Origin of the sequence: Bacteroides sp. L10-4 (assembly GCF_013373675.1) — a bacterium.
GTDB classification, from domain to species: Bacteria; Bacteroidota; Bacteroidia; order Bacteroidales; family Bacteroidaceae; genus Bacteroides; species Bacteroides muris.
In genome coordinates this window covers 1-57530 of the sequence record NZ_JABXJH010000027.1, presented here as the reverse complement: position 1 = coordinate 57530, position 57530 = coordinate 1, and the positions used below count along the sequence as shown (strand labels likewise).

The following is a 57530-nucleotide window of genomic DNA, read 5'->3' as shown; positions in this document are numbered from 1 at the left end:
CATAAGCGGCCTTCAATTTGACCGCTAAGCTACGAATTCAAATCCGTTTCATTCTAAAGGACTGCTTAAAAGACTGTATTTCAATAATTTCAAAGACCGATTAGCTAACTTTTATTGGACAGTAGTGAGATTGCATATTGTCGTTGAACCCATTAAGCATACAGTACTATTACTTTTATTAATAGTCAATTTAAATATCGCCTCATATTTTAATACCCAATTTTTGCCAATTCAGCTTGATTGTCCATACGATGTGCATCATATTCATGATCTCGGCTCAATGAGTCGAAGATTGATGCGACATCTGGGTACGTGTAGCGTGTCTTATCTGCATATTTCTTGTATTTCTCACTTCGTGTCCTTTCAATTCGTCCTCCATCGTAGGGCAGACGTGAGGTCATACTACGATTGTTAAAGAACTGGCATCGAAAAGAATTTAGGATTGATTTGTCACGACCATGTTCACTATATTTTGTCAATAGTTTACAGAGAACATCCTGTGGGTAGTCTTCCCTGTCAGGAATGTTGCCTAACAATTGACCAAACACTATCTTTGCAGCACGAAAATACTTCTCTCTTTTTGCAAGAGACATAAATTCATCGGCATATTTCATCAAAGCATCTTCATCTAATGTCCCGTTTTTTGTCAATCCAGGACAACTTTTTACATGGCCTTTGATAAAACGCAGTAAAAGCAACCCGATGTTTCTCTCTGAATCAGAATAAGTCTTATCGTCAAAATCTTCATCTCCACGGTATGCAAATGATATTAGTTCTAACAAACTTTTTGGCTCTGTGTAAATAGAATGATACAGGCGACAATCAGAATCCAGATGGAAAATTTCGCTAAGTAAAAGTTCTAAACTAACTATTTGTTCATCTTTGACATTTGGATTTTTATCAAGATATTCCAGTATTTCTTCTGCATCATGCTTGTACTGCTCCAATTCTGGTGTTTTAATATTGTTCAACCATCCTTGTAAGGCATTAAAGGCTGGTGCAACAGGAATGTCCTTCCCACCATAACTAGCATGACGTAGCAAAGATAATACATCGCCATACCTACCCACTTTAAGCAGTTGTTCTACCATTATGTTCAGCGTATCGTCAGAATAGCACCAAACAGATACGGTCTTCCAATAATTTTCCTTAGCTTCTTCTGGTAGAGTTTCGACAAATCTGGTTAATTCTTCATTTGTTCCGATGCTAATAAGAATATCATTCCGATTATTATATTTCCTCACTACTTTCCAATAGCGTTCTTTGTTTGTGTTGAATAAAGAGACAAAGAATCCTGCTAAAAGTTGATTGTCAAAATCTTTGTTTATAACAAAATCAATCATCGGGTATGTGGTCTTGAATTTTGCAAATGCAAGACCTGTTTGATATTTGTCTTCAGATTTCTCTGCAATCTTTCTTAAACCATCGAATCCTATCCGTTTGTACAGTTCTTTCACGGCGGCTACTCTGAAACTCAACTGCTTTTCTGTCCACTTACGTATATCATCCTCTCTCAGATGTAATTCATGTACAGGCAAGAAAGCCTTGAATTTCCACAAGTTAGCCTCAATAATATCATCTGGCAATATGGCTTCTAAGAGATTTTTTAGCCAGTTCATCTCATCATCACCTATACACCAATCTGAATTACGAGCTTCTTCAAAATGATATATTTTTTCTCTTATTTTGTCACAGAACTTATTTTTACCTTTCAGAAAATCTATATTTGAAGAAATTGCATCTTGGACTTCTTTCCTAAGATGAGCAGGCAAGTCAGGAGCAGTCGCTGTTTCCAACATGCATTCAATAGCATCATTGCTATAGTCGCAATTTTTTATCAACATCCTCACTGTAGCTGTTAATGCTGTCAAAAACTCATCCATTGTCACGGTCTTAACGTCTTCTCCGAAATATCTCCACCGCATTATACGGCCATTAATGCTTTGTGATTGATGACTATAGTTCACTAAACATCTACAAAGTCTGAAAACAAATGGTCTAAACTCCTCTACCATGGATTCGAGTACCATAAAACATTGCTCTATGGTTGCTTTTGTTTTAGGCATCCAGAGACAATATATTTTGCACAACGACTCAAAAGGATTTCCAGCATACCCTTTTTTCTTCCCTAAAGACGAGAGTTCAAACAGGATTCGGCTAATTCTGGAAAGATTCTCTGCAGACCAGGCCAAATCTTCCAATGCAGATAAAACATATTCATAGTGCGAACTATTACCCCACAAGGAGGTATGCTCAAAATTTATTCGAAACATCTCACGGATGATAGAATTATCGCTCATCACATCATCTTCAATTTTCTGAATAAAAACCTGAGGCGAAGCTTCAGCTAAGAGAGATATCAGATTATGTTTGCAATAACTAAACCACCATTCTAAAGTGTTTGTATTTAATATTGCTCTAACCTTTTCGTCAACCCACGGAATCAGTTGAGCATTTTTGTCACCTCGAAGAGCCAATAACACCAATGTCAAGAATAACCCTTCTTTAGCATAATAGCTATACTTCGTATTATGTTTTTGATAAAATAAAGAATCAGTCGTGGCTGCCTTTTTGTCATCAAAATCAATATCATTTGCGACTTTGTCAATAATGACAGAGAGTCTATCTAAGTATTGGGGTGTGATAAAATCTATTGCATAATTTATAGCGTCAAATGGAGATATAACATACCATAGATTATCAATAAGTCCAAAAGGGCTGTCGTTGCCTTTAGCAAATGTCTGAATAACATTTTCGAATTGGCAATATTCCATCCCAGAAAACTCTTCAATTAGTTTTTTGTCCCCTTCCAAATTATTCAGCCAACGTCCTATCAAAAGAGCCGGAAGCAATTGGTTGATATTTTCAGGCTTCGCCCAATCAGGGTTGTTGCGTTCAAAACCAAGTTTCCTTCTCAAGATAGCTGTGCTTCGCCCTGTATCAGAACAAAGCTGCCTTGCTTGCGTTTCATTAAATCCGCTTTCTTTTAAAGCATTAATAAAATCGTCAGGCTCTGGTGTTCGTAGAATGATAGACACTCCACTTCTGCTTCTTGCAGATGGATGTGTAACATACACCAAGCAATTCTCGTTTGGATTAATGTTTTTATCATCTCCACTAGAGATAATAACCATATTGGAACATTGTGAAGCCAATAAGCCTGTGGTTTCATTGTCTTTTGCAATAACCACTCTGTTTTTAAGATTGTCATCTCCGCATTGTAATATAGCAGCCACGACAAATGCGAGCGATTCTTCTACAGAATGGGAACAAACATCTATTGCTATATGATTTTCTGTTTTCTCCAGAAGTTCTTTGACAGATTCCTCGCGTCCTCCAACGGCAACACTATAGCAAAGTTGTTGTCCTTTATCGTTGGTTGACCATTGACGCCAATACGATTCTATACTCTGAATTTTCTCTCTGTGGGAGATGTTGAGTTTTTCTGCCACCCATAAAGCGACAGAAGGATAATAAGATAGCCAATCTTCTAATTCTACGGCTGTTATCACCTTAACCCTTTTCCACTTATTCAGTTTATTTTTGTCTGCTTCCCAAGATGGCGCTTTGGGCCATTCGCGAGGAGTGATGAAAACGAAGGTACATTCTCCTTTCTCAAATTCTAATGGGCCATTCGTACGTTTTGTATAATCGTCATTAGCTTTTGTTGCCACTTTCTCATTCGTCCCCATCTCGATAAGACATGTACCAGCTGGCAGATAAGTGTCATTGTCTTCAGAAACAACAATGCCATCCCATCCGGCAGAATGAGTGCTTTCTTCAGTCGGTATGTACACCTTTGAAAGATGCGGCTTAGTTGCATGCACCAATCGGCGTATTAACTCAGGAAGCAAACCACGGATTTCCAACGTGTCTGCCCATCGTTTGAGGTCATTGGCCTTAATGAGTTTCATTCTACTTTAAAATATATCTTGCCTAAACGCTTGTTTTTTAACGGCAGTGTTTCCTTAAGTGTGTCTGAAACTAGTTTGTTTCAGAAGTGAATATGCAAAGTTAATTCAATTTTTTATCAACTCAATCATAAATGCCAATTTTGTGTTACAGCCGGACACGGCTCTTTCATTAAAAATGCCTCTAATTTTCAATGTTTGTGGGTATTAAGCGGTTAAAAGCTATTTTTAACTTACCCCAACAAGGCATTCCTTATATTTATAAAGGTTGATTTTGCAGTAAATGTAACTTATTCAAATTGTTATCAAACAATGCCAAAGTTAAATGAAAGAGCCGTAGCAGCCCGACGAGAAAACAAGTTCTACTAAGGATAAGCCGCCACCAACAAGTTGTGTCCACACAGGAAACAATGAGCCGTTAGAAACCATCTCAACCGAGTCGGTTCCACTATTTTTTTAGGAATGCCATTCAACTAAGAAAACCTTTATATCCCCTCCCTGTCTTGGAGAAGCGTTTTGTTGCAGATCTATTACTCACAAAGGAACAAATGCAGATTACATATTGACGATATAACCAATTATTTATAAAAAAGACGCTCTTTTTTGACGTGTTTCTCCGGGATTCTCAGGGTTTATTTGTACCTTTACACCGAAGAGAATGTCTTTTATGGAAAAAGAAATGATTAACAGTCTGAAGATTGTGCTTGCCGAAGAACAAAAAAGCAGTAAGTGGCTGGCAGAACAATTAGGAAAAGACAGGGCTACTGTCTCCAAATGGGTGACGAATACCATGCAACCTGACGCAAGAAACCTCCTACGTATAGCAGAGGCTTTGAATATTGATGCAGGTAGACTGCTCAACCAAAAACATTTGAAGAAATGAAGGAAATAGATATTATCCAACAGATAAAGTCAGGTGAGGTCAGTAAGGTGCAGTTCAAAGAACGGCTCCTTGACAGCTACGACATCGGCTGCGAATTGGTGGCATTCAGTAATGCACGTGGTGGAACACTGGTCGTTGGTGTGAAGGACAAAACTGGCAGCGTCAATCCTTTGTCGTATCTGGAAGTACAGGAAACGACGAATACACTTGGCAACATCGCATCTGAGAATGTTGTTCCTGCCATCCTTGTTGATGTAGAAACTATTTCTGTGGATGACGGAAGCCTTGTTGTGGCTCATATTAAAGAAGGGGTGAATAAACCTTACCATGACAATCGTGGCATTGTGTGGGTGAAGAACGGTGCCGACAAGCGCAAAGTGTTCGATAATGCCGAGCTTGCCGAAATGATGACCGACTGCGGCAGTTTCTCGCCTGATGAAGCAGGAGTAAGAGATGCTACGATTAAGGACTTGGACGAGAATACCATCAAAACCTTCCTAAGCAACAAGTTTGAAAAAGCATTGGTGAGAAAGGGTTGGGTAGGCGATGCTTTACGTGAAGCCTCTTTAGATACTGTCTGCTCTGCAATTGCCAGTGGGCACGATGGGGAGAAACTGCTGCGTAATCTACGTTTCATTCAGCCCGATGGAAAAATTACAGTGGCTGCAATGTTACTGTTTGGCAAGTACACCCAGCGTTGGCTTCCAGCCATGACAGCAAAGTGTATCTGCTTTGTGGGCAACAATCTTGGCGGTACACAGTTCCGCGATAAGGTGAATGATGCCGACATTGAGGGTAATCTGCTTCATCAGTTTGAAACCATTATGGATTTCTTCAACCGAAACTTACGTCATATACAAGTCGGGCATGAGTTTAACTCGCAAGGAGCATTGGAGATTCCATACATCAGCCTTGTTGAATTTACCGTAAATGCTTTAGTGCATCGCTCACTGAATGCGACTGCTCCTATCCGCATCTTCATTTTTGATGATAGGGTGGAGATACACAGTCCCGGAACTCTTCCCAATGGGCTTACCATAGATGACATTGTTGTGGGAACTTCCATGCCACGCAATATGTTCCTCTTCACAAATGCCATCCACTTGCTTCCCTACACAGGAGCAGGTAGCGGTATGCTTCGTGCCTTATCTGAGGATATGAATGTTTCGTTCAGCAACAATGACAGGACTAATGAGTTCGTGATTACGATAAATAGGCCAAGAGGTAACCAAGTTAGCAAAGGAAGTGACCAAGTTGGCGAAAATAGTAACCAAGCAACCGAAGAAAGTAACCAAGTAAATGGCAACTTAGTTACTAAACTTGGACACTCTGACACCAACTTAGATACCAACTCTGACACTTTTAATACAGACTCTGACACTAAACTTAGACACTCTGACACTTTCAATGCCGACTCTGACACTAAACGTCCTAAAATAACAAATAAGCAGAGGGATATAGTAAACTTCTGTAGTGTACCACGTAGCAGCAAGGAAATTCTCGAAAGAGCGGGTGTGACATATCATAGCAAGAACATACAGACATACATCATGGCCCTTGTCGAGGCTGGCTATCTCGAAATGACCAATCCTGAGCACCCTAATGCCAGCAATCAAAAATATAGGAGAAATAAAAAATAGCCACATATATTTACAGGAAAACGCGCCTTAGTTTTTCTATGTTTCTATTTTGAGGTATGAGAAGAGTTTCCCGTCACTCATCGACGGGTTGCTCTTCGTTGAATACCTGCTTCTTGATTCGACGAATCAGGTAAGTAATTGCTTTAGGTGCTTTCTCGCGACACACCTTCAGTTCGGCAAGGAATTCCTCTTCTGTAGCATCAGAATTGAAAAGGTCCACTAACTCACAGTTATTGTCCGACAACTTGTCGAGTTGTAAACCATGTCTCTGCATCAATGTGCGCAAGGCGAGGATGCCGAGGTCGTATTTTGGTCGTGCTTCCACCAACTTTCGCATAAGGTCAAGTCCAGGGTCTCCTATGTGCATCTCATTGAGTATGGCAATCATGAAAAGAACCTTTGCATCAGGTGTTGCCATTTCAAACACATTCGCCAACTGGCAGTTGGTATCGTCTGCTTCTGTGTAGCGTTCAAGTTTTGCCAAGGCACGCGATTTAATGTATAGTGCCTCTGCACATTGATGTCTTTCAAGAACCTCGCCGATAAGAATCAAGGCATCCTTGTACTTCTGAGCGTAAAGACTCAGCAAGGCTGCAATGAACTTCGGAGCCCAATGGCTCGTATGAAGAAGATTTTCCGGAATGTCCTCTATCAAACCATACAGGTGCTCGTCACATACTAGTATGTCCAGGAAACGTTTTGCCTGCTGCATCGCCTCCTTGAAGTCGCCATTCTCAGCTTTCTTTGTCACGAGCATCAGATACTGCTTTGCTGCTTCGTCGTAGTCATTCTGCTGAAGAGCACTATAAACTGCCTTTCCGCTCTCAATCTCGTTATCGATCTGCTGTTCGTTATTGTACTCGCTTGCGTAAGTAAGGACTTCACGGCTAGTGTGAGCATACTGAGGAATAATGTTTTTTGAGAGATAAAGACCTTCCAGTGTACGTACACGGCTGAGTGCCACATAGAGTTGGCCAGCTGCGAACATCCCTCGGCTCAGATCGAGCGAAAGCTTGTCGAAAGTCATGCCCTGGCTCTTGTGTATCGTAATTGCCCATGCCAGTTTCAGAGGATATTGGGTGAAGGTACCTGTCAACTCCTTCTTCATCTTACGTTCTTCCCTGTTATAGTCGTAGCTATACGATTCCCAAGAGCAGCAAGGCACAACATACGTCTCGCCATTGTTGAGCGTGACGCTTATCTCGTCCTTGGTGAGTTTGGTCACCTTTCCGAGCGTACCGTTTGCCCAACGTTTTTGCAGATCGTTGCGTGTGAACATCACTTGTGCACCAACTTTCAAGCGAAGTTTCAGTTCTACAGGAAAACGCTTCTCCTCGAAAGTTCCGTCAACAGTACCTTCGTACACGAACTCCTCTGCTTCAATCTCCTCCAGTCGCTGAAGGTTAATCTTGTCAGCAGTCTTGTTGATGGAAGCTAAGGTGATGACAGCACCGTCTTCCTCATTTGGCACGCGTACGCGATCATTAAGATGCATGATGTCCTCTGGAGTTACCTTATTCATGCGCACATTCTCCAAAATGTGAAGAAAGTGTGCATCATCCTGACGATACACCTTCTGAAACTCAATCTTTACGAGTCGCATGCGCTTAATGGCATTCGACTTATAAAAGAAGAAGTCTTCTGTGTGATACAAGTCTTTCAACAGATCTTTTTCTGGTCCTTGCCTTACGACAGGAGGCAACTGGAACATGTCGCCAACAAAAATCATTTGCTTGCCTCCGAATGGAGTGTTGTTTCTGAGAGCCTTGCGCATGGTATAGTCGATAGCATCCATCACATCACATTTTACCATTGATACCTCGTCAATGATGATGCTATCTGCATGGATAAGAGTGAGGATTTTTGCCTCGTTCATCTTTCCGCATGTTCCAGGAGTACAAATCTCCATCGGAAGACCGAAAAAAGAGTGAATGGTGTCACCCCCGGCAAGGATGGCTGCTACACCTGTTGGGGCAAGAGTGATGAACTGCTTCCCAACCAACTTCTGAACGTTGTGGAGGAAGGTTGTCTTACCACTACCAGCACGTCCCGTTAGGAAGAAACTGGAATTTGTGTTGGCAACAAGTTCATACGCAAGTTGCTGTTCGTGATTCAGTGGGTCTATCTGGGTATTCTGCATGTTCTATTTCTGTTCAAGTTGTGGAAGGATTTGGGTGAGGCGTGTGTTGAAGTCGTTATCGAGAAAACTCTTGTAGCACCCTTCGATGATGCTTTTGGCTTGTGCTTCGAGCTGTTCCTTTGGCATAGCTGACCTCTGTGCTTTCAGAACGCCTTCGAAGTAGTTGCATACCATGGTTTCCGACTCTTGACGGATGAATTCTTCGTTACGGAACGTCTTGTCGTAGTCACGTTTCTGCACAAGTTCCAGTCTTGTACCGTTGAAGGCATAGACTTCAATGCTGTCGATGTAAGTCCAAGTGTGGTAAAGCCCCACTTTCTCCACAATGACAATACGGTCGCAGAATCGTACGCCTTTGTAGTAGCGATGTCCGTTACCACTTTCATATTCCTCGCAAAGGAACATTTTCTGACCTTCATCCCACACAGGGACGTGAACTCTTGGGTTGCCAAATGTTGGCAGAATCTTGTCGAACAAGTCTTTGTTGATTGCTTTTGCAAGTGATGCCATCTCTTGTTAGTTTTTCTTAGTTTATGGACTTGGTTACTTTTTTCTTGCTTATCAGCTTATTGGAGCAACTTCTGCTGAGTTTCTTCAATCATGTTTCTGGAGAAGGCGAGTAGCTGGCTGTCAGCAATGATACTTCCCATAGCCTTTGCTTGTCCTGCAAGGAAGTCCTTCAGCATGACAATGCTTTCCTCTTTGGCCGTTCGCTCGTTGAAGCATCTCCAATTGCAGCCGCCCCAAAATTTTTGTGCAATGATATTCGCTTTCTGCCCGTTCCATGCGAAAAGCGTAATGCCGTTCAAGAAGGTGTGAGCATATCCTTCACCTATGTGGTAATATACGGCCAGTCGGTTAGAGAACCGGATTGCTTTGTAGTAGGTATTTCCTGCTGCGCTGGTATAACCAAGGGTGAGGAACACGTTCTTCTCTGGGTTGTAGGTGAGGGAACTGCCCGAGAGGGCTGGGAGTGCCTTTGCGGCAACGAGTGCGAGTGATGTATTCATATTCTTTCGATTTTGTCTGTTTAGCGGAATGGGCCGCCACCTCTGTTTTGATAAATAATGTATAAACAAAACCAACTCTCTCGGAATTGCAGTGCGAAGTTATATGGTTTTTATGTACCGACCTAAACCTTTTCCAAGAGTATTGGTTCCTTTGTACTTGGAACCAATACGTTGTTTCTTGTTAGGTTATGCGGCAACCCGTTTCCTACGAATGGCTTCCATGCAGCGGCTTGTGCAGATTATGGAAACGTACATCGAGGTGAGATCATTTGTGCGTCCATGTTTCTTGTGATTTGCTTGTGCCTGACGCTTTTCGATTATACGTCTCAGTATGCGGTTCTGTACATTTGGAGTCTTAGCCTGACTCCTGATGTTTAGATTGAGGAGTATTCCGTTTAGGACTTCTATTTCTATTTTCTTGGTGATAGTTTCACACACTTCTTTTGCTAATGCAGAGCGATATCGAGGGGTATTCTCTATCAACTCCCATTTCTTGTTGACCTTATGGTGAGCATTTGCTTCTGCCTTCCTGTTTGTTGCGAATTGCTTTTGGCTTGCTTTCTTCTTCATAGAGTTCTTGCTGCTGTTTGTTGCTTGTTTCATAGTGTGCAGATTTTGTTGTACCCCACCAACGATTTGCAGCGTCAACTCCGAGGTGGTGTCGAAGTTTGACGCTGCAAAAGTAACGCGTTTTTAGTTAATAAAATCAAGTGGAAGTGAGTATAATGGTTCCTCTTATTTTGGAACCATTCCGCTATTTTTCGTGAGGATACAAATTGGCTAAATCACGTACTCGTTGCGCAATTTCTTTCCGAACGGAATCTGGTGAAACAACCTCTAATCCTGCTCCCATCTGAAGTATGCGTCCGTAGAATTCGTTGTTCGGTTCTACATCAATGGAGAACTCCGCATACTCTCCATCGTCATACGTGCCGAAAGATTTCACAACGGCATAACTCTGATGAAGAGGTTTTGTGTCCATTAATTTATAAATATATAATGAACGCGCACGTATAACAATATGTTCCTTATGGGCATCTTTTCTATGACTTACGCCAACTATGTCCTTGAAAAACGCATCATAGAAGTGCTTCGGAGCTGGCACATATTCAACTTTGCCCCTTTCACGAGGCTTTGATTGTATTCTGTCGAGAGCTATGTTATAACCATATTCTGGAACTCGTCCGTCTGCATGACCGAAAAGATGCCATCTGCCATTATATTCCTTCAAGTAATGTGGATGGAACACTAGTGTGATTACTTCTTCTTCAAATGGCTTATAGTCTATCTCCATAACCATTTTGTTCGTGATGGCTTCATACAGAGAAGGCAAGTACTCTATGTTGGTCAGAATACGGTCAATGCTTGCGCTTATTACCTGTTCTCCCTTTTGTCGCTTGGTTTTCATGTCCAACAGGTCTTGACAATCCTTGAAGAAGTATTCCAACCATGACTTAGGAAAGAAACCTGCAGAATCCTGACAGAATTTCCAGTACTGACGAAGGTTATTGATTGCCTTGACATTGCGCATATCTGCAAGAGGGTCATTGTCCTTGCCGATGTAACGAAAACGCCTATTCTTATTGTTGCCGTCTTCCTCAAAACAATCATCAACATTCTTATTGCGAACGCCCAGTTTCTCGCGGATGGCTTTCTTTACAATACATACTATCTTTTTTAGTTCGCCATAACCATCACAATTGGATAAGTTTGCTGGTAATTCTTCTATAGAGCATCCAAACCTTTCAGCCATAATATCTGCATTAGTAACCCATCGGCGGCTCATCAGCCACCGATAGGTTATTATAGCAAATTCTGCTTTATAGCTCTCACCATCAAAGAGATTCTTGCGTTGCATACTTAAACCGATCTTGTTTTCTTCCAGGAAATAATACAATTCTTAATTTCCGAACAATAGGTTCTTGCTAATTCCATTTCAGACTTAATATCACCAGGGTTGTTATGCGCTATTGGATCACGAACATTAGTAAGATGATCAAACTTACTATGCCAATCCATTTTCTGACCCTTAAAAACATTTCCAAACCAAGTCCAATCCCATTTGATAAATATATTGAATATTTGAGATGTTAAAGTAAAATCAACGATGTGATTTCCGCTCATTGTTGGAAATCTGGTAATCATATCATTCATATTGTTTTTTAACCTCTGAACATTAGATGTCCAATTTGCCACATTGAAACCTCTATAAGGAAGATTATTTGTTAAATTTTGCTGCATTTCCGTTTCCCAATCATTAGAATATCTCTCGGATAGATAGATTTTCACTAGATTACGGAGTTCATTTTCTGTTTCGCTCCATATCTGGGCATAAGGAATATTTGCGTAGTATCTTCTATAAAAATCCCAAGAGCAATAATCAGAAAAACAAGCATATGAATTGGCATCAACCACAGGACCTAATTCTATACCATTATAGATTGCTTTTTTTTCTTGAGGTGTAACTGTTTTCAAAAAACCATATTTAAGCAGCTTCTCTATTTGAACAGGAGTGGCATCAAATAGTGGGCCAACAACTAACTGAATAGAAGGGTTTAACAAAGATTCGCTGTTAAGAATATTTATCAAGTGATCATATCCCTCCATTAAAGAAGATTTGACACCAGATAACATATCTGAAATATCTGTAATATCTTGATGTTCAAATAAGAAATCATTAACTACATCCATTAACCACGGATTATTCCCAGCAACATATTTTACAAAGGATTTATTGGAATCTTTCACTTTCCAAAAATTAGCAGATTGGGCCCAGTAATCGATTACATTCTGTTCCTCATACATACCAATTGGACATGTCTTGAAAGTCTGAGCGAAAACGGACAATTTATCATCTGGTGCTTTTTTCTCAATGTCATTTAAAGGTTTTCGTGAACATGTAACCAAACATATTTTGTCTTTAGGCATATATGAAATTTCACGTAAGAATTGGAAATCCTCAAAAGTAAATATATCATGAGCATGATCAAATTCGTCAAGAACAAGAATATGTTTATAACCTATATGCCTTCCTCTACGAAAGTAGTCTTCAAGTAGCTCTGTAATGTCTTCTATACAATCAGTTTTGCGAATTTCTTCAACAAGTGGATGTGCAAATGAATTGTATTTTTGATCATCTGGATAGTTTAAAGAAAAACGCCCGTCAAACTTTTTTGCAACTTTTTTATAAAAATCCAAAGAGGAACGGGTACTTCCCATTTGATAGTAAACAACAATAGTTTTGTCTTTTGCTAATTGTTCCGCTTTTTCGATAATGCAATGAGATACAATTGTTGACTTTCCGGTTTTGGGAAGTCCTACAATAGACAGATTGTTAAAATACGATCCCAGAACACGCTCTGTGATAGTGGCTTCTTCTACAGGACGTGATACATACAATTCTGCAGGTACGGCGGTTCCGCACCTCATGGAAAAAGGGTTGATTAATGTTTGAGTAGCCATTCTTTATAAAGTCTTACTTTTATTTTTAAAAATCTATATTTTTCTTTATGAGAAATTTCATCTTGATATTTTTCCTTTTGGTCGATAACATCTCTACTATACAATTGTTTAATTATGCCATCTTCCACATCTGGATCAAGATTAGTTTTTATGTCGCTACGGTTAGCAAAAGGTTTATTTTCAGATGCTTTAGCAATTGCTCGAAGAACCGTTTCTACATCATCATCATTATAAACCATTATAGCTTCATCAATTTCAGAACCGTCCTCAATAGATTCTGCGTCTTCTTCCGTTTCTCGCGCATTTAGAAGATTCTCGAATTTCGCATGATCTAGCGCATAAACACCTGAAGTTAATCTGTTAGCTACATCTGTCACATCTGCTTCTGTAATGCTTTTATATTTCTTTTCGTTAATATAATCAACCAATGAGGCGCAGAAAATTTGAATGTAATAGGGATTACATGCTGTATAATCCATAATTAAGTCTGCAGCACCACCTACATAGCGACTTTCATTATTATTTAATATAGGGTTGACGATAAGTTTTTTTGCATCTGCAGGGTCAAGATACGTTAATCGTAAATCTTCTATTACTCCAAATGGATTTCTGGCATAAGGCTCATTTTTAAACGCAGGAACAACATCTTGTCCTACGAGGACTGCGGAGAATTGAGTTAAAGGATCTTGCGTAACAGCCTTCCATTGCTGCATAATAGTATTTGATATTGAGTTCATTTTAATTGCGCCATACATATACGTGAACTCATCAATCATAACCACTAAACGTCGATTTTCCCATCCACTTGTCTTTCTACATGCAAGCTTAAACATTTGCATATATTTAGAGAATGTCTCAACAGGATTTTCTTCATCCTCAGCTATAAATTCATTCTTTGTTGGAATTGAAAATTCAGGAACATTCTTTCCGTCCATCGTCAATAAAAACAATTCATCCTTTATGGTTTTAAGTATTTTATAATAGAATGAGAATTCGGATATTTTTCGTACTATCTTGCCCATACTAAACAAAACACAAAAGGCTCCTGCATTTTCCAATTCTTGCTTAACTCTGTTAAGTACAGAAGACTTACCACTTCGTTTCTGCCCATAGATAATTGCCTGTTTTGATGCAGAGTCCATAATGGCTGATACAATGCCTGATATATAGTCTTTATGTCCATAGAACATGTTAGATGCTGCATCTAATGGTCCGCTTTCTGCTACGGGAGCGTATGGATTATAAATAGACTCATATTCTGTTGAATTATACAGATGCAATGAATGAGTTGAATTATTTTGTTTGACTTTTCCCCCATTACTATATTCGCAGATAATGTCAATAGATGCAGCACCCTGCTCCATAATCAGTGGAGATACCTTTACAATAGGTTTAAAGATGTATTTTTCTCCGCCTTCAATAGAGCGACGTAATGGGTTATTGTCTCCAGATGAAATCATTTCGATTCCATTTGCACTAAGTATTTTTATCTCAACATTATTTATGGGCGAACTATCCTTATCTGTTGAAACTTCAATTTGCAAAGGAACAATTTGATCAATTGCAGCACTTTCAGTTCTCAACAAATCAATAGAAGGTGAGGGTTCACTTGATTCAACAAACTTCTCAAATGACTTATCCACAAGATCCTTGATTTGTATAAGAAGAGGCAATAATCCTTCGTATGACAGTTTGGTTGGTTCTTCTTGAATACTTTGGATTAGATCTTTGATGAAAGTGCAAATCTCATGGTAGTTTAATTCTTTAGCCCTAAATCCAGATGCATCATAGTACTTTCTTAGCAATCTTGAAACAGATGAGATTAGTTGCTGAAGTCTGCCTATATCTAGTTTACAAATCCATGATTTGATTATTGAATTCAAGTCATTCTGTAAACTAATAGACAACATTTCAATATCTGTTATTTTTTCAAAGGATTTGAGACTTATTATGATCTGTTTGTACTCATTTTTTCTGTTTTCAATAACACGAATCCATGCATTTCTAAAATCTTCTTGTGTGTGAATATCTTCTCTAATTCCATATGATAAGAGCGCATTGATTGCATAGACACGCAATTTAGAATCTGCGTAAAGCTTTCCTAATACATTAGCTGTAATCCCACGATTATACATGAACATCATTATCATTGTGTTCCAAATCTTCAAATCAGCTTTATCGTCTAAAACAAGTCCTAAAGCATAATTAATCGAAGGACTCTTTGAAAATTCTTTTGAAAGTTTTTCGAGATCTAAAACATTCGAAAGCAGGAAATAAGCCACCTGCTGGGCAGTCGCATGATAATTCTCTTCCAACGCAAATGCTTCACTATAGAAGAAACGAACAACATCTGGAGAACTATTACTATATGTATGGATTTTCGCCATGTCATTACAATAACGAGCAAGTACAGAACGGAGTTTAAAGGTATTATCTGGTTCTAAATCTAACATCATTTTTGCTTCTGTAAGCAAATGTCTAGCGCGATCACTAGCACGTCCTGCAAATTCTTTTTCCGAGAATTGTTCAATGAGTTTCCTTACAACCTCAAGGTGTTCTTTTTTGAACTTACCTTTATTAATCGCATTGAGTGGCACACCTGCATAATCATCAAATGATTCAAGTGTTGTTCGAATAAATTCACTAATTTTGCCTGACGAGATTTCTATTTCATTAGCAGATATAATAGATTCTATCTCTTCATCAATATGAGGAGAAGCTGTGTCAAGTATTTCTAATAATTTCATTGCTCCTGTTCCCTCAGGGTATAAATCAATGGCCTTATTCAGAAGAGCCCGCGCTTGGTCTATTTGCTTTTCGCGAATTAATACAGAGGCTAACTTATTCAAAAGGAATACATGGCGTGGACCTTCTAGTTCTTCATCTGCATTGGACAAAAGCGTATTTGCAATTTTCTTGAAATTATGAAAATCTTTTATGGCATAATAAAAATTCTCTAGATAGGACAAATTACCAGCTGTGTCATCTAATGACGTTCTATGATTTTCCATCAATTGCTTAGCTTCTTCACGGTATTTTGAAGCAACCATTTCTGTCGATGCTTTCTTTGCCAATTGAATATAGAGCATTCCTAGGTCTTTTATTGCGCTCTCTATCTTTTGATTAGCATCAATTGCTTTCTTATAGTATTCTATTGCCTTATCAAAGTTTTTCGAGTCGCTGTATTTTTTGGCTTTTATATATAAAGAAGTTCCGCCTGTTGAGTATGCCGTTTTATAGGTGCTAAATTGGTGAGAACGATTGATTTCCTTTTGTTTTTCAATAGCAGCCTGACAATTCGGATGTGATGAAAATATATGCGTTAAAACTTCATTCGCATCCATTCTTTTCCCATTCTTGGCTAAATTATCTACGATAATCAGGAGATTTTTAATGGTCATTGGTTTATGTATACACAAAGCCGTATCACCTGCATAATTTTTAGATTTCGTATATACTACATATTCGCCTCGAGTATAATTTGTTTTGTCAGCTTCAATAAGTTCTGATACAGCAAACCACAATTTAGCATTAGTTTTGAAGTCTCGAATAAAACCAAATTGAGGACCAACACTCTGTATTTCGCCCATTTCTCGAATAACATCGTTATTTTCTTCTTCCCTAATCTTTGTGATAGTATCCTCTACACCAAGCAAGGATGCAAGGTCGCCTAAACTATTTGCAGTACCACCATTGAAATTCTTTTTTGATTTTTGTTTTGCTTCTTTTAAAATACGTTTTTCTTCATCTTTATGAGACAAGAACGAATTCGATGAATTTGTTTGTTTTTCGCTTGATTTAGAAGTCGTCTCCTCAGAGAATTGGTCGTTCTCTTGTTCTTGTATTATAGCTTCTCCTGTATTGTCTTGTACTTTTTGCTTTGTGTCTTCTGAATGATCTTTGTTTTCAGACAACGAAAGAGAGGGGGCATTCAATAAAAGGTCCTCGTTTTTCACATAAAGGCTATTGCCTAATTCCGGAGTATTAGTTGTATCTAATTTGGTGTCAAGCGAAGAACCCTGTGGAGGTGTTGCTTCTTCAAAGTCTTTAATGCTTTCTTCTGAAATTGAGATTGGCTTGCGACCTTCTTCAAAAGGGCGTATTTTTATTCGACTATCTTTAAAATCAATAATGTAGCCTTCTTTGATTCCTAAGCTACATACGATACGAATAGGATCACCAATGACATAATCTTCTTTTATTGATTCTATATTATTCATAATATTTATCGATTAAATGGGCTATTATCAACCAAAAGTTCTCGAATATTAATCTTTAGCAATTCTGAAATCTTTGCCAGCGTCTGCAAATCGGGTTGTGTGGTGTTGGTGCACCACTTGGAAACCGTTACGGGATCCTTTCCTAATTGACCAGCAAGCCAGACGCCTGTTTTGCCAGCATCAGCCAATGCTCCTTTAATTCTATTTAAATTCTCCATGCAAATTTCTTAATGTTGAATGCAAAGATATGGAAATCTTCTGAAAAGACTTGTGAAATTGCAATAATGCTGACTGCTTGTCGAAAATTAATCTATTATTGCCCCCCTGATTTTATTATTTCCCATAAAAGGAGGGTAAACCATATAAATCATACTATAGCTAAATTTTGGTGTAGGAACTATGTAAAATTGATAGTATCATCATGTGCGATGCTTCATGTGACACAATATACAACCAGTCCCAACCCCATTGTATAAACAAGCAGGGATATCACCAAGACTTTCATCCAGAAGTCCGAGTACCAAACGCCTTCATTCTGTCTGAGAATTTTGCGCATATTGGATTCATGCTCGGTGATAAGCCTCGTTTGTTCGGCACGGTGATTTGCCAACACCGAATTCCAACTTTCTATAGAACGGTCTATGAGTTGTCTAAGTTGGGCAAGTTGCTCAGGAGTGATGGTTGCCTTAAAGTTCGTGTCCCGTTCTGCTTTTACTATAGCATTGCAGATGCAATTGACGATATTATCACAACTGCCAACAGCAGCTTTGAGCGCACCCTCAATGTGGCTTTCTGCAGCGATGGCCTTCTCTAAATCCTCATTGAACTTTATCAGTGTTTCTTTTGCCTCTCTTATCTCTACGAGAAATTTATCCACTTCTGATTTTTCAGTCTCAATTTGCTGGTTGATTTCAACCTTCTCCAGCATGTCATTGACATTTATGGGCGATGTGCCCCTTGATTTTCCTATACCCATGTTCTTGTATTTATAAAAGGTGAATTATCTGTGAAGTCCTCTCCTGCGTTTGCACATGCTGTTTGCCATTCGTGCGCAACGGCGTGCCCATTCAAGTTCGTCTTCGTCCTTGTCTCTTCCCCAGTCTCCTGTATCAGAACCGCCACCGCCACTTGAAACCGCCATGCTTGTGGCTGCATCCAAATACCCGGCAAAGAGTAAAAGAGCCGTGTGTTGTATCTCTTCAATCTTGGCCAACGGATGAGCTTCCTCCAAAGAACACTCCTGCTGGATAATATTGTCAGCGGCTTCGGGAATATCCACATGATAACTGTGATATTCGTCTGTCGCAATATCGTAATGCTTTATAACAGGCTGTGAAATAAAAGTAATATCTGCTGACCGTGTTTGTTGAGGAATAGATTTTGTTGGCTCAGACTTCCTTTTCTGCTGATGCAGTTTTGCCCAAGTAGCCTCAATCTTTGATGGAGTCAAGTTTCGACCGACACCCAACACGGATGACTTATAATTGGAGTTGCCACGTTTGATGGAATAACCATAAACCTTGCCCTTATCATCTTCTTGCAGATGCACTTTATAGCCTCGTTTTGTCAGTTCCATTGCATACTGTTGCCAACTGAACTTATCCATCTCACGGAGTATCTTCATGCAGTAATTTGTGATTTCCTGTCTGTGCTGTATGCCGATTTCTTCAGACTGTACCCAACCACGCCTTTCGTTGATGATATTCGCAGCCATGACAGCCCTCTTACCAATCTTATGACTATCGTTGATTTTGCCATCCATGTCCACACGGTTGGCATCAATGTGCAGATGGAGTATACCACTTTTGGAATCCCGATGCAAGGCAACGATGTACTGCGAACCTTTGAGGTTTGTCTGTTTTGATGATGCTCGCTTGGTCTTCTCGGAAAGGTCTATGGAGTCAAATACATGGATGAACTCGTTTGCTAAATGTACCCAATCATCCATCTTCCAGTTCCGGCTTTCTTCCTCGGCTGGGGAAATCTCAATTCTTATCACGTTCCTGCCAAGAGGTCTGCCCTTATTGATTTTCTCGGCAAACATTTTCTGTACGAGCATCATCCGCCCATACATCGCTTCCGGTGAAATGTCATCGGGCAACAGGTTGGCTTTGACTATATCCGCCCTATCCTTGTTGACGGAGTATCTTATGGCATTTGCACCATGCGGAATGGTACTGGCTTTTGCTATCATAACGGGTAAGGAAATTTATTCGGTAAGATAATTCTCTATTTGGCTCCAGCGGTTGATTAGTTGCGTAGCAGCTCTCATCCATTGTTCCACAAACCGAGTATCGCTGAAATACATTGCACGTTTATCCGCTTGAATGGACTTTACTGCTGCCGCAATACGGATAAGGTCGCCCCTTGCATCCGTCAGGCTGCATAAGGCTTCTACCTCACGCTCAGACAGCCGTTGCCGTGGATGCTGCCCTAAAGCAGTGCGGCGCACATAGTTGCTCATGGATAAACCGCAGGTCTTGGCGAGTTCTTTCGCTTTGGCGTATTCCTGTTCCGTTACTCTGGCTTCAAGTCGCAAGGTGCGCCTCGTAACTTTCTTGTTATTTTCTTCATCAACATCTTTGTTGGTAATCTTTTTCTTCTTCATGTTTTGTTATGTTATGGGTGAGACATCAATCTAAAAAGGGACAGCACGGTGGGAGCTTGCGACTGCCGGAATACGCCTATGTGGTACGAATAAGCGAAGCAAATTTGTGCGACATAGGAACTTCTTGCAAGACCCCACACAAAAATATAGGCATCACAGTTATATCCAGTATGACTATTTCTGACTATCTGCCGAAATATCCTCATTAGATTCTTCCCCTGCCGTAGGCTGTGGAGGAGCCGAATTGGTAGGAACAGAAGAAAATGGAGAGAGCAGTTCGCCTTCGTTTGATATAATAGGCATTTTGCCTACGAAGGAAAAAACTGCATCAGAAACGTAGGTTTCATTCATTACTTCTGTTTGTCTACACTCATTCGAGTTGGGTAAATTTCCCTCCATACAGCTATCCGAATCCTCCAATGGAGCCATTGACAAAACGGGTACGGTATCATCGGACATTGCTGGTGCGTTCTTCTTTTCGTCTTGTCGGTCTTTTAGTCGGACATAAAAAGGGTTGTCTATGCGATTGCCATTTTCCATCCATGCCGATATACATTTCAGCGTGTGGACACTTGTTCTGTTGCTTTGCGCAGATGCGACAATTCTCAACTGGTTCATCTTGTCCAACACGCGGGATATGGTTTTCTTGTCATAACCCAATTTGCTGGACAAATCCACTTCCGAAAGGATGGCTTGCCCCACTTGTAAGGTTGTGGAAAATCCTTTTATGGCATAATCGTTTTCTTCCAGCACTGCCGCTTCGATAAGTTGGTGCAGAATTTTCATGCGGTCAATGCCATACTTGCTCCCTGCCAGATATGCAAGTTGCTCTGACGAAAGCACTATACAATAATTCAAGTTTGTTTTCATCGTCTGTCAATTTTGAAGATGGTTTATAAATGGTGCAGCCAAAAGAGAAAGTCAGCGGTGCATACCGTAACCTCTCTCCGGCATATAATACTCCTTGTTGTATGCAATGTGGTCAAGCACATCTTGAAGCCTGTCAAGTTGACGGCTGTCTAATATACGGATGGCGGCAATGGTAATGTTCTGTGAAGCGATACGGCGGTGTTCACAATTCCGTTCTGATGTACTTCCGTCCCCGTCGGCATGAACACTATGTAAGTAGGTGTTCACCGCTTCGGTCTGCTCCTTACTTGGAAAGGTGGAAGGGTAACGGTCTTGAACATACGTAACCATGTGGCTGACCGCATTTGTCAGCAACGAGTCACGTTCTTGTAGCTGTTTGATAAGTTCTTCTTTTCTCATAGTGTGATTTATATTGTCCCGTGTCCCAATCATTTTTATAACTTTCTATTTTGCTTACTTCCTGTTTTTATTCTTTTTTGAGGGCAAAAGGGGGACAAAGGGACAGAAGTTTTTCTTTTCCCTTATTTTAAAATTAGAATGGTAACCCCTGTTCACTTGGCAGTGTCACGCAGGACTCTTCACTTGGAGCGTCCACCCTCACCCATGGGTATTTCGTCCGTCCCGTTTTGTCGCAATAGGCAGGATGCAGCCCCTTGACCTTCTCCTGTTCACTCCGTTTCCAATTTGGAATCATGGACATCAGGCGGTTGATGTATTGCGAAGTGTATTTGGACGGATTTCGTCTGACCAAATCATGGGGCAGTTCCTCTATAATCTGTCGGGCACAAACCATATTGAGTGAGGTCATTGTGGAATTTGGTTCTGAGTATGCTCCTTTCTGATAAGCCAGTCGTGTCGGAATCATCCAATTTGCATATTGAATGGGAACCTCACGCTCCAGATACATTTCTATGTCCTCCATAATTGGATCAACAAGAATGTTAGAATGTTGCATCTGCACTTCGTTGGCCTCATTCTCCATGTCCGGTGACAAATAGAGTTTCATTCCTTGTCGATAATAGGCGTATGCCTCTGCCCAAAGCTGAGGAACGGAACACTGTAGTTTATCCAGCCAATCCGACACATGACCGTTGCCTTTGACCGGGATAATCCACCATCGGCGGTTTCCATTGTCTCCTTGCAGAAAGTTCATTTCATTAGTAGTCGCTGCAAAGACATTGTGCCGCATGAACTCCACCACCTTATGCCCATAAGCCGGACGCATATAATCACTGCAACGGCTTAGAAAAGCCTTGGCTGCCTCTGCATCATTCGCCCGTTTCAAACCATTCAACTCACTGATTTCAATAATCCAGCCATTGGTTATGGTTTCAACTTTCTCCTTGTCACCACTGGCAAAAGAGAATGAATCGTTGAACCATCTCCCACTGATGGCTTTGAAGAAGGTGCTTTTACCAATACCTTGGGGACCGGGCAAGGTCAGTACGTTGTCAAACTTACAACCTGGATTGAATACTCTGGTTACAGCCGCCACAAACCAAAGTTTTGTCTGTTCCCTGACAAGCGGATTGTCCTCGGCTCCAAGATAATCTATGATGGTTGTGGCTATGCGAGGTTGTCCGTCCCATGTCTTTTGTGTGATAAATTCCTGTACAGGATTGAAACTCCGTTCAGAAGAAGTGGTCTTCAGTATCTCAAATACCTTATTCTGCGTAAGACATATTCTGTATGTTCTTTCCAGATAGTCCTGTATCTTTCCTGCTGATTCTTCATCAATTTTGTTACCATTGACATTGCGGAACAAAGGGCAGAAACACACATCGTCCTGACAGAAGGTATCGTACCTTATCTGACTAAGATTCTCATCCAGTGTGAAAATAAGCCGGAGATTACTGATGGAACGAACCGGATTCCCGTAACTGTCTGTTGCCAGGTTCTTTTTCCAATTCTCTTCCATACCGCTATTCTTTGATATGGATGTCACCAGATTCCTTTGCCAAAGCCAATGCAAGGTCTGCATCCACTACGATTTTTCGTCCTATCTGTGTGATAGCCTTATCTATGATACCGCTTTTCTTAATGCGGTTTGCCGTGGGTACACTGCATCCGAACACGCGGGCGATACCCTCTATGCCATAGTAGTTGCCTTTGGATGCCACTTGGGGAGTAACCGTTTCTGTGTTTTCCACGCTCTTGGTGATGAGAAAGCAAAGTTCTTCGCCCGTCATCATGACGATAGGCTTTTGGAGTAATTGGTTGAGATTGAGTTTTTCTTCCATATCTTTACTTGTTTGATGATTAAATACTTTAAGCCTCGGTTCAACTCTGTGAAACCGATTTCACAAGCAAAGGTAGTGTATGAAACTCTGTGTGTTGGTCGGTTTATTTATATCTTAATTTAACCGACCGTATTACAACAGTTGTTTGCAAAGTAAATACGGATAGCTGTTTCCCAACTACCCGTTATTGGCAAAATAGTCCGTCCATCGGTCTATTATCCGTTTTGCTTTGGTGTAACTGCTTTCTCTTTGGGGTGAGTTCAAGGTAAGTTCCTTGATTTCCCCGTATCGCTTTTGCGGTATATCGTGCCCATAATGCCGTTGAAAGAACTGTTCTATGGCACGGTGGAATGTCATGTATCTTGTGGACGCTTTTATTTTGCCGGATTTTATCAATGATTTCAACAAGTAAGCAAGGCTTATATCTTCCGTATTCTCTTCAAGAAACAAGTGGATGCCCTGCTTGATACATTCCTTGTTTCCCATAAGGATATCATCCAATGATTGTATCACCTTTCTATTGCCTCGTCTGCCTTTTACTTTGCGTAAGGCGAACATCACTTCTTTCCAGATTTCCGGGTTACACCTCTCAACGGTGTTTTCCCAATCCGCTTTGGTTTCTGCGCCCATCTCTATACTTCTATTGACAAGCAGGGTAACGCATGACTTTACAAGAAGCATATCGCCATGGTCAACCTCTTCACAGTTCAACAGGCGGTTGAGTGACTTGGCCATACGTGAAAGACCGTGGTCAAATACCACGAAATAATACATGCAATAAGCCAAATCCTCTTTCTTTTCCATTACACGGTCATACAGGTTAGCCATGAATCCGCCAATGAATACCGCATGAGAGAGGAAAATGATTTGAAAGATATACATCAGGCACTGGTAAACCATTTTCCTTTCCAGCTTACTCAACAGATAACATCCTTTGCTGTTTCTCATGAGCTTATCTAATTGTTCGGACAAATAGGATTTCAACTCTTGTGACAGATGATTCCAGATTTCAATAGGCGTTTCAGAATGCACCATCAGCAGCCCTGATTTCGGAGAAGTAAGCAGTTCTACCGTGCCTGTTTTCACATTGATGCCTATCCACAAACACTTGTTGGTGATACATCTGGCGATGGTCTCGGTATATTGGCCAGCCCACTGTTGATTTTCGACACCTGATACACCTTTTCCGTTTACAAAATCAGAAAGCCAATTGTACATAATCAAATCTTCTGGTGGTGTACAGTCACGCATCATCTGATACATATCTATCAGAACAGATATATCGCCTTTAACCACAGCATCGATGCGCTTACAAAAGTCAGCATACACTTCTTCGTTAGCTGATTTCCATGCACGGATAGCCATATCAGCCGCATCCTTCCTTTTGGAATAGGATTTTATCCTTTCTATGAAATTTATCATCAGCATTACGGATTAAGGTTGTCTGAATAATTTAAGCAGTTCTTCTGTGGACATGCTTGCCAGCTTCGCCAACAGAGCATCCCTTTCAGAAGTGTTATCCAAGTTTAGCAGTTTTGAATTGTTCTGCATCTGTATATCAAGAGGATAATGCTCAATGTAGATTTGAGTAATGGCATGATCAGAAGTTGAATGCCCCATGCTTTCAGAGATATAATCCATATCCACTCCGGCATTATGCAGATTAGTAGCAAACGAGTGTCGGCACCATGTGCCGGACGGACAGATGGACTTATCCCAATTCAATGCCTCATGGCAAATCTTAATGATGCGGTCTTTCACGTTTGAGTTCTCTTGCATGGTGTATTTGCGGCGTAACTCTTCCGTTTCCGCTCCTTTTAATATATCGGGGAACACAAAACCGTCCCGAGTCGGAGGTGCAGCTATCTCGTCCAAGATATATCGTAAGGGAGGGATTATAGGGACTATCACCTCTGAACCGTCAGCACTCCGTCGGGATGTTTTCTTTCGATTGAAGCGGAAAGCTTTGCCATTTGTCTGATAATAATAACTATTATAGGTCAAGCGGCCAGCATCAGCCATATTGAAACCGTTGCAAAGATATTGGGCAAGAAATAATCCCAATGAATAATGCGCACGTTGCACATATTCTTCCGACCAATGTTCAGGATATTTCTTTGAAACAAAAAGATTGTAGAGTTCTGTCATCTGACTTACGTTCAAGAAGCTCTGCTTGCGTTTTGCACTCTTGGGAATGCTCACAAGCCCTTTCTCTTTTTTGTTGGAAAAAGGATAGGGAACATTTTTGAGGTAGCCCTCATGCACACACCTGTTCCATACGGCACGACAACAGCGCAAGTAGATGCCGGCTGTGGTATCACTGATTTTTCCGACAATCGCACCATTTTCGTCTTTAACTCCATTGTGCATACCATCCTTCCATTTCTGTAGTTCTGCCGCACAGATGCAAAAGCCCTTGATTGCATTTTCTCCAAGAATCTTTCTGAATGATTTGAGCGCACACTCATAACTTTCTGCGGTGGTGAAACGTACTCCTCCATCTTTTGTACGCAATTCGTGAATGACTTGCTCCCATATACTAATAAAGGATTGTGATTGGGTTGTGTTCTCTTTGGATAGCACCACTTCTTCACCCATGATACATTGACGTACCATCTCAAATGTTAGGATGCCGCCTTTGTTCAGATTCATCAAGATTTCTTTGTACTTGGGGGCAATGGTATCTTTCCACTCTTTCTGAAGTTTGTAGTTCTCGCTTTTACATTTCATCGCATTGCAGACGTCCGAGAACTTTTTCTCAGTAAAAGAACTTCCAACTGTAAAGTAGAAGAACTTGCGGTCAATCGTGAAACGAAGAGATAATGGAAACTCACACGCATTCTTTCTGCGGGTACGTGAATCCAACACGATAGAGACAGAACAGTTACGCTCTTTGAAAAGAGACAATGACTTGGTTAATTTTTCCATTGCATTCATTGTTTATGTTCAACATAACCTCTGAATACAGCCGCTTTGCAATGTGAGGCGTACATATACAAAACGCTGCATATAACCACTGAGTCCCTATCCTTTGACAGATAAAAACATTGTCGTTATATGCAGCGGTGCAATCTCGTTGTCTTCTGTCGCTGACTGGTAACCGGGCTTCTGCTAATCGGTCTCAACCCCTGAAGCAACTCTCACGTATTGTTTGAAATAGAGTATTCTCCGACTAATACTCCCTCTACGCTTCGATTCATCGGAATGGGATGACCCTCCCACGAAGGTTAGACAAACCCACTTTTCCTTATTAGGAAAGAGCACCTCTTGGTCATGGCTCGCCATAAATGCATTGCATTTGCAAAGTTACAACATTATTCTGTAAATCAATATACAAATGGAGTATATTTGAGTTTATTTAATCGTAAAGTGTCGTCACACTAACAAAATTTCGGGTAAAGGTATTACAGGATAACATGGAGCATCATAGAAATTCTATGTGTTAAACACGGCCAACTCAAACAGTTTGTTTACGCATTGTTTACGCAAGGGTAAGAAAAAAGGAGTTACGAAATTCGTAACTCCTTGATTTTGAAAGTGGACCAGCCTGGGCTTGAACCAGGGACCTCCAGATTATGAGTCTGTTGCTCTAACCAACTGAGCTACAAGTCCGATGCATCCTTGCTTGGATAGCGAGGGCAAAAGTAGCATTTTCTATTGAAATATGCAAGGCTTTTGGATAAAATTCCTTGTGACCTTTGTCCTTAGAACTTATAAGTCCGTTTTGGATTCTTAGGAAACCAGCCTTTTTTCACTCGTTCTTCCTGCTCGAATATCTCCTTGATAGTCCAGAACGAGGAAAATGCAAAGACGCCCAGAAGGGAGGATATCATGATGTTCTCTGTATAAAGGGAGGCGATGATGCCGCCGATGCCGAGTAAAAGGAAAATCCACCAGCACTTGGTGCCCCAATAATATTCGGCTTTCACAACTATGGGGTGAAACAAGCCGATGATGAGGAATGTGCAGATACCTATGACAAGGCCCGACAGATGATATTCGTTCAAGAAATCCATTGTTGTTCGTTATTTCTCGGGGCAAATAGGAATCTCCTTCTTGATGCTCTGTTCCAGGGAAATCAAGGTCTCGGTAGCGGTTACGCCAGGAATCTCCTGCATCTTGTTGTTCAGCAAATCCATCAGATGCTCGTTGTCGCGGGCATATACCTTGGTCAGCATGGTGTACGGACCAGTGGTGAAGTGGCATTCTACGATTTCGGGAATCTTGCCCAGCTCAGCAACTACCGTCTTATACATGGAGCCCTTTTCCAGCTTGATTCCTACGTAAGTGCAGGTTCTGTATCCAAGGGACTTGGGATTTACATGATAGCCTGAGCCAACAATAACGCCAAGGTCAATCAGGCGCTGTACACGTTGATGGATGGCAGCACGTGACACGCCACATTCAGCAGCTACGTCCTTGAAAGGGATACGGGCATTTTGGGAAATGATTTCCAGAATCTGCCGGTCAAGATTGTCTATTTTTTCCATAATAGTAAATAAGTAAAGTTCTTGTTGTTATCAAATAGTAAGCAAATATAGGACTTTATTTTAATTTATCTATAAAAAGGGACGGAAAAATGAATAAAAGTGAGGGGTAACGATAAGGCGCGGATTACGCGGATTTCACGGATTTAGTTTACCAAATCCGCGTATTCCGCGTAATCCGCGCCTAAAAGAAGTATCAAGAGGGTTTTGCCCCTCCCTTCGGATTGTTACATTACTTCTCGATACCCAGCAGTTCCACTTCGAATATCAAAGTAGAGAACGGCTTGATTTGGCTACCGGTTTCTCTTGAACCGTATGCCAGGTCGTAGGGGATATAGAGTTCCCACTTAGAGCCGACGGGCATCATGGTGAGGGCCTCTGTCCAGCCTTTGATTACCTGGTTGGCACGGAAAGTAGCAGGTTCGTTGCGCTTGTAAGAGCTATCGAATTCTGTTCCGTCAATCAGCGTACCTTTGTAGTTTACTTTCACCTTGCTGCTGTCGGCAGGAACAGCACCGTTACCTTTGGTGATGATTTTGTATTGCAGACCGCTCGGGGTAGTTACTACACCTTCTTTAGCCTTGTTCTCAGCCAGGAACTTTTCACCGGCAGCTTTGTTGTCAGCATACTTTTCTGCAGTTGCTTTTTCTTTGATGGCATCCATCTGAGTACGCATGTACTCTTGAGCTTTCATCATATCCATAGCACCACCCTTGCCGATGACACCTGCTACGAAACCTGCCAGCAGATTTTCGCGGCTGATGCTCTGTGTGGAGTCGTTGCCGAAGATTTGTTGGTTGAAGCCTTCCACCCATTGCTTGCTGACCATCTGGCCTACTTGCAGACCGGCCATGTAAGCCACATCTTTCTTATCGATTTTGGCTGCGCCTTCGTTGAAACCTTTCAGGAATTCTGACATCTGGGTTGAGTCAATGCCTTGTTGTGCAAGATACTGGTCTAAACCTTCTGTACGTGCCATACCGATGGCGTAAGATAATGAGTCGATGTCCGTCTTCAAATCAGCTTTCGGACTTTGAGCAGTACAAGATGCCATACCGGCAGCTACTGCAAGAGCCATGAGAAATGTTACTTTTTTCATTTTGCTTTTACTTGTTGTTTATTTAGATAAAATTTTCTGTAATTCGACTTCGAATACGAGCGTGCTGTGGGGAGGAATCATCTCGCCGGCACCCTGCGCTCCATATGCCAGGTCGCTGGGGATGTAGAGTTTCCACTTGGCACCTTCGGGCATAAGCTGAAGGGCTTCCACCCAACCGGGTATCACTTGGTTTACACCGAATGTGGCAGGCTGGCCGCGCTTGATGGAGCTGTCGAACAGCGTTCCGTCAATCAGTGTGCCTTCGTAGTGGCATTGTACCTGGTCGGTTGCTTTGGCATAGTGACCGACGTTTCCTTCTGTGATAACTTCGTATTGAAGTCCGCTGGGAAGCGTAACAACTCCCTCGCGTTTTTTGTTCTCTTCCAGGAACTTTTTGCCGGCTTCTATGTTTGCTGCGTTCATCTTCTCCTCCAGTTCGGCGAAGTACTTGTTGACGATGTCACGGGCTTCTGTGTGGCTGATTGCCGTCTGGTTGCCCTCCAAAACGTCTTTGATTGCTTGTGCAAAGTCATCTATTGCAATGCCTTTGGCACCCATGCTTAAAAGATTCTGACCTATTCCAAGGCCGATAGCATAACTGAATTTGTCCATAAGATTCTTTTGTTGACGACCGGATTGGTTTCTTTTCCAGTCTATTGCAAATTTATGAGTGGCAAAAGTACGTCTTTTATTTGAATGATAAGGCTTTTAAGTATTTAATTTTTCTTATTTATATCACAACTTGAACATTCTTCTTATATTTGTCTTACTTTAATAAAGGAAAGGAGCGGAAAATGAAGAACTTGGTCATATTGTCGGGTGCTGGTATGAGCGCCGAGAGCGGCATCAGCACATTCCGTGATGCGGGCGGATTATGGGACAAATATCCGGTGGAGCAGGTGGCGACTCCCGAGGGGTATGCACGTAACCCGGAACTGGTCATTAATTTCTATAACGAACGTCGCAAGCAGTTGCTCGATGTGGTGCCGAATGCCGGGCATCTGGGTGTTGCCGACCTGGAAAGGGTTTTCAATGTAACGGTCGTCACTCAGAACGTAGATAATCTGCACGAGCGGGCGGGGAGCACGCGGGTGATACACCTGCATGGGGAACTGACGAAGGTTTGTTCCAGCCGCGACCCTTATAATCCGCATTTCGTCAAGGAACTGGCGCCGGAGGAATATGAAGTAAAGTTGGGCGACAAGGCGGGCGACGGTACGCAGCTCCGCCCGTTCATCGTGTGGTTCGGCGAGTCGGTGCCGGAGATTGAGACTGCCATCCGGTATGTGGAGCAGGCGGACATCTTCGTCATCATCGGCACCAGCCTGAACGTTTATCCCGCTGCGGGACTGCTGAACTACGTGCCCCGTGCCACCGAAGTGTATCTGATAGACCCCAAGCCGGTGGACACGCACGTCATGCGTCCGATACATGTCATTCAAAAGGGAGCTTCGGAAGGGGTAAAAGAGTTGAAGGCGCTGCTTGCAGCTACCCAGCCTCCTTTGCCTTAGGACTTAGCCCCTCACGGTATAGGACTTAATATGCAGAACATCCGGATGTTTTAGGTACTCACTCCTGTACTGTAGAGAGCTGGGTATAGGGGAGATTCCCGCAAGGTATAGGTCTTGCGGGAACAAAGTATATTTGTCCTCGAAATTTGTGCTATTTCTTTATCACGGCCCGTAATACGAACCAGGCATGATGGGCTACGGTACTCATTAGTCCGTAATGCCGCGCCATGATGCGGAAGCGTTCGCGCAGGGATGCCTGACGGTTCTGGGTGGTCATTCCTTCCTCCAGATAGGCGATGAGGGTGAGATGGGTATTGTGCAAGGTTCGTGCCTTTTTCATCACCCGGATGCACCAATCGAAGTCAGCGGAGAAGCGGTATTGCAGGTCGTAGGGTTCCACAAGGGAAGCTTTGGCAAAGAAGGCCTGATGGCAGACCAGCATGCCCTGCTTGAAGCTTCGCCAGGTAAGCGCTTCCGGGGCGGAGAGGCGGCGCATGCGGATGAAGTGCCCTTCCTTATCCACCAGCACTGTTTCGCCATACAGCACGTCGGGCAGTTCGCTGCCGGAGATGGAGTGCACCATCTGCTGCAAGGTGTCGTCTTCGTGGAAGCTGTCGCCGGCATTGAGGAAGCAGAGGTAATCGCCGGTGGCAAGTCGGATGCCTTTGTTCATGGCGTCGTACAGTCCCTTGTCCGGTTCGCTTACGATGCGGGTGATGCGGTCTTTGTACCGGTCGATGATGGAGAGTGTGCCGTCTTTGGACGCACCGTCCACAATGATGTATTCCACGTGGTGGTAGGTTTGCGAGATAACGCTTTGAATCGTGTCCTCCAATACCGCTTCGGCGTTGTAGGTCACGGTGATGATGCTGAATTTCGGGGTAAGGTGGTTATGCATTTCTTCCGGTCACTTTGTTGTAAAGGTCAATGTATTTCTTGGCAACGACGTTCTCCGAATAGTGGGATACGGCTTTCCGGCAGGCTTGTTCAGCGAGGTTGGGGTAGTCGGGCTCGGTCAGCGTCCAGTAGATGCCGTTGGCAAAGTCTTCCGAGGATTTGTATTGTGCCACGTAGCCGTTGTGCAGGTGGTCTATCATCTCGGGGATGCCGCCCACGTTGAATCCGACGCAGGGAATGCCGCATGCCATGGCTTCCATGATGGTGTTCGGCAGGTTCTCTTCCAGCGAGGGGGTCACGAAGATGTCCACGGCATTGTAGATGTTCACCAGTTGGTGTTCGTTGCTGACGAAGTTCAGCGGGTAGACTTTGAATGGAAGCAGGTTTTCCAGTTGTTGCGATTGGTTGCCGAAGACGACGACACCCAACTGTTCCCGGAGTTCGGGATGCTTGTCGGCCAGCAGTCGGCACGATTCTATCAGGTAGTCGATGCCTTTCCGTTTGTCCGTAATCTTCACCGAGCCGAACAGCATGAGTTTCTTGTCTTGCGGCAGTAGGCAACGGCTGCGGGCTTCCTGCCGGTTTCGGGGCTTGAAGAGATTGGTGTTGATGGGGTTGGGGATGCATGTCACAGCATGCCCGCAGAAGAGGGCGCTTGTCCGGGCACGTTCTTCCAGCCAGCGGCTGCAGGTGACGAAGTTGATGTGACGGTTGCGATACAATGCCTGCTTTTTGTGGAAGATGCGGTAGGAAAGGTCACGTTTGCCTCCGCCTCCGTGGATGAAGGGGCAGTTGTGGCATTCCTGCTGGTAGTGGGTACACTCGCGAGCATGGTGACAGATGCCGGTGCAGGGCCACATGTCGTGCATGGTCCAGACGACGGGCTTGCCCGAGGCGAGAATCTTCTCGATGTTCTTCAGCGAGAGCATCCCTTGGTTTATCCAGTGCAGATGGATGACGTCTGCTTGCTGGAATTCGGGCAGTGAGGTGATGTCTGTCCCCGTGTTGGCAATGTCTACGGCAAAGATGTTCTTCTTGTTGAAGCGGTTGGCGCTCCAGATGACGATGCGCTCCCAGACGAACTTCCACACCATGCGCCAGTTATGGTCTAGTGACACAACGGAGATTTGGTCGGTCTGCTTGTCGCGTACCAGCAGCTTGGCTTTGATGCCGTGGTTCTTGAGTGATTCCATCAGACGGCTGGCGGCGATGGCTGCGCCGCCGATGCGTTCGGATGTATTGATAAGTAGTACTCTCATGACTGTTGTTCGTTTCTTCTTTTTTGAATGTTTTTTCTTGTTACAGATGCCGGTCTTGTTTCATCCATTTCCGGATACGCTTTTGCAGCGTTTGCCATATGATGGTGAAGTTGCCGTACCGTAGGTTCAACGCCAGTTCCTCGAACGACCGTGCAATCTTTATCCAGGGATGCCGCCATGCCATGATGCGGTAAACGCTATCCTTGTAGGCAGTGTTCTCGATGACGTGGCGAGGGTGCTTCAGTGGAAACTCCACTTCGTGGCGTTTCATGGTGAAGATGCGGCGGTAACCGCGCGGCATGGTGTGCACGGAGCCGGCAAAGTGGGTGGAGTCGGCAGTGGCTCCCAGATTGTTTATCATGTTGCGGGTGGGCACGATGCTCAGACCCGAATTGAACAACATGGAAGCGTGGAAGATGGTTTCGTAATAGGCTTTCCCGTGTTCGCGGTGGCGTTGGCACATGTAGATGAAGTCTTTGCGGTAGCGCCGTGTGTGGATGAGGTTCTTCAGTTGCCGCATGTTCTCCTTGTCGTCCAGGAAGGTGTAGAATTCATCCCATTGGTCCGTCACCCGCCGCCAGCTCGCCCATCCCCAGATGGAGAAGGTGGTGGCGAAGAAGTAGTCGGAAGTGATGTCGGGTGTAATCTCCTCGTTGTTGAATCCGGCAATCATGCTGATGCGTGTGTCGTGCTCATACTTGTCGAGCAGTTCCTTGCAGAAGCCGAAGAAAGAGACGGCGGGCACGTCGTCATCCTCAAGCACGATACATTTGTCCGACAAGGAGAATGCCCACTTCTGTGCCATGTATTCCGATGGGTCGCAGCCGTAGTTCTTCTCTTGGTAGTTGTGGTGTACTTCGCATTCCCAGTCGATGTCTGCCACTACTTTGCGACAAGCTTCTATGCCCGGCATGTCACGCTCGCCGCGCGGGCCGTCCTGATAGAGAAACAGTCGTGCGGGGCGTGCTTTCTTCACTTGTTCGAATACTTGCGCCAGCAGTTTGGGGCGGTTGAAGAAAAGAATCAGTACAGATACATCTACAAGGGCTGGTTTCATGGCAATTTTGTTGGATTAGGAGGTGGCTATATGGTCATTTGGTATGTTGAAAGAAAGAACTGCCGGATAATGATTGTTTATCTTGTCCTGCTCTTCTTCTGTATACCGGTGTAAAGTGGGATAGTTGTACCGTAGAAAGTTTTCCAATCCATCAGGTGCTTTCAGATAAAGTGGACCGAATTTGATTGGTTGTAAATGGTTGAGACTCGTCTCCAAAACATGGTCGGTAGTGGTAATCACATTGTTGTAATACAAAGTTTTCCATGAGTTGAAACAACTTTGCATTATCACCATCAAACGGTAGATTGTCTTTTTAGAGAGTGTCATATCAACTATCCGGTTCAGAAGGCAGGCAACAGCTCCACGATTGGTAGGGTTGGATATTTGACATTTTCCGAAGTGTTTCCATAGCCATACCTCTTTTCCCATCAGGCAGCATTTCAGAAAGTTGACGGCTTCATATTGTATCTTCCTTAATAGCTTATTGTTTGGAATACGGTCAAAAGGGAATATATCGACAAAGATTCCCTGATGCATAGGTACATCTTTAAACATCTCTTCGACAAACAAGGTGTTGTTTTTCTTGACTTTGGCAAAGTAATAAGGACTATGAGGGTCGGTATGTATCCATGAAAGAAAGTATGGTTCTCTCAGTTCTTGGGAGGCTATCTGGAGAAACTTATTGTAGTCTTCCCGTTTCATACCTATATCTATGTCGTCATCCCAAGGAAGAATCGCTTTGTCATAGAGTGCCCCTATTGCTGTTCCGCCGATTACAAAATAGGGAATATTGTGTTTGTCGCAGATGCGCACAATCTCTTCCAGTATTTCGTATAGCACCTGATGTAGTTGGGTCAGTTCTTCTGGGGTATATTGCTTCACCATGGATACCATTTTTGATTGATGTCTGCAAAAATAATGATAATAGTTGAAAGGAGCACTTTCCATTTCAATCTTCTTTTGCGAAATCGGACTTGAGTTTTTCTATCAGTGTGTCGGACTCCCCGCTTACCACTTTCCGGCAGAACATCTTTCCAGACTGCTGCAATACCGGCAGGTCCTCGAGTGTCATCACGCGGATGGATGCGCCGTAGTCTATGTAGTGCAAGGGGGTGAGACGGGTAAGTCCGGGGTATTCTCCCTCTAAAAGAAGCCCTTTTGAGGCAAAAGGGGAGTTGAATACGATGGTCTGTATGCACAGTTCGCTGGGTACAAAGCTGGTTCTGAAATACTTCACCAGCTTCTCCTCCGTGCACAACTTTTCATATACATATCGTGCGCAGGGCAACGTGATGGCCCAATAGTCGGAACCGAAATAGACATCTGCCTGCTTGCCTTCCAAGGGTGCAAAAGGGGCTTTCCGGATGGGGAGTATCTGTGCCAGCTTGCGCGATGCTACGATGAGTTTGTTCTTCCACCATATACTCTTCCAAGGCAGGTCACGGAAAGGGTGGTAATGGGTTATCTTGTGCAACTGCTGTTTCACGGTGCAGCGTGTCAGGTTGAAACCGCCGATGAATTCAGTGTCTTGATGCTCCTCGAAATAGTGGTGGATGGCGTTGTTGTTCCATAACGGATAGTCTTGCCCGCTCAGGCATACTACGCGGGTATAGGGGATACCACTATGCAATACGGCGGCAAGCAATTCTTTCTGATATTCCACTTGTTCCCATCCTCCCCAGCTTATCCGGTGGCGGGGCACGAAAGTGACCTTGTCTCCCAAGGCTTCTTCAAAAGGGTGTATATCGGCATTGAGGTCGATGTGCACGTAGAAGTCTGCCCGGTCATCCAGTGCGGCAACCAGGCGTGCCAAGTGTGGGGCATCCTTGTAGGCGGATATGATGTAGGCTATGCGGCTCATGCTCTTTTTTTCTTTAAGAGGAATTCAATGCTTTCCCGGAAGATGGTAGATTGTAGTTTCCACAAAACCAGTGCATAAAGCCCAGCTACCATAATGATTTTGGCTGCCATATTTAAGTATAGGTTTTCTATGGGCTGAGTAGCATAGTGAGTTGACACTACGAGTACAATGGATAGGGAGAGATAAGGAGAGATGTCTTTCAGCATATCGCGCAGTCTTAATCCTATCTCCCTCTTGACAAAACGGAACCATACAAACAGCCAGCCGATATTGATAATGACGAAAATACGCAGCATCCATTCCAACCCGTATGGGTATATGGCGCATACAGCTGCTATTTGCAGCAGGCTCAAGCTGATGGTGCTCCACATATAGATAGAAGAATGTCCCCGGCTGATGAGCAGGTTGGAGAACAGATTGATGACGGGAATAAATGCTCCCCAAATACATAACAGTTGCAAGATATCGGCACTGGGCAGCCACTTCTCCGTGATAGTGATTATAATCAGTTCTTTCGATACCAAGCTCAATCCCAGCATGGCGGGGAAAGAGATAAAGGCGGTGAAGCGCAGCAGCTTTCTGAATACGGCAAGTTGCCGTGCCTTGTCGTCGGCAACCCGGGTAAAGACGGGTTGTGCAATGCCGTTTATCATGCCCGTAATCGTGGTATGTCCCATGCCGTTCCACTTGTTTGCCTGCGTAAAGTTACCCACTTCCCGTTCCGAATAGAACTTACCCAACAAGACGGAAAACAAATTGTTATTGATTATGGTGAAGATATTCGTAATGATTATCTTACTGCTGAACCCTATCATCTCCTTGATGGGGGTAAAGTCAAACCGGAAACAAGGCCTCCAACGCGAGAAGTAGAAATTGAGAACCGTCATCACGGTGACGAATGAGATACTTTGCAATGCAATACCCCAATAGGCGAATCCGTTTGCCGCCAATGTGATGCCCACAATGCCGGAGACTATCAGACTTGAAATAGAAATGACGGTAGTGTCCTTGATTCTGAGGTTCTTGAATAGATATGCCCTCGGTGCAATGCTCATGCTGGAAATGACGAATCCCAAGAAGGAGAGACGGGACAGCGGTATCAGCTCGGGCGTATCGTAGAAGTCGGCAATCAGCGGTGCGGCAAAGAAGAGTAATATATATATAGTAGTGCTGCACATCAGGCTGAACCAGAACACGGCATTGTAGTCCTTATGCGAAGCCTCCTTCCGGTTGGTCAGTGCAGAGATGAAACCACCTTCCTGCAAGGCGGCGGCAATGGCGGAGAAGATGGTAAGCATCCCTACCATACCATAATCCGAAGCATCCAGCAATCGGGCAAGGACTATTCCGAAACCTAGATTCAACAACTGCTGTATACCGTTGCTGAATCCTCCCCAGAAGAGGCCTTTGGCTGTTTTTTCTTTGAGTGATGTATCGGACATAGTTTATTTTCTTGATTGAATGCAGAAGTATAGGGCGTTTTGAACGCAGAGACACAAAAACACAGAGTTTTCCTTTTCCCTTTTTTCTTTCTCTGTGTCTTCGTGTCTCTGTGTTATCATTTACAAGTACAAGCCTATTTCACCTCGCTGCCCGGCTTCACCTCCTTCAGCAGTGAGGTCACCGCCAGCGAACCGTCGTAGTTCTCGGCAGAGAGAATCATTCCCTCACTTACCAGCCCGTTCTTGAATTGGCGTGGAGCGAGGTTGGCAATGAACAGCACCTGCTTGCCTACCAGTTCTTCCGGTTTGTAGTGCTGGGCAATGCCGCTGACGATGGTGCGGTTTTCCAGTCCGTCGGCAATCTTGAACTTCAGAAGCTTCTTCATCTTGGGCACAGCTTCGCATTCAAGCACTGTACCTACGCGGATATCCAGCTTCTCGAACTCTTCGAAAGCGATGGTCGGCTTGATGGGGTTTGCTTTGTAGGTGGCGGCTTCGTTTGCCTTCTTGGTGGCAAGCAGCTTGTCCACTTGTGCCTGGATGACGTCGTCCTCTATCTTTTCGAACAGCAGTTCGGGGGTGCCCAGCTGATGTCCGGCAGGCAGCAGGTCGGTGTGTCCCAGTTCTGCCCAGTCGAAGCTGTCCATGTTCAGCATCTTGCGAAGTTTTTCGCTGCTGAAAGGCAGGAACGGTTCGAAGGCAATGGCAAGGTTGGCAACCAGCTGCAAGGAGATGTGGAGAATGGTGGCTACGCGTTCCATATCCGTCTTGGCAAGCTTCCACGGCTCTGTGTCGGCCAGGTATTTGTTTCCGATGCGGGCAAGGTTCATCGCTTCCTTCTGCGCGTCGCGGAACTTGAATACGTCCAGCAACTTCTCTACCTCTGCCTTGACGTCGGCAAACTCTTTTAGCGTCTCGCGGTCGTATTCGTTCAGTTCGCCTGCGGCAGGCACTACGCTGTCGAAGTACTTCTTGGTGAGTTGCAGGGCGCGGTTCACGAAGTTTCCGTATACGGCAACCAGTTCGTTGTTATTGCGTGCCTGGAAGTCCTTCCAGGTGAAGTCGTTGTCTTTTGTTTCCGGTGCGTTGGCTGTCAGCACGTAGCGCAATACATCCTGCTTGCCGGGGAAGTCAGCGAGATACTCGTGCAGCCATACAGCCCAGTTGCGTGAAGTGGAAATCTTGTCGCCCTCCAGGTTCAGGAACTCGTTGCTCGGCACGTTGTCCGGCAGGATGTAGCTACCCTCTGCCTTCAGCATGGCGGGGAACACGATGCAGTGGAACACGATGTTGTCTTTTCCGATGAAGTGCACCAGACGTGTTTCGGGGTCTTTCCACCATTTCTCCCACGTGTCGGGCAGCAGCTCCTTGGTGTTGCTGATGTAGCCGATGGGGGCATCGAACCATACATAGAGCACCTTGCCCTCGGCGCCTTCCACGGGAACGGGGATGCCCCAATCCAGGTCGCGGCTCACGGCACGCGGCTGCAAGCCCATGTCGAGCCAGCTCTTGCACTGGCCGTAAACGTTGGGACGCCACTCTTTGTGGTCTTCCAGAATCCATTGGCGCAACCACTCCTCGTGCTTGTCCAGCGGCAGATACCAGTGCTTCGTCTCGCGCATCACGGGCTGGCTGCCGCTGATGGCGCTTTTCGGATTAATCAGGTCTGTAGGGCTGAGGCTGGTGCCGCACTTCTCGCATTGGTCGCCGTAGGCACCTTCGGCATGGCAGTGGGGGCACTCGCCGGTGATGTAACGGTCGGCAAGGAACGTCTTGGCTTCTTCGTCGTAATACTGCATGCTGGTCTTTTCGATGAATTCTCCCTTATCGTACAGCTTGCGGAAGAAGTCGGAAGCCGTGTCGTGATGCGTCTTTGAAGTAGTACGGCTGTACACGTCGAAGGAAACGCCGAACTCTTCGAAAGACTTCTTTATAAGCGTATGATAGCGGTCCACCACGTCTTGCGGGGTAATGCCTTCCTTCTTGGCGCGGATGGTGATGGGCACTCCGTGTTCGTCGGAGCCTCCGATGAAGATTACATCTTCCTTTTTCAGTCGCAGGTAGCGGACATAAATATCGGCAGGGACATAAACGCCTGCCAGGTGTCCGATATGAACCGGTCCGTTTGCATACGGCAGTGCCGATGTCACGGTGGTACGTTTGAATTTCTTTTCCATTGTGTTAGTATGTATCTCTTTTGTTATGAACGCTTTTAGATGTGCAAAGATAGCTGTTTTCTGCAAAATATGAATATTCTTCCGGATTCTTTCCAGATTTGGACCTCAGCCCCGATTCAAAAACGCGGTTTCGGCGAGTTTATGTATTGCAGATTCTCTTTTGCCTCCTCCGAACCAAGCTTTGCGGCATCCTCAAAATATTGGTAGCCGAGTTCTATATCCTCTTCTGTGCCACGCCCGAAAGCGTAAGCCACACCTAGTGCGTTGAGCACCATAGCATTTATCGGTTCCCACAAGTCGTCGATTCCTTCTTCGGCTTCCTGGAGGTATTCCAATGCCACCTCATCGTCCTGCGCCACACCGAGCCCTTCCTGATAGCAGATGCCAAGGTAGGCAGCAGTCTTCACCCGGTTGTTGTCGCTGCTTTTGGGATTGTCATAAGCCTTCTCAAGCCATTCGGCAGCCTTGGCGTAGTCTTGCTCCACAATGCCCTCACCATTGAAATAGTAATATCCTATCTGCCACTGGCCTGCGGGGTGACCGGCAATGGCAGCAAGTTCATAGAACTGGTAAGCGGTATGAATATCCTCTTCCACAGCTTCGCCATTCTCGTAGCAGTATCCGGCATTGTATGCGCCCTGCGGGTCACCTTTCTGCGCGGCTTGGACGTATCGAATCAAACTGTTATACGGGTCATTCTTTTCAAACTTGAGGTAGTAACCGTAGTTGTTGCAAATCACAGGAGAGATATCTGCAAGCATCCGGTAGTAAGCCTCGAATACATCCTTTTTGATACTGCATAGCCCCGACTCGTAGATGTTGCAATAGTTGCCCCAACCGGCACAGATGCGCCCGTTGAAACTGCGCTCGTACCATTCTTTGGCTATCGGATAGGCCCAGGCATTGTATTTATTTTCGGTTTTGAATTGCTTGGCAAGCTCCGGCTCGACAAGCAGATAGTCGCCCCAGTAATAGACGTTCCCTATCATATAGCAACAAAACGCATTGCCACGCTCCGCTTGTTCGAGAATTTCCTCAAATGCTTCCTTGAACGAGGCAAAGGGCATTCCGCGCTCTACGGAGGGGGTGAGGTTGCCGCTTCGTACAGCACAAAGCACACCTGTGGCACTCCCCATCAGTGCGCTTTTCTGCATCAGTTTCGAAGCATTGTCATCGTCGGTGGCGAAACCGGCTCCGCTCCATACGTATTCCTCGCCCATAAAGCATCGGGCTATGAAACACAATGCGTCGGCATCGCCTTTTTGGGCTGCTTGCATAAGCATTGCATAGCCGCGACGTATCTCTTCCTTGTCGAAACTCGTCCAAATCATATCCACTGCCTTCACTACAGGCAGGCTGTATTTACCGTTCATTGTTGTCTGATTTATCTTCTTCGTTTAAAAATTTAAAAGCCAGCTGTTGAAAAGCGTCTTTCACATCAAAGCTTTCCCACTCGGGAGCCGGGTCGGGATATTTGTGTTCGGCAGCAAAATCCCACAACCAACGGCGCAAGCGGGTGAGGTCGGACACTATGGCATGATAGCCTATCGGTGTCGGTTCTGTCCACTTTACCCATTCCACTTTGTATTCAGGTGCTTCCCCGTCCTTGTTGTGCCGGTGAATGTTGATGTAACCGCCATTCTCGCCGGTGAAATCATAAAGCAACCACCTGGACTTACCTTCTATGATATTTTCAAGGGCAGCCACAACGTCGGCACAACCGAAATGGCGGAAATCCTCACCATCGACAGAAAGGTTCGATTCAGTATGCTGTGTCGGAGCTTTTCTTTTTTCGCACACCCAGCCAGACATATCGGGTAATTGGGCGGTCTGAAAAAAATTGCACATAATATCGGTAGCCTCATCGCATGAAACACTGCTCTTGACCATTCGGAATATGATTCCTTTTACTTCGAAAAAAGCCGCAAAACTTAAGTCGCTATAGAAGCACAAAGCGAAACATTCGGTCTCACGAACAAGTATCACCGGTCGGCACTTCATAAGATAAACATACTCGTTGGAGTCAACGTTATACACTGCCTCCATAATCTTGGCATCGGTCACATTGCTTGTGCGTTCCTCGCCATTCTCGGTAACGAGCACATACTGCGGCTTCTTGGCAAGTTTGCCGGATAATCTTCCTCGGGGGGATTTCGGATTAAACATATTTGGTTCTTTCAGTTGTTCGTCATTATATCTGTTTCTTGCACCACTTCTCTAAGATGGCTTTGAAATCATCTGTCATTAAGGAAAAGTCGTAGTTTACCTTTTTGCCTAGACGGCTTGCAATCTGTTGCACAGCATGGATGAAGTACGTGCAAAGTAATTGTTTCTGCTTTTGCCGGGGCAGTTCGCTGAATGCTTTCTCGAAGACGATTCCGGCGCGGATTGTTCCGGTGCCGGGCTTGAACGGGCCATAGGAGAAACGGTTCCGGAGATAATATCCGTTGTCTTCAATCTCTTTTTCCGTGAACATGTTGAGCAGTGCAGGATAGAAGTCTTTCTGCTTCAGTTTCAGGGCTTCATCGGCAATGATGTAATTGGTTTTGCAATGGTAATGGTCGTAGAAGCTGAAAGAGCAGTTGAGGATAATCTCGTTGACGGCATCACCGTATAGTTCCGGACGCATACGGTGGTTCAGCTCCGGCTTGAGTTCCTTCTCCAGACTCTCTATCACCGGTTTTGAGTTTTCGTAGCAGTTTGAAATTCCGCGCGTGAGGCATATCGGATTTTTGGGTATCCAGTTGCGTTGGCTGCATAATCTCCGGTCTTGTATTTCTCCTATGGGTCCGTCGGTAAGTACATTGTCCGTCCTTATGGCTGGAAGCTCGGGGCTTTCGTGGAAGAAAGAACGTTCGAAGTCGATGGCCATCCCTTCCTTTCTTTTCGACCACACGGCATCCCGAAAACGAAGCTCTCCATACCGGTTAATGAAGAAAGTATAGGGATTGCCGTTGCAATAAAGGCCTTTTATTGCTTCGACAGATTCGTGAGTGCCCCATCCGATGATGGCCAGACATTCGCAGAGCCTTACCGCCGCATTCCATTCCGCCGTATTCTTGTATCGGGTGTGCCGGAGGAACTCGGTGAATAATCCAGTCCGGAGCTTCTCCACGTCGGGCCACTCTGATAGATGTTCCCGAAGTTGCTGCAAGTCATCTATTTCATAAATCTGTCGAATCATTTTTCTACGTGTTTCCCTATTTGTCATTTAGCATTCGTTTATCCAAGGAAACTTTTCTCTGTGGGGTCAGAAGGTGAGGAGCAGTCCTTTCTTTTGCCGGAGAGCCTCTTCATAGAGGTTACAAAGGTCGTCGTAGGCTTCCATCCATTCCTCCGGTTCGGCTTCGTACAGCAGATCTTCGGGTTCGGCATTTTCCGCTTCGTCTCTGTTCTCCTTCAATGTTTCCAGAATCTCCTCCACTTCGTCGCAATCTATAATGCCCAGACCTTCCATGCCGGGGTCTACGATAACGTCATCAATCTCCACTGTCCAGCCTGTGACGGGAAGTTCACCCTCTTCGAACACATCGAGTTCTTTAATCACTTCATTCACGGCATCCCACATTTCGCCCAGGCCACGGTCATCCTCCGCATCATAGCAGGCCGTGAGCAGGATGTCGAAATAGACCTGAAGTGTAAGTTCGCCGAACTCCTCTTCCCAGTCCTCGTCCAGCGCATCGCCGGTGTAAGGTGATTGCAACTCGTCGAGGTGATTGCAAATATACTGATGTGCCACCTCGGTGTTCTTGATGCTGTCTTTCATGACCGGTTCTATCTCAGCGTGGAATTTCTCTGTGTCGAACACAAACGCCTTATGTTCCATACTCATAATACTTTATTTTTATATCGATTCAGATATTTTATGTGCATTGTCGGTTACCTGAAGGCATTATTCATAACTATTGATTGTCGAAAAGAGTGCAGAAGCCCTGCTTGTTGAACTGATAGTACATTTCAATACGTTCCGGCGTGTCGTTTTCGAGCAACAAAAGCAGCTCTCTTGCAAATTCAAGCGTTGCAGAGCCGTTTGCTGTCACGATATTCTTGTCGCTGACAGCTTGGGCATGGATATATCCGTCAGGATAGGTGTAATTGTCGCCACCCCAAAGTTTCAGTTGTTCCGGGCCGTTGCCGGTATGTCGGGCGGCATTGAGGAATCCGTGTTTTGCCAAGAACGAGGCCCCGTTGCAGATGGCGCCTACAATCTTGCCTTTCCCGATGGCTTGCCGCACAATCGGCACAACTTGTTCGGCAACGGGTGTGCTCCATCCGAAACCGCCGATCAGTACCAATGCCGCATAGTCGTCGGGCATCGTTTCAAACGAATAATCGGGCAGGGTGCGGAAGCCGCCTATGGATTTGACCGGCTCCAGTGTCGGAGCTACAGTTTTATTGACATACTTCGGATTTTCTTTCAGGGCAAATTCATCGGAGGCGATGGCTTGTGAAAGATACACAGCTTCGTGTGCGGCATAGTCCGGCAATAGGACATACATGATTTCGTTGCTCATATACTTATGATGTGATTAAAACTACTTTAATTTGATTGCAAAATTAATAAAAAGCTCCGAGAATTGCTTGTCTCATGATGACTCTCTCTGTCTATTTCCTGAGAAAATCGGCTTTACATTTTCATTCCCGTGTTTTCCCTTTGCGGGTGCATGGGGGCCTTTTTGTTTTTTTTGAATTAAAGCGCGCGATAATCAGCGTGTTGCATTTACCGGCTGTTTGCCTTCGGAGGTAAATTGTTTACCATAGGATGTAACGGCCTTTACCCTGTATTGTAACGGTCGTTACCTTATAGTGTAACGCCTTTTACCTCGTAGTGTAAACGAAGCTGCCGTTTGGGGTGACCGGAGTTATCATGTGAAGTCGTACTCTTCTACATAAGCATCGAAGTACTCCGTCCGTTGGAGTCCTAAGTTACGGGCAATTGCAATGACTTGCTGCTGTTCTTCAGGCGAGAGCAGGGTTTCCCCTTTCCGCTTCTGATAATATCTTCGTATGCCCCATAAGCCGATGAGCCGGTAGCGGAACGCGGCGGACTGGCCGACAGAGATGGCTTCCGCCGTGTGGATAAAGCCTTTGGCATAGCGCACTTTCTTGTTCGGGCAATAATATCTGCATTTTCCCGCTGTAGTCTCCATTGCTTTCGGATTCAGTACATATAGGAAGATGGTGTTTGAGGGAGCATGTGTATATGCAATCCGGCGCAGGCAGGTGTCGGCATGGGGGCATGTGTCAGTGGCGCATAAGCCGAAGTTATGGGGGACTTTGGAATAATCGAAGGTTTCTTCTTTCATTATCTTTCTGTTTTAAAGTCCTGCAAAGGTACAATTAGTTTGAAGAAACTTTGCCTGATATTTGTTTTATCTCGAAAACCTCCTTCACCATCGGCCGGCAAGAGGGAAGGAAGTTTCACCGGGAATGCCGATGAACAACGTGTTTCAGAAGAAGATGAAGGATGTGGAGGATTGTTGTGACTCTGAATTTGACAAGTTGTCAATCTGTTCTGTTCATGGTAGGGAGCCGGCAGGAGTCAAAGTTCGATGGTATGGTTGTGCACCACCGATGACTCCTGCCGACTCCCGGTAACTCCTACTGTGAATCAGAGGGAGGCTGTAGCTATTTCTTGAATGCGGCAGGCATCCGGAGCACGTCGTTCACCTTGCGGACGGAAGGAGAGACATCGGCAGTGACACTGCCTCGCAAGTCGCGTGACGATGCAGCCACCACAAACTTGTATTTGCCGCCGTCTGTGACCCATGCATTCTGTTCTTCGTCGAATGAGGCTAAGTCATCCGTATGAACGGTAAGTGTGACGACTTGGCTTTCGCCGGGTTTCAGCAGGCGGGTCTTGCCGAATGCCTTGAGCTCGTGGACAGGCTTGTCCAGCTTGCCGGCAGGTGCTTCCACATAAAGCTGCACTGCTTCTTTGCCGGCTTTCCCGCCCGTGTTCTTTACGGACACCCGGATAGTCACTTCCCCTTGGCTGTTCTCTACCGAAGGTTTTCCATATTCGAAGGTCGTATAGCTCAGACCATAGCCGAACGGGTAACTTACCTGCAGTTTTTGCGTGTCGAACCATCGGTAGCCCACATAAATGCCTTCATCGTAAAGCGTATAATCCACGTTTTTCACTTTGTGCGTCAATCCGGTCTTTACGGACCACCGGCGGTCAATCTTCTGGTCTATCGGGAAGTTCAGCGAACTGCAATGGTCGCTCAGCGTAACCGGAAAAGTCATAGGAAGCTTGCCGGATGGATTGGCATGCCCGGTCAGTATATCGGCTACGGAGTTTCCTCCCTCTTGTCCGGCCTGCCAGGAGAGCAGGATGGCATCGGGCATATCCTTCCAACTGTCGGTTTCGATGACACCGCCCACGTTGAGCACCACTACTACCTTCTTGTTGGCCGCATGGAAGATACGGGTTACATTCTTCACCAATTCACGTTCCGTCTCCGACAAGAAGAAGTCGGAAGAGCCCCGGTCGACATACTCACCCGAGATGCGGCCCAGCGTGATGATGGCCATGTCGTTGCTTCTTGCGGCATACTTGATGATGGCAGTGTCCATCGGCATTTCACCGATACGTTTCTGCTCTCCTTGCTCTTGTGGCTTGTTGTGGGCCTGATAGAGAGCTTTGATGTTCTCATCCACGGTGATGTTCTGGTTTTTCAGTCCGTCCAGCAGCGATACTACGTAGGGACGGTTGATATCACCGGAGCCGGTACCTCCCGAGAAGAAGTTGTAGGAAACCACACCGAACAAGGCAATGTTTTTGTCTTGCGAAGACAAGGGCAGTGCCCGGTTGTCGTTCTTCAGCAATACCATGCCTTCGGTTGCCGATTGCCGGGTAACGGAGGCATGGGCCTTCATGTCGGGATTGTTGCTGTATTTGTATCCTTTGAAACGGGGAGTCTTGACTACCAGCTCGAGGATGCGGCGCACGTTGCGGTCCACTACGGCTTCGTCGAGTGTACCGTTTTTCACCCCTTCAATGATGTGGGCGGCTTGTTCCTTGGTGCCCGGTTCCAGCATGTCGTTGCCTGCAATCATTTGGGCGGCTCCGTCGGCTCCTCCCCACCAGTCGGTCATTACGGTGCCTTTATATCCCCATTCTTCACGCAGGATGGTGGTGAGCAGTTCCGGGCTTTCGGAGGTGTATACATCGTTGATGCGGTTGTACGAGCTCATGATGGTCCAGGGCTGGCTCTCTTTCACTACTATCTCGAAAGCTTTCAGGTAGATTTCACGTAAGGCGCGCGGAGAGACAATCGCGCTGTTGTTCATGCGGTTGGTCTCTTGGTTGTTGACGGCGAAATGCTTTACGGAAGTTCCTATGTCATTGCTCTGTACGCCGTCTACATAGGCCACGGCCATCTTGCCGGTCAGCAACGGGTCTTCACTGAAGTACTCGAAATTGCGGCCGCACAGCGGATGGCGGTGAATGTTGATGGCCGGAGCCAGCAATACGTCGACACCATATTCCTTGGCTTCGTTGCCGATGACTTGTCCCACATTCCTTACCAAATCCACATCCCATGTAGAGGCCAGTAGCGTTTCAATGGGGAAATGGGTGCAGAAGTAATTCTCTTCTCCTTCCACCGGCAAGATTCCGCATCCGGCAGGACCGTCTGAAAGAACCACACAAGGGATGCCCACGCGAGGAACCGGGTTGATGCGTCCCGCCGCACCGGGAATAACCTTCCAGGACTCTTTGATGTGAGGGGCTGCGTCAGGGTCTTGATGGTACATGCGGGATCCCACTATCAAATCGACTTTCTCTTCCAGAGTCATGGTCTTGATGATTGCGTCGATATTGTTTGCTCTTAGTTTCGGATTCCTGGCATCCACATGGGTGGAAGCAGCGAGGATAGCGGCAGTAGTTGCCAATCCTGTCAGTATTGTCTTTATTTTCATTGCAAGTGCCTGTTTAAGTATGATTTAAATTATTGGTTGTGCATCAGCGGCAGTGGAACCATTCGCCCCATCCCATGACTGTGTAGTCTTTGCTGATTTTCTCCATCTTCTCGAAAGTGAGCCAGAAAGCCTCGCGATGGTCAATCGTGTGCCCCATTTCGTTTTCATGTCCGGTAACTACCAGTTTGGGATTGAAGCCGTTCACTAAGTCGTTCATCCGGTGAGTCCAGCAGTTCACAACCAGTGCGTCCGGTCGGGGAATGTGTTGTTTGATGTTGACAATCCATTCCATGTCCTCTTTGTTGTATTGGTCGCCCACATGGGCAATGGTCTTTTTCTCGGCAGTGGTAACTACGTAGATGTTATTCATCAGGTTGTCTTGGTTGCCGGGGAATATCTTTACGCAGATGTGTCTGTTGTCGCTTAGCTCTATTTTCTTGTCAATCATTTCATGGGAACGTTCATGCAAGATTTCCTTTTTGTCCGGCAATATGTTTGTCGGCGCTACCACCGGCTTGCCGGCCTTCAGGAACATGTCCACAACAACCGGGTCTACATGGTCGCCGTGGTTATGGGTGAGGAACAGAATGTCGCATCGGTCTACAATCTGTTGTACCAAGGCATCGGGTAGCAGAGTTTTTCCTTGGCACCATCCTCTGGCAAGGTCGAAGGCCAAGGTGACCGAGGCAGTGCGGGCTACGATTCCCTCATTGTATATCTTGTACACCTTCATTCCTTTCTTCACCGGACTGGAAAGGTCGGTTATGACTTTATCCATCCGTGAAGCGATGAAGTTGCCAAGGGGTTCTCCATTGTCATATTTGGTCTCATGAAGCATGGCGTCCAAGTTATAGAGAGCCAGTTTCCGGTTCATTGGGGCACCTGTCACCGGAGGATTCTCAGTCAAGGCCTGGTCTATCAGGTCAAACATCTTGAAAGCTTGTCTGTTCAGGTATTTCTCGGAATTCCCCCAAAAGGCGCTTCTTTCTATCCCATCCTTTTTTTGGGCATAGGTGCTTTGGGGTGTCAGTAAGAGGATACATAGTCCTCCTATAAATAAGTGAAGTATAAAATTCTTTTTCATGATGTAAATGGATTGTTGAAGATTGTTTTATGGTGCGACAGGCTCTGTGAGAACGAGGAACCGTCCGATTCCTATGGACATTTCTGTTTGCGACTTGTTGAGGCAGCGGATGTATCGGGTCTGTGGCTCGTGGATGCGGAGGGTATCCAGGCGGTCTTTTCCGGTTTGCCGTAGTGGAAACCATACTTTTCCGTCGATAGACCCTTGGAACTGGCGTCCTTTGGATTTGCTTTTACGCAAATCGTAGACCAGTGCGACTGGTTGCTTGCTCTCTTCGATACGGAAACCGAAGTATTCTCCGGGAGCTATTGTCACCAATGGGAAATGGGGCGTTAATCCTACCATATCATCCTCGCAGAAACAAGACAGTTCGTCGAAAGCTTGCGAACCTGCCAGTACTTCCGCTTTCTCTTTCGGTTTTTCGTCGGTGAGCAGGGTGTTTTCCACATGTTGCACGATGTTGCGGATGAAAGGTAACAATACTTGGGAGCCGCTTCGGATGCCATCCTGCTCTCCACGGCGGTAAGGGCGGCTGAAAACAGCTGTCGTTTCCAGAGCTTCCCGGGTTTTACGGTAGGCTTCGCGGCAGTTTTCCGTATCTTTCTTTTGGGCAAGTTCCAGCATTTTCATGGCTTCCACACCGGCTTCTCCCACATTGGCCGTTTGCGTCAGCCAAGGGCCGATTTCTTTTATCAGCTGCTCGTTTGCAGAACTGCTTCTGATAGTTTCAGGAGCTTTTCTTATCTGAGCAAACATGTTTATGATTTCGGCGGCTTCTTTCTCCAGATATGTTCCGGCAGCTAAGGATTGCCAGAACCGGGTGAGTAACTTGTCGGAATTGAAAGACTCTTTTCTGAAGAACATCCATGTGTTGGGACCGATGTCTGCGTTATGTTCGCAGAAGAGCCGGAATGCATCGGGAGCTTCCGGAACAAGTGCCTCACATGCTTTGTACCAGGCTTCCTCCGGATTGAATCCATTCATGTTCCAAGTGAACTGGGATATGCTCCAAAGCGCTACTTTGCTTGCTTCTGCAAATTCCATCGGATTGGAGACGAAGGCGTGCATGTCTGTGGTCGTATTCTTCTCCAGACCATGCACCGGCCCCATCAGCAGATGAGCCAGGCAGTAGTCATTTACCGGGAAATTCCACCAGACGTAGCAGGGACGTCCGATTCGTCTGTTGACCCACTGGAGTCCTTCGCATGTGATGTCGCTCACGACCTTGTCACCGGTCCACATGATATGGATGAAAGGGTCGAGTAGTTTACCCAGAATATCCAGGTAATCGGTTTTTGCCCAGTCCTTGTTGTATTCGGTCGGACATAGGATGAGCTGTTGGATGTCTCCTTTCTTGTCTACGAACTCCTTCTTGAGGTGGTTCATGAAGGCGGCTTGCTTGTATGCATCCGTTCCCTCTCCTTCGATGTCATCGAAGAAGACGGCAAATGCCCTTACTCCAAGGCCGTACATGCTCTCCAGCTTTTGTATGGCGGCCTGCCGGTCTGCGTCGTTCCAGCGGATATCCATTCCGGGATGTAGTGCCCAGACAAAGTCCACTTTATTTTTCCGGGCTTCTATTACCAGCCTGCGGATGTTGTCCGCTTGTTCTTCCGGATAGGGTATACGCCATGAGGGGGAGCGATGGTAGGGGTCGTCTTTGGGGCCGAATATGTAGGTATTCATTTTCATGCGGCCATAGAATCTCAGTTGTTCTACCCTGTTCTCAAAGGACCAGGGAGTACCGTAAAAGCCCTCCACCACTCCTCTGAAGGCTATGTCGGGATAGTCCCGTATCAGGCAGACCGGAAGTTTCTTTCCTTCCAGGATTAGTTGCCGAAAGGTTTGGACAGCATAGAAAAGGGAACGGTCGTCATAGATTCCGATATGGATGCCGTTACTGTTGACTGTTAGGGTATAAGCGCCCGAACGTTGCATTTCATCGGTTGCTTTATCCAGTTTTCCGATAGTGATTGCTTGTTGGGCTTGTTCTGCTATGGGTACGGATTGCTTCAACAAGTTCATTGCATCCGTGTCAGGTGTTTCCGTGCTCTCTATCCGGTATCCTTCTTCCGGTATCTTTATCCACTTGTCAGATACGTCCATTTCCTGGGGAGTCGGGTAGACATTCACCTCTTTGGGGGGATTTCCTTGGTCACATCCTCCGAGAATCAGCGCCATGGGGAAAACACACGATATACATAATCTTATGGTTCTATTCATATTCTGTTGATTAAAGGCGGTGGGAAAAGCATCTATATTACTGGCAGGAATCGTCTGCTTTCATATCGTTTCTTATAGAAGAAAGCAGGAACAGGCTTGGCTTTTTCATACAAGCCTGTTCTCCTGAAGATATATGTTTACGCCAAGGTTACCAATCCTCGTTCTGGGTCAGGTTAGGATTGCGTTCCATCTCTACAAACGGTATGGGCCAGATTTCGTGTCGTGGCTGGTATACGCGTTCGTACATCAAGTCACCAAGGATGTCGGTAGCATTCTTAACCGTAGATTCGAGCAGCCCCCAACGGCGGAGATCCCAGTAGCGTTGGCCTTCACCTGCCAGTTCGCGGGCTCGTTCGTCGCGGATGCGTTGGGTTGTTTCGTCTTTACTGCCAACGGCCATCCAAGCCGGACCGGAGTTCAGTTCCGGCATGCGGACACGGGCACGAATCTTGTTGACTTCGGCAATCGCCTTATCAGTTTCACCCAGTTCGTTGTAGGCTTCGGCAAGCATCAGGATGACGTCGCCCAAGCGAATCAACGGGAATTCGTAGGGAGTACGGTTGTATTCTCCCCAATAACCGTCCATGTTGCCTTCGGGAATCCATTTGCGCCAGAAGTATGAATTCCAGCCTTCCGAGTTGCGGATAAAGGACTGCGCTTCCATAGGTGCGCCGCCTTTGGTAGGATCTACGATAACGAATTGTTTATCTCTCGGATTAGAACCGGCATCGGTACCTAGGTAATGAGAGAATGGAGTAATCACGTTCCAGCACAAGCGCGGGTCGCGGTCATTATAGGCGGCGGTTACTTTTTCTACGTCGCAGTCCAGCGTACTGATGATTTCCGTACTGGCATCGTTGATGGCAACCGCCAGACATTTGCGGCGGAACTGTGAAGTTCCGTTGTTGAATCCGGGGAACACCTCGTCCCAGTCGAACTTCTGTCCGTTGGGTTTCTCATACAAATCGACCAATTTGGTAGAAGGCACGATGCAGTTGCTGGCAATGAGTCGCATAGTGGCTTTGTTGCCAAAATAGCCAACGATATTCAAGGCATAGCCTGCGACATTACCGTCAATGGATTGGATGGCGAAAATCATCTCTTTGCTTCGTGCGCCGTTATAGAGCCGGAATAGGTTTTCGTAGTTGGGGTGCAACTCGTAGCCGTAATCGTTGGTCTTGTTGTACACGATTTCTTCAAAATCGGAAACGGCTTTTGTCCATTCTTTGTTGAAGAGGTAGACTTTGCCACGAAGTGCATACGCCGCTCCCTTGGTGGCACGGCCGTAATCTCCAGTTTCCCAGCTGATCGGCAGCTTGGCGATGGCGTCGGTCAGGTCGTCGATGATATGTTTGCGGATGTCTTCGGCGGAACTCCGCGGACTGGTCACCGTGGCGAATTCTTCTTCGATAATGCAGGTTTCGTCATAATAAGGCACTCCTCCCCAACAGTTGAGCATGCGGAAGTAGGCCATGGCGCGAAGGAACTTGGCTTCACCGATTATCGGGTCGATCTTGGTTTGGTCGATATCCATGGTCGAAACATTACGGATTACGGTGTTTGAACGATGGACCAGTTCGTAAAGATACTGCCAATGATTTTGTACGGCTCCACTGGTAGAAGCGAAAGAGGTTCCTCGCGAAATGTCGGCAAAGGGATTGGTTCCGTCGGCCAAGTCGGTACACATGTCGAAGGCAAACTCCAACCCGAAACACCATGGTTGCATCATAGCCTGGTATAGGCCGACAGCCGCCTGCTTGGCGTGAAGTTCTGTTTTCCAGAAAGTTGTGTTTGACAACTGGTCGGGACGTGTATAGTCCAGACTTTCACAACTGCTTAACAAGAGGGCAAAGCCTAAAAAAGCGGATAGTATATGTTTAACTTTCATCGTATTTTGCTTTAGAATGAAACATTGAGACCTATGGAATATTGACGGACAGCAGGATAACCTACGGTTGCTGCGACTTCAGGATCCAATCCCGGGAAGCTGGTAATGGTAAACAGATTGTCGATGCTGGTGTAGATTTTCAGGTTTTTTACAAAGAATTTTTGTGAGATCTTCTCAGGAACTGTGTAACCCAACTGAATGTTTTTGCAACGGAGGTAGGCCGCATTGTGAATGAAAGCGTCGCTGGCCATATCGTTCTTGTTGTTTGCACTGTTACGCAATATCGGATATTTGGATTTATAAGGATTTTCCTTTGTCCAGGCGTTGTCCGTTATATCTTTGATGAGTGAGTTACCCATGACAGTGGTAAACCGGAAGGCTTGGTTGTTATAATAGACGTCGTAGTCGCCCACGCCTTGAAGAAGCATGCTGAAGTCGAAATTGTTCCATTTCAGGCTGAAGTTGGCACCGTATGTCAGTCTCGGACTGTCACCGTGGCCTATCTCTACGCGGTCGTCAGCATCCAGGTTACCGTCGTTGTTGGTGTCGGCAAACAAGAAGTCACCCAGTTCGGGACGTTGATAGGTAGCGAAATATTTCGGATTCTTCTTTACCAGGTTCTCTACATAATCCAAGTCTGCCTGGTCGCGAACAATGCGGTCTACTTTCAGCACGTAGTATTGGTTGATGGGTTTCCCTTCCTGAATCTTGTGGACTCCGCTGATGGAAGCGACATCGCCTTGGAATTTCGTCACTTTGTTGCTGACGAAGCCCATATTGAAACCTACGGAGTAGGTCACTTTGCTGATTTTGTCGCTCCAGTTGATGTCAAAGTCAAAACCACGGTTGTTTACTTCACCGGCATTCTGGTTGGGAACGGAAGAGGTGCCATGCTCCAAAGGTACGGGAAGTGAAATCAAGATGCCCTTGGTGTCTCTGTTGAACCATTCGAATGAACCGGTCAGCCGGTTGTTCAAGAAACCATAGTCGATGCCGACATTCGTTACATATGTACTTTCCCAAGTCAGTTGGGAATTGGAGAGGGTTGTCTGCGAAAACCCTCCGGTGATGGTGTTGCCCAGTACATAGTTGGTGGTGGCATACAGAGTTTGGTACATATAGTTGTTGGATGCTGCGTTATTACCCAATGAACCGTAGGATGCGCGAAGCTTCAGGGAGTTGAGCCAGTTCTGATAAGGCTCCATGAACTTCTCCTGGGAGATGCGCCAACCGGCCGATACCGAGGGGAAATATCCCCACCGTTTGTTGGGTGCAAAGCGTGAAGAGCCGTCGGCGCGCAGGTTGGCTTCCAACATATACTTGTCGTCCCACACTAGGTTGATGCGGCCGAAATAGGAACGCATGGCCCATTCGTTATAGTTGCCGGTGATGCGTCCCAGTGTGGAAGCTGCATCCAGGGCAGTCAATGATTCGTCGACGAGATCGTATTTCAGGTAATAATCATTGTCGTATTTGTTGTACTCCTGGCTGGCACCGGCCATTACCGAAGCATCGAGCTTGTCAATCTTGAATTCATAGCGGGCCGTCACGTCCGACGAACGGAAATCGTTACGGTAATTATATCTTCTGATATACGTCCGGACATCTCCTGCACGGAGCAGAATGGGACCGTCTTTTGTAAAGCGGAACAAGTCACGGTCGGTCAGATGGTGTTCCATACGGCGGTCCCAAGCATTGTAAGTATAAGAGGCGTCAATCGTCAATCCTTTGACAGGGGTGATACGTCCGTACATCTTTGCTACGGTGCGGCGGGTGATGGTAGGGAATTCTTCTTTATAGAACCACATCCGACGATATGGATTTGCATTGCTGATATTTTCCTCTTCCGGGTTCTGAATGCCTCCATATAGGCCGGTTTCGGGGTCATACAACGTCATGCCCGGTACGGTATTGAATGCTCCGTAACCCCAGATTACGTCTCCGCCGGATGCAGCTGTGCTTGCCGAAGGATTGTTATAGTCCACATATCCGTATGCATTGGTACCTACGGTCAGCCAAGGCTTGATGTTGACATCTACATTGGCGCGCATCTGGTAGCGCTTGTAATTTGTATGATATATCATACCTGGATTGTTGACGTATCCGAAAGAGAGATTGTAACGGGCTGTTTTTGAACCGCCATTCGCCGTAATGTTGTGGGTTTGGACAACAGAAACTTTACGGTATATATGGTCTTGCCAGTCGGTATTGGGATATATGGTAGGGTTCTTGCCTGCGTCGTTGCGCCATTCGTCTATCTTGCCTTGCGAGAAGCGGGCAGCTTGTCCGTTGGCTATCAGACCGGCATTCTGAATTTCCATGAAATCGGCATAGTTTGTCACGAGGTTCAGGCGTTTGGCCACTTTTTCAAACGACACATTGCCGCTATATGTAATTCTTGAAGAGCCTTCCGTACCTTTTTTGGTAGTGATTAAGATGACCCCATTGGCGGCACGCGAACCGTATATGGACGATGATGCGGCATCTTTCAGAATGGAGATGGACTCGATGTCTTGTGGATTGATGTCGCTGATGCTGCCTCCGGTCATACCGTCGATGACAACAAGCGGATCGGAATTGTTCAACGTACCTTGACCGCGGATTCGGATAGTGGGACTTTCCCAGCCGGGTGTGCTTCCTCCCGTGTTGGTGACGGACAAACCGGCGGCCAGACCGGCCAATGCATTGGTTGCGTTGTTCATGGGACGATTCTCCAAAGCATCAGACTTTACAGAAGAGACTGCTCCTGTCATGTTGACTTTCTTTTGGGTTCCATAACCCACGACGACTACCTCGTCCAGCAACTCGTTGTCTTCATTTAAGACGATTGACATATTTTCCTGAGCCCCCACTTCCTGACTCTTGTAGCCAATATAGGCAAACTGTATGATAGAGCCTTTGGCTATGTTGGGCAGCTCAAAGTTACCCTCGATGTCGGTAATGGTTCCTCTTGTTGTGCCTTTGACGATGACGTTTACACCTGCAAGCGGCGTGCCCGTATGATCTTTCACATTACCCCGGACAGTGAGGGTGGTTTGTGCGGTGGCAGGTGCCGACGGTTGGTGCTCATTTTTCGTTTTTATGATGATCTGTCTTCCTTTTATTGTGTAGGAGAGTCCGTTTGCGGAGAAAACTTCTTTTATGATTTCGTCCACAGGTTTGGCCGAGAAGTTTACGCTGACTTTCTTTTCAAGGTTGACGGCCTCTTCATATATAAAGATATAGCTGCTGTGCTTTTCAATATATGAAAATACTTCCTTCAGAGTCTTGTCTTGTAATAGAATCGTCAGCATCTCTTTGTCTGCATGGGAGGAGGCTAGAGCAGATGTGTTCAGGGTGGAAAACTGTACTGAAAAAAGCAATAAACATGCTAATTTTATGTAATAATTCCTATTCCGATTAGTTGCAATATTTTTTTTCATACTTTTGTAGTCAAATTCTTAGAACTATATTAAGGATTATCTTTTGAAGGGTCCGGATTGAAGCGCCAACTGTCATCCGACCCTTTTTGGCTTATTGTTTTCATATTTTCATAGGCAATCTGTTTTTATTCGTTAATACTTGGGAATCTATCTCTTTTAATAAAATCGGTACTTGTTGTCTCCGGTCTTCTCCATCTGCAGGGAGGCGGAAACCTTTATGATGTCAAGCACACTTTCAATGGAATCGCAAAGGTTGAGTTTTCCTGATAGTCTTCGGGAAGCTGCATCTTTATCGTATTGGATGGAGACATCATAATATCGCGCTACCTTGTCCAATACTTCCGCTACCTTTTCCTTCTCCAGCAGCATGATATTATCTTTCCAGCAGGTGTATTTTAAGGTGTTCACTTGCTCCTTTTTCCGCAGGATTCCGTTTTCCAGACAAGCCATTTGCGAGGGCTCCAGCAGCATTTTTGTCTTTTTGTCCGGGTTGATCTCTACCTGTCCTTCTACCAATACCACCGAGATATTGTCTTGTTCATAAGCATTTATGTTGAAAGATGTGCCTAACACCCTGACATCTATGCCTTTGGTCTTTACGATGAAAGGCTTTTTGGCGTTGTGTGCCACTTCCAGGTAGGCTTCTCCTTCTATAGCTATCATCCGCTTGTCGGTAGCGAAAACCGTTGGGTATATGATACGGCTGGCAGAGTTCACGTAAATCTTCGTACCGTCTGACAAGACGAGATGGGTGCGTTTTCCTTTCGGTACGATAACCTGATTGAATTTCTGCTCTTCGGTTTCTGCGGATTCGGGTGCTTGGAGCGATTCATTGTTTACGGTGACACAGCCGGATTCATCGTAATTGATGTTGGAGTTGTTCTCCAATTCTATTTGCCGGTTGTCGGAAAACACCAGCTGTACTTGATTGCCGACCGGAACCGGAGCCGCTAGTTCGGTAAGGAACTGGGATTCTTTGCAACCGGTGTTTTTGTTTATGGAAGTGATACAAATGATGGCTATGGAGGCGGCGACCGAACATCCTGCAAGCAGATACCGGAAAATGGCTTTTACTCTTCTCTTTTTGGGGGAGAAAGAGAAGGGTAGGTTTTGCCGGATGTTATCCCATGAATCTTCTATTTCCTTGTCTGAGATTTGTTCATGCTTTTTTATAAGTGAAATAAAATCCTTCATTTCACTTTCAAACTGTGTTTTTCGTATGTTGTTCTTGACCATTCGTATATTGCTTTTGTAGATATTACAGTTTACAATGGTTTTTGGTACTCATGTTTTTCTGTTTTTTTTCAATAAAAGATGTTTTTGTTGGTACAACCTCCGGAGAAGACTGTCTGTGGTTGTTGATTTGTGGTAAATAGGAGAAGCGTAGGCGGATGTTTTTATTTCCGGACATTCTCCGTAGGGAGGAGCATTTCTCTTAATTTGCTAATTGACCTGAAGAGTAGATTTTTACTGGATTGGTAGTTGATGTTCAATAACTCGGCTATTTCCTCATGGCTTAGCTCTCTTATATAATATAGGTATAGAATTTCCTGTTGTTTGGAAGACAGTGTTTTCAAGGCATGACAGATGAGTCTGTTTCTTGGTGAGTAATCTTCTTCGTCTATGATTTGTTCTGCTTTGATGCTAAATGCACTGTCGGTATAGCTGGTCTGGATGTCGTAGCGTGCTTGTTCCGACCTTAATTTGTTGTACAAGGTGTGGCGGAAGGCTTTCATTAAATAGGCATGTATGGAAATAGGTTGTGATAGGTTGGCATAGTTGGAAATCAGTTTCAAAAAAAAATCTTGCAGGCAGTTTTTTACGATGTCCGCATCTTGGGTATATAGTTTTCCATAATTATATAATATAGGGTAGTACTTTCGATACAAGGCTTCAAAAGCATTACGATCTCCTTTCAGGCAGAGTTCCCATATTATCCTATCTCCTTGGTGATACATTTTGATTTAAGGTGGATAATCGTTTCTAAATAATTGAAAGAGATGTGCAGAACATATCTTTCAATTATTAACTATTAATGAACTATTATAAAACGTTACAAATGTAATCAATATTAATTAATAATATCTTAAGTACATGACAAAAATTTGAAAACATCGAATTTTGGGGTATAAGTCGGACGCATAAGTATGGTCGAAATCTCTTCCAATCCATATTTGACAAGCGACTTTGCCTTTCTTCCATGTTTCAGAATC

Annotated in this window: 45 protein-coding genes, 1 tRNA gene and 1 pseudogene; 3 read left to right on the top strand and 44 right to left on the bottom strand. The window is 45.0% G+C overall.

Annotation, left to right across the window (positions count from 1 at the left end):
• Positions 1–209: 209 nt before the first annotated feature.
• The gene (locus HU824_RS10445; RefSeq protein WP_054350169.1) at positions 210–3914 is read right to left on the bottom strand and encodes a hypothetical protein; all 3705 of its coding nucleotides are present in this window, start codon (positions 3912–3914) and stop codon (positions 210–212) included.
• Positions 3915–4578: 664 nt separating this feature from the next.
• Between HU824_RS10445 and HU824_RS10440 the strand changes: the two genes are divergently transcribed.
• Together HU824_RS10440 and HU824_RS10435 are read left to right on the top strand one after the other, a co-directional pair.
• Complete coding sequence (locus tag HU824_RS10440; protein WP_054350186.1) at positions 4579–4794, top strand: helix-turn-helix transcriptional regulator; 216 nt, start codon at positions 4579–4581, stop codon at positions 4792–4794.
• Complete coding sequence (locus HU824_RS10435; RefSeq protein ID WP_054350170.1) at positions 4791–6434, top strand: RNA-binding domain-containing protein; 1644 nt, start codon at positions 4791–4793, stop codon at positions 6432–6434. Before HU824_RS10440 ends, HU824_RS10435 begins: the two co-directional genes overlap by 4 nt.
• 73 nt (positions 6435–6507) lie before the next feature.
• Here HU824_RS10435 and HU824_RS10430 read toward each other — a convergent pair whose 3' ends face one another.
• From HU824_RS10430 to HU824_RS10325, 22 genes are all read right to left on the bottom strand, one after another.
• Positions 6508–8574, bottom strand: a complete 2067-nt coding sequence (locus HU824_RS10430) for an AAA family ATPase (RefSeq protein WP_054350171.1) — start codon at positions 8572–8574, stop codon at positions 6508–6510.
• A 3-nt stretch (positions 8575–8577) separates the two neighbouring features.
• Positions 8578–9084, bottom strand: a complete 507-nt coding sequence (locus HU824_RS10425; protein ID WP_007834529.1) for a hypothetical protein — start codon at positions 9082–9084, stop codon at positions 8578–8580.
• 56 nt (positions 9085–9140) lie between these two features.
• Complete coding sequence (locus HU824_RS10420; protein ID WP_007834528.1) at positions 9141–9584, bottom strand: hypothetical protein; 444 nt, start codon at positions 9582–9584, stop codon at positions 9141–9143.
• A 186-nt stretch (positions 9585–9770) separates the two neighbouring features.
• Positions 9771–10187 (bottom strand): hypothetical protein, encoded by a 417-nt coding sequence (locus HU824_RS10415; protein ID WP_054350173.1) that lies wholly within the window; start codon positions 10185–10187, stop codon positions 9771–9773.
• Positions 10188–10338: 151 nt separating this feature from the next.
• On the bottom strand, positions 10339–11442 hold the full coding sequence (locus HU824_RS10410) for a YafY family protein (protein ID WP_054350187.1): 1104 nt from the start codon (positions 11440–11442) through the stop codon (positions 10339–10341).
• Positions 11443–11444: 2 nt separating this feature from the next.
• Entirely contained in the window at positions 11445–13046 is a 1602-nt protein-coding gene (locus HU824_RS10405; protein ID WP_117981745.1) for an ATP-binding protein, read from the bottom strand.
• Positions 13028–17266, bottom strand: coding sequence for a hypothetical protein (locus HU824_RS10400; protein ID WP_176468775.1), 4239 nt, complete (start codon positions 17264–17266; stop codon positions 13028–13030). Before HU824_RS10400 ends, HU824_RS10405 begins: the two co-directional genes overlap by 19 nt.
• Positions 17267–17271: 5 nt before the next feature.
• Positions 17272–17484 carry a helix-turn-helix transcriptional regulator gene (locus tag HU824_RS10395; RefSeq protein WP_054350179.1) on the bottom strand — a complete coding sequence of 71 codons (213 nt, stop codon included), beginning with the start codon at positions 17482–17484 and terminating at the stop codon, positions 17272–17274.
• A gap of 215 nt (positions 17485–17699) precedes the next feature.
• Entirely contained in the window at positions 17700–18242 is a 543-nt protein-coding gene (locus HU824_RS10390; RefSeq protein ID WP_054350180.1) for a hypothetical protein, read from the bottom strand.
• Positions 18243–18266: 24 nt separating this feature from the next.
• Positions 18267–19460 (bottom strand): relaxase/mobilization nuclease domain-containing protein, encoded by a 1194-nt coding sequence (locus HU824_RS10385; RefSeq protein ID WP_054350181.1) that lies wholly within the window; start codon positions 19458–19460, stop codon positions 18267–18269.
• Positions 19461–19475: 15 nt separating this feature from the next.
• Positions 19476–19874, bottom strand: coding sequence for a hypothetical protein (locus tag HU824_RS10380; protein WP_054350182.1), 399 nt, complete (start codon positions 19872–19874; stop codon positions 19476–19478).
• A 174-nt stretch (positions 19875–20048) separates the two neighbouring features.
• Positions 20049–20744, bottom strand: a complete 696-nt coding sequence (locus tag HU824_RS10375; RefSeq protein WP_054350183.1) for a hypothetical protein — start codon at positions 20742–20744, stop codon at positions 20049–20051.
• A 51-nt stretch (positions 20745–20795) separates the two neighbouring features.
• Positions 20796–21143, bottom strand: a complete 348-nt coding sequence (locus tag HU824_RS10370; RefSeq protein WP_054350188.1) for a hypothetical protein — start codon at positions 21141–21143, stop codon at positions 20796–20798.
• Positions 21144–21276: 133 nt separating this feature from the next.
• Complete coding sequence (locus HU824_RS10365; protein ID WP_176468774.1) at positions 21277–22662, bottom strand: virulence-associated E family protein; 1386 nt, start codon at positions 22660–22662, stop codon at positions 21277–21279.
• A 4-nt stretch (positions 22663–22666) separates the two neighbouring features.
• Positions 22667–22984, bottom strand: coding sequence for a DUF3853 family protein (locus HU824_RS10360; protein ID WP_054350184.1), 318 nt, complete (start codon positions 22982–22984; stop codon positions 22667–22669).
• A gap of 177 nt (positions 22985–23161) precedes the next feature.
• Positions 23162–24406: a DUF6043 family protein gene (locus tag HU824_RS10355; RefSeq protein WP_054350189.1), complete on the bottom strand. Its 1245-nt coding sequence runs from the start codon at positions 24404–24406 to the stop codon at positions 23162–23164.
• Positions 24407–24418: 12 nt separating this feature from the next.
• Entirely contained in the window at positions 24419–25912 is a 1494-nt protein-coding gene (locus tag HU824_RS10350) for a phage integrase SAM-like domain-containing protein (protein WP_176468773.1), read from the bottom strand.
• Between the two features lie 610 nt (positions 25913–26522).
• Positions 26523–26596, bottom strand: a tRNA-Ile gene (locus HU824_RS10345).
• A 92-nt stretch (positions 26597–26688) separates the two neighbouring features.
• On the bottom strand, positions 26689–27000 hold the full coding sequence (locus tag HU824_RS10340) for a DUF4491 family protein (RefSeq protein WP_016272349.1): 312 nt from the start codon (positions 26998–27000) through the stop codon (positions 26689–26691).
• A 9-nt stretch (positions 27001–27009) separates the two neighbouring features.
• Complete coding sequence (locus tag HU824_RS10335) at positions 27010–27474, bottom strand: Lrp/AsnC family transcriptional regulator (RefSeq protein WP_005830846.1); 465 nt, start codon at positions 27472–27474, stop codon at positions 27010–27012.
• 229 nt (positions 27475–27703) lie between these two features.
• A complete protein-coding gene (locus HU824_RS10330) occupies positions 27704–28570 on the bottom strand; it encodes an FKBP-type peptidyl-prolyl cis-trans isomerase (RefSeq protein ID WP_005830844.1) in 867 nt (288 codons plus the stop codon).
• Between the two features lie 18 nt (positions 28571–28588).
• Positions 28589–29182, bottom strand: a complete 594-nt coding sequence (locus HU824_RS10325) for an FKBP-type peptidyl-prolyl cis-trans isomerase (protein WP_016272350.1) — start codon at positions 29180–29182, stop codon at positions 28589–28591.
• Positions 29183–29364: 182 nt separating this feature from the next.
• Between HU824_RS10325 and HU824_RS10320 the strand changes: the two genes are divergently transcribed.
• A complete protein-coding gene (locus HU824_RS10320; RefSeq protein WP_016272351.1) occupies positions 29365–30081 on the top strand; it encodes an NAD-dependent deacylase in 717 nt (238 codons plus the stop codon).
• 151 nt (positions 30082–30232) lie between these two features.
• On the opposite strand, the gene HU824_RS10315 is transcribed toward HU824_RS10320, so the two are convergent.
• The 21 genes and pseudogenes from HU824_RS10315 to HU824_RS10215 all read right to left on the bottom strand — a co-directional run.
• Positions 30233–30979, bottom strand: a complete 747-nt coding sequence (locus tag HU824_RS10315) for a glycosyltransferase family 2 protein (RefSeq protein WP_176468772.1) — start codon at positions 30977–30979, stop codon at positions 30233–30235.
• Positions 30972–32237: a glycosyltransferase family 4 protein gene (locus HU824_RS10310; RefSeq protein ID WP_016272353.1), complete on the bottom strand. Its 1266-nt coding sequence runs from the start codon at positions 32235–32237 to the stop codon at positions 30972–30974. The genes HU824_RS10315 and HU824_RS10310 overlap by 8 nt, the downstream gene beginning before the upstream one ends.
• Positions 32238–32277: 40 nt before the next feature.
• The gene (locus tag HU824_RS10305; protein ID WP_016272354.1) at positions 32278–33294 is read right to left on the bottom strand and encodes a hypothetical protein; all 1017 of its coding nucleotides are present in this window, start codon (positions 33292–33294) and stop codon (positions 32278–32280) included.
• 15 nt (positions 33295–33309) lie between these two features.
• The gene (locus HU824_RS10300; RefSeq protein ID WP_005834345.1) at positions 33310–34179 is read right to left on the bottom strand and encodes a phosphorylcholine transferase LicD; all 870 of its coding nucleotides are present in this window, start codon (positions 34177–34179) and stop codon (positions 33310–33312) included.
• Between the two features lie 64 nt (positions 34180–34243).
• A complete protein-coding gene (locus HU824_RS10295) occupies positions 34244–35155 on the bottom strand; it encodes a beta-1,6-N-acetylglucosaminyltransferase (RefSeq protein WP_009037609.1) in 912 nt (303 codons plus the stop codon).
• Positions 35152–36597, bottom strand: a complete 1446-nt coding sequence (locus HU824_RS10290; RefSeq protein ID WP_176468771.1) for a lipopolysaccharide biosynthesis protein — start codon at positions 36595–36597, stop codon at positions 35152–35154. The genes HU824_RS10295 and HU824_RS10290 overlap by 4 nt, the downstream gene beginning before the upstream one ends.
• A 134-nt stretch (positions 36598–36731) precedes the next feature.
• The gene (metG, locus tag HU824_RS10285) at positions 36732–38774 is read right to left on the bottom strand and encodes a methionine--tRNA ligase (RefSeq protein ID WP_176468770.1); all 2043 of its coding nucleotides are present in this window, start codon (positions 38772–38774) and stop codon (positions 36732–36734) included.
• A 116-nt stretch (positions 38775–38890) separates the two neighbouring features.
• The gene (locus tag HU824_RS10280) at positions 38891–40147 is read right to left on the bottom strand and encodes a tetratricopeptide repeat protein (RefSeq protein WP_176468769.1); all 1257 of its coding nucleotides are present in this window, start codon (positions 40145–40147) and stop codon (positions 38891–38893) included.
• Complete coding sequence (locus HU824_RS10275) at positions 40137–40940, bottom strand: hypothetical protein (protein WP_176468768.1); 804 nt, start codon at positions 40938–40940, stop codon at positions 40137–40139. Before HU824_RS10275 ends, HU824_RS10280 begins: the two co-directional genes overlap by 11 nt.
• Positions 40941–40965: 25 nt before the next feature.
• Positions 40966–41958, bottom strand: coding sequence for a hypothetical protein (locus HU824_RS10270; protein ID WP_217994194.1), 993 nt, complete (start codon positions 41956–41958; stop codon positions 40966–40968).
• Positions 41959–42024: 66 nt separating this feature from the next.
• On the bottom strand, positions 42025–42606 hold the full coding sequence (locus HU824_RS10265) for a hypothetical protein (protein WP_176468767.1): 582 nt from the start codon (positions 42604–42606) through the stop codon (positions 42025–42027).
• A gap of 70 nt (positions 42607–42676) precedes the next feature.
• Entirely contained in the window at positions 42677–43288 is a 612-nt protein-coding gene (locus tag HU824_RS10260; RefSeq protein WP_176468766.1) for a DJ-1/PfpI family protein, read from the bottom strand.
• Positions 43289–43639: 351 nt separating this feature from the next.
• Positions 43640–44080, bottom strand: a complete 441-nt coding sequence (locus HU824_RS10255) for a DUF6078 family protein (protein ID WP_176468765.1) — start codon at positions 44078–44080, stop codon at positions 43640–43642.
• Between the two features lie 322 nt (positions 44081–44402).
• Complete coding sequence (locus HU824_RS10250; RefSeq protein ID WP_176468764.1) at positions 44403–46700, bottom strand: glycoside hydrolase family 3 protein; 2298 nt, start codon at positions 46698–46700, stop codon at positions 44403–44405.
• A 43-nt stretch (positions 46701–46743) separates the two neighbouring features.
• The gene (locus HU824_RS10245) at positions 46744–47784 is read right to left on the bottom strand and encodes an MBL fold metallo-hydrolase (protein ID WP_176468763.1); all 1041 of its coding nucleotides are present in this window, start codon (positions 47782–47784) and stop codon (positions 46744–46746) included.
• 27 nt (positions 47785–47811) lie between these two features.
• Positions 47812–50007, bottom strand: coding sequence for a beta-N-acetylglucosaminidase domain-containing protein (locus HU824_RS10240; protein WP_176468762.1), 2196 nt, complete (start codon positions 50005–50007; stop codon positions 47812–47814).
• A 148-nt stretch (positions 50008–50155) separates the two neighbouring features.
• Positions 50156–51895, bottom strand: coding sequence for a RagB/SusD family nutrient uptake outer membrane protein (locus HU824_RS10235; protein WP_176468761.1), 1740 nt, complete (start codon positions 51893–51895; stop codon positions 50156–50158).
• A gap of 11 nt (positions 51896–51906) precedes the next feature.
• On the bottom strand, positions 51907–55188 hold the full coding sequence (locus HU824_RS10230; RefSeq protein ID WP_176468760.1) for a TonB-dependent receptor: 3282 nt from the start codon (positions 55186–55188) through the stop codon (positions 51907–51909).
• A 285-nt stretch (positions 55189–55473) separates the two neighbouring features.
• On the bottom strand, positions 55474–56553 hold the full coding sequence (locus HU824_RS10225; RefSeq protein ID WP_176468759.1) for a FecR family protein: 1080 nt from the start codon (positions 56551–56553) through the stop codon (positions 55474–55476).
• Positions 56554–56714: 161 nt separating this feature from the next.
• Positions 56715–57275, bottom strand: a complete 561-nt coding sequence (locus HU824_RS10220) for an RNA polymerase sigma factor (RefSeq protein ID WP_176468758.1) — start codon at positions 57273–57275, stop codon at positions 56715–56717.
• A gap of 128 nt (positions 57276–57403) precedes the next feature.
• Positions 57404–57530, bottom strand: a pseudogene (locus HU824_RS10215) (IS4 family transposase); the annotation flags it as partial.

Coding starts and splice junctions, on each gene's coding strand:
- HU824_RS10445 (WP_054350169.1), bottom strand. CDS start 3,914: ATGAAACTCATTAAGGCCAATGACCTCAAACGATGGGCAGACACGTTG.
- HU824_RS10440 (WP_054350186.1), top strand. CDS start 4,579: ATGGAAAAAGAAATGATTAACAGTCTGAAGATTGTGCTTGCCGAAGAA.
- HU824_RS10435 (WP_054350170.1), top strand. CDS start 4,791: ATGAAGGAAATAGATATTATCCAACAGATAAAGTCAGGTGAGGTCAGT.
- HU824_RS10430 (WP_054350171.1), bottom strand. CDS start 8,574: ATGCAGAATACCCAGATAGACCCACTGAATCACGAACAGCAACTTGCG.
- HU824_RS10425 (WP_007834529.1), bottom strand. CDS start 9,084: ATGGCATCACTTGCAAAAGCAATCAACAAAGACTTGTTCGACAAGATT.
- HU824_RS10420 (WP_007834528.1), bottom strand. CDS start 9,584: ATGAATACATCACTCGCACTCGTTGCCGCAAAGGCACTCCCAGCCCTC.
- HU824_RS10415 (WP_054350173.1), bottom strand. CDS start 10,187: ATGAAACAAGCAACAAACAGCAGCAAGAACTCTATGAAGAAGAAAGCA.
- HU824_RS10410 (WP_054350187.1), bottom strand. CDS start 11,442: ATGCAACGCAAGAATCTCTTTGATGGTGAGAGCTATAAAGCAGAATTT.
- HU824_RS10405 (WP_117981745.1), bottom strand. CDS start 13,046: ATGGCTACTCAAACATTAATCAACCCTTTTTCCATGAGGTGCGGAACC.
- HU824_RS10400 (WP_176468775.1), bottom strand. CDS start 17,266: ATGAATAATATAGAATCAATAAAAGAAGATTATGTCATTGGTGATCCT.
- HU824_RS10395 (WP_054350179.1), bottom strand. CDS start 17,484: ATGGAGAATTTAAATAGAATTAAAGGAGCATTGGCTGATGCTGGCAAA.
- HU824_RS10390 (WP_054350180.1), bottom strand. CDS start 18,242: ATGGGTATAGGAAAATCAAGGGGCACATCGCCCATAAATGTCAATGAC.
- HU824_RS10385 (WP_054350181.1), bottom strand. CDS start 19,460: ATGATAGCAAAAGCCAGTACCATTCCGCATGGTGCAAATGCCATAAGA.
- HU824_RS10380 (WP_054350182.1), bottom strand. CDS start 19,874: ATGAAGAAGAAAAAGATTACCAACAAAGATGTTGATGAAGAAAATAAC.
- HU824_RS10375 (WP_054350183.1), bottom strand. CDS start 20,744: ATGAAAACAAACTTGAATTATTGTATAGTGCTTTCGTCAGAGCAACTT.
- HU824_RS10370 (WP_054350188.1), bottom strand. CDS start 21,143: ATGAGAAAAGAAGAACTTATCAAACAGCTACAAGAACGTGACTCGTTG.
- HU824_RS10365 (WP_176468774.1), bottom strand. CDS start 22,662: ATGGAAGAGAATTGGAAAAAGAACCTGGCAACAGACAGTTACGGGAAT.
- HU824_RS10360 (WP_054350184.1), bottom strand. CDS start 22,984: ATGGAAGAAAAACTCAATCTCAACCAATTACTCCAAAAGCCTATCGTC.
- HU824_RS10355 (WP_054350189.1), bottom strand. CDS start 24,406: ATGATAAATTTCATAGAAAGGATAAAATCCTATTCCAAAAGGAAGGAT.
- HU824_RS10350 (WP_176468773.1), bottom strand. CDS start 25,912: ATGGAAAAATTAACCAAGTCATTGTCTCTTTTCAAAGAGCGTAACTGT.
- HU824_RS10340 (WP_016272349.1), bottom strand. CDS start 27,000: ATGGATTTCTTGAACGAATATCATCTGTCGGGCCTTGTCATAGGTATC.
- HU824_RS10335 (WP_005830846.1), bottom strand. CDS start 27,474: ATGGAAAAAATAGACAATCTTGACCGGCAGATTCTGGAAATCATTTCC.
- HU824_RS10330 (WP_005830844.1), bottom strand. CDS start 28,570: ATGAAAAAAGTAACATTTCTCATGGCTCTTGCAGTAGCTGCCGGTATG.
- HU824_RS10325 (WP_016272350.1), bottom strand. CDS start 29,182: ATGGACAAATTCAGTTATGCTATCGGCCTTGGAATAGGTCAGAATCTT.
- HU824_RS10320 (WP_016272351.1), top strand. CDS start 29,365: ATGAAGAACTTGGTCATATTGTCGGGTGCTGGTATGAGCGCCGAGAGC.
- HU824_RS10315 (WP_176468772.1), bottom strand. CDS start 30,979: ATGCATAACCACCTTACCCCGAAATTCAGCATCATCACCGTGACCTAC.
- HU824_RS10310 (WP_016272353.1), bottom strand. CDS start 32,237: ATGAGAGTACTACTTATCAATACATCCGAACGCATCGGCGGCGCAGCC.
- HU824_RS10305 (WP_016272354.1), bottom strand. CDS start 33,294: ATGAAACCAGCCCTTGTAGATGTATCTGTACTGATTCTTTTCTTCAAC.
- HU824_RS10300 (WP_005834345.1), bottom strand. CDS start 34,179: ATGGTGAAGCAATATACCCCAGAAGAACTGACCCAACTACATCAGGTG.
- HU824_RS10295 (WP_009037609.1), bottom strand. CDS start 35,155: ATGAGCCGCATAGCCTACATCATATCCGCCTACAAGGATGCCCCACAC.
- HU824_RS10290 (WP_176468771.1), bottom strand. CDS start 36,597: ATGTCCGATACATCACTCAAAGAAAAAACAGCCAAAGGCCTCTTCTGG.
- metG (WP_176468770.1), bottom strand. CDS start 38,774: ATGGAAAAGAAATTCAAACGTACCACCGTGACATCGGCACTGCCGTAT.
- HU824_RS10280 (WP_176468769.1), bottom strand. CDS start 40,147: ATGAACGGTAAATACAGCCTGCCTGTAGTGAAGGCAGTGGATATGATT.
- HU824_RS10275 (WP_176468768.1), bottom strand. CDS start 40,940: ATGTTTAATCCGAAATCCCCCCGAGGAAGATTATCCGGCAAACTTGCC.
- HU824_RS10270 (WP_217994194.1), bottom strand. CDS start 41,958: ATGATTCGACAGATTTATGAAATAGATGACTTGCAGCAACTTCGGGAA.
- HU824_RS10265 (WP_176468767.1), bottom strand. CDS start 42,606: ATGAGTATGGAACATAAGGCGTTTGTGTTCGACACAGAGAAATTCCAC.
- HU824_RS10260 (WP_176468766.1), bottom strand. CDS start 43,288: ATGAGCAACGAAATCATGTATGTCCTATTGCCGGACTATGCCGCACAC.
- HU824_RS10255 (WP_176468765.1), bottom strand. CDS start 44,080: ATGAAAGAAGAAACCTTCGATTATTCCAAAGTCCCCCATAACTTCGGC.
- HU824_RS10250 (WP_176468764.1), bottom strand. CDS start 46,700: ATGAAAATAAAGACAATACTGACAGGATTGGCAACTACTGCCGCTATC.
- HU824_RS10245 (WP_176468763.1), bottom strand. CDS start 47,784: ATGAAAAAGAATTTTATACTTCACTTATTTATAGGAGGACTATGTATC.
- HU824_RS10240 (WP_176468762.1), bottom strand. CDS start 50,007: ATGAATAGAACCATAAGATTATGTATATCGTGTGTTTTCCCCATGGCG.
- HU824_RS10235 (WP_176468761.1), bottom strand. CDS start 51,895: ATGAAAGTTAAACATATACTATCCGCTTTTTTAGGCTTTGCCCTCTTG.
- HU824_RS10230 (WP_176468760.1), bottom strand. CDS start 55,188: ATGCTGACGATTCTATTACAAGACAAGACTCTGAAGGAAGTATTTTCA.
- HU824_RS10225 (WP_176468759.1), bottom strand. CDS start 56,553: ATGGTCAAGAACAACATACGAAAAACACAGTTTGAAAGTGAAATGAAG.
- HU824_RS10220 (WP_176468758.1), bottom strand. CDS start 57,275: ATGTATCACCAAGGAGATAGGATAATATGGGAACTCTGCCTGAAAGGA.